The organism is Roseivirga sp. E12 (genome assembly GCF_017592825.1).
In the GTDB taxonomy this organism is placed as follows: Bacteria; Bacteroidota; Bacteroidia; order Cytophagales; family Cyclobacteriaceae; genus Roseivirga.
In genome coordinates this window covers 344,484-402,154 of record NZ_JAGFMD010000002.1, presented here as the reverse complement: position 1 = coordinate 402,154, position 57,671 = coordinate 344,484, and the positions used below count along the sequence as shown (strand labels likewise).

The following is a 57,671-nucleotide window of genomic DNA, read 5'->3' as shown; positions in this document are numbered from 1 at the left end:
ACAAGGAGAAGAGAGCTGTAATTCAAGGTTGGGGAAATGTAGGTGCGGCAGCGGGCTTCTATTTGGCCCAGATGGGAGTAAAGATTGTTGGGATTATCGATAGAGAAGGCGGCCTTTTGAATCAAGATGGCTTTAGTCTGGAAGAGATAAGACGACTCTTTGTAAACAGGAATGGAAATCAGTTGCATGCTGAAAATATGATGCCATTTGATCAGGTGAACGAAGGAATTTGGGATCTGGATTTCGAGATTTTTGTTCCAGCTGCTGCCTCAAGGTTAATCACCAAAGATCAGGTAGACAGGATGATCGAAACAGAACTAGAAGTGATTTCTTGTGGTGCCAATGTACCATTCAATGATCCGGAAATTTTCTTCGGAGAGACGGGTTTGTATGCCGATGAGAATCTATCCGTGATCCCTGACTTCATTGCGAATTGTGGAATGGCGAGGGTTTTTGCGTATCTTATGGAAGGCGGAGTGGCATTAACGGACGAAGCGATTTTTGAGGACACTTCTGAAGTGATTCGCAAAGGACTGCAAACGGTTTATGATTTGTCTTCGGACGTAAAGGGGATCTCAAAAAGAGCTCTAAATCACTCACTCAACCAACTTGTTTAAAATTTAACCTATGCCATTTTATCATCAACTCGGTAAAATTCCTCATAAGAGACATACGACTTTCAAAAAGCCTGACGGAAGCTATTACTATGAACAGCTCTTCGGAACCATCGGCTTTGATGGGATGTCTTCACTCATGTATCATGAACAGAGGCCGACACAAGTCAAGGAAGTCATCAAGTCATATGATGTTTCTCCGAAAATTGCGGTAGAAAAGAATATGCTCTCCCTAGGAATCAAGGGTTTTTCAGTTCCCCCTAAGGCAGACTATTTAGAAAGTAGAACAGCTGTTTTGGTGAATAATGATTGCCATATTGTTTTGGCATCGCCTCAAGAGTCGCTTAGAGACTATTTCTATAAGAACACTGACTGTGATGAATTAATATTCATTCATGAGGGTACCGGAACATTACGAACACAGCTTGGAAATATAGAATTTGGATACGGGGACTACCTTTTGGTGCCTCGTGGAATGATCTATCAGATTGATTTCGACACCAAGGACAACAGGCTTTTTATAGTTGAGTCACACCGACCAATGTATACGCCTAAGCGATATAGAAACTGGTTTGGTCAAATGCTTGAGCACTCACCTTTTTGTGAGAGAGATATCAGAAGGCCACAAAACCTAGAGACATACAATGAGAAGGGCGACTTTATCATAAAGGTTAAGAAAGAGGGGATGATTCATGAATACATTTATGCGAGCCACCCTTTTGATATAATTGGTTGGGATGGATATAACTATCCATATGCTTTTTCGATTCACGATTTTGAGCCAATTACTGGCCGAGTGCATCAGCCACCTCCAGTACATCAAACTTTTGAAACAGATGCCTTTGTGGTTTGCTCGTTTGTACCAAGGCTTTTTGATTATCATCCGGAGGCAGTTCCGGCCCCATATAATCATAGTAATATCGATTCTGATGAAGTGCTCTACTACGTGGATGGAGATTTTATGAGTCGAAATAACATCGAACGAGGACAGTTGACATTGCATCCTGCCGGTATACCTCACGGTCCGCACCCGGGTGCAATGGAAAGAAGCCTAGGCGTAAAAGATACTGCAGAACTGGCTGTGATGGTGGATACTTTCAAACCTTTGAAAGTGACAGAAGTAGCAATGAATATTTTAGTTAAGGACTACCACAAATCGTGGTTGGATAAGTAAGGAATTTATAAAGAATTAAGAAGATGGAGAATACGACATATTCTGGCGAAAAGATATTTGAAGGAGCTCAAGACTTCCTCCCAATGAACGGTACCGACTACGTAGAATTATATGTTGGTAATGCGAAGCAGTCCGCACATTATTATAAATCTGCTTTTGGTTTTCAATCAGTGGCCTATGCTGGACTGGAAACGGGTTTAAAAGATCGTGTGTCCTATGTTTTACAGCAGGATAAGATTCGTTTAGTACTAACATCACCTTTAACAGAGGGTGGACTAATCAACGAGCACATCAGCAAGCATGGTGATGGTGTAAAAGTGATAGCACTTTGGGTAGATGATGCTACCAAGTCTTGGGAAGAAACTACTAAACGTGGCGCTAAATCATTCATGGAGCCTCAGAAAGAGGAGGATGAAAATGGATATGTTATAAAATCAGGAATTCACACTTATGGTGAAACGATTCACATTTTCGTGGAGCGAAGTAATTACAATGGTGTTTTTATGCCAGGCTTCCAAGCTTGGAAATCTGATTTTAATCCTTCAGAAGTAGGCCTCAAGTACATCGACCATATGGTTGGTAATGTAGGTTGGGGAGAAATGAATAAATGGTGTGAGTTTTACGAAAAAGTAATGGGCTTCACCCAATTGGTGTCATTTGATGACAAAGACATTTCGACTGAGTACACGGCCCTAATGAGTAAGGTGATGAGTAATGGTACTGGTCGAATTAAATTCCCTATTAACGAACCAGCCGAAGGTAAGAGAAAGTCTCAAATCGAAGAGTACATTGACTTCTACAATGGTGCAGGTGTGCAGCACGTTGCTCTGGCTACTGACAATATCATTGAAACAATTGGTGCACTCAGAGCTAGAGGCGTAGAATTCTTAAAAGTACCTGAGATCTATTATGATGATGTACTTGACAGGGTCGGAGAGATTGATGAAGATCTTGAGCCATTGAAAAACTTGAATATTCTGATCGATAGAGATGATGAAGGTTACCTCTTACAGATTTTCACCAAGCCGGTACTAGATCGTCCAACAATGTTCTTTGAGATTATTCAGAGAAAAGGTGCTCAGTCTTTTGGTAAAGGAAACTTCAAAGCACTTTTTGAGGCCATTGAAAGAGAACAAGAATTAAGGAATACACTTTAGGCCCCATCCCTGCCTTCCCCAAAGGGAAGGTGGTCCCTCCCTTGGAGGGGGTTAGGGAGGCTTATGACGTCAAGTAATAGAATTATGATCAAAGCAAACGATCCATCGCGAAAATCTTGGGTACATGTACCCGCAGATTCAGACTTTTCAATACAGAATATACCGTTTGGTATATTTAAAACATCTGACTTAAACCCCAGAGCTGCTACAGCCATAGGAGATAAGGTTGTAGACTTGTCGATTCTACATGAGGTGGGTCTTTTGGAAGGCCTGGACCTTCCTTCTGGTATTTTCTCAAAGCCAAATCTGAACGATTTCATGGAACTAGGGAAGGCTACTACAAGAAGAGTTAGGGATAGAATTTCGGACTTATTGGAAGAGAATAATGCCGAGTTAAGAGACAATGACAAGTTAAGGTCAACTGTATTTCATGATATGGAGTCAGTTGAAATGTTGATGCCAGTAAGCGTACCGAATTATACTGACTTTTATTCTTCAGAGCAGCATGCGTTTAACGTGGGCACTATGTTTAGGGGTCCTGAAAATGCCCTAATGCCGAACTGGAAACATATTCCAGTGGGTTACCATGGTCGTGCCTCTTCAATAGTAGTTTCAGGCACTCCTTTTCATCGGCCTAAAGGGCAAACCAAAGCGGATGATGCTGATGTCCCTTCTTTTGGGCCTTGTAGACTTCTTGACTTCGAATTAGAAATGGCCTATATCACTTGTAAAGAAAACCCTTTGGGTGATGCAGTTTCTACCAGCGAGGCAGAAGACTATATTTTTGGTTTTGTCATTTTGAATGACTGGTCGGCAAGAGATATTCAGAAGTGGGAGTACGTACCATTAGGACCCTTCTTGGCTAAGAATTTTGCATCGCACGTTTCTCCGTGGATCGTGACAATGGATGCTCTTGAGCCGTTTATGGTAGAAGGGCCAAATCAATCTCCTGAAGTGCTTCCTTACCTAAGGTATGAAAAGGCAACACATTTTGATGTGAGCCTAGAGGTAGGTATTCAACCTGAGGGAGCCGAGGAGACAGTTGTATCAAACTCTAATTTCAAGCATATGTATTGGAATGTGAGACAGCAACTGGCGCATCACACAGTCAATGGCTGTAACATGCAAGTGGGAGATATGTATGGTTCAGGTACTATCTCAGGACCTGAAGAAAGTGCCTATGGTTCCATGCTCGAATTATCTTGGAGAGGAACCAAACCTCTGCCCATGACTGATGGTTCGGAGAGAAAGTTTATCCTTGATGGCGATACAGTCATAATGAGAGGACATGCGGAAAAGGATGGTATACGTGTTGGCTTTGGTGAGGTCAAGGCAAAAGTGCTACCTGCTAAATAGGTTCTTTCTCCCATTTATCGTAGTCAGAATGAGAAAGTAAAAATGAGAATTGACCCAAAAGAAATATCTACCCCAGATTTGCATGCTCAATTATTGGGCTGCATTGGACCTAGGCCCATTGCGTGGGCAAGTACTGTAGACGAGCAGGGTAAGTCAAACCTAGCACCCTACAGTTTTTTCAATGTATTCAGTACAAACCCACCTACGCTCATTCTCTCACCAGCTAAGCCTCGTGACTTGCAGTTGAAACACACACTTTTGAATGCGATGGCTACCAAGGAGATCGTCATCAACATTGTCAGTTTTGATGTGGTAGAGCAAATGTCCCTGAGCAGTACAGCTTATGCCAAAGGAGTAAATGAATTTGTTAAGGCCGGTGTGACAGCTGTTGATTCAGAAAAGGTCAAACCTCCGAGAGTAGGAGAGTCTATTGCGGCTTTTGAGTGTAAGGTGAAGGAGGTTGTTCATTTAGGCGATGATGCGGGGGCTGGTAATCTTATTATTTGTGAAATTGTCTTGGCGCATATCAAGGATGAAGTACTAGGTGATGACGGCAAGCCTGATCCTTATAAAACAGACCTTGTGGGTCGAATGGGCGGAGATTGGTATTGCCGGGCTAATGGAGAAGCCATTTTTAAGCTTCCGAAACCAAACAGGAATCTTGGAATAGGAGTTGATCAAATTCCTGCTGCCATCCGCAATAGTACTGTGCTAACTGGCAATAATTTAGGGAGATTAGGAAATATTGAAAAAATCCCCGAAAATGATCGCATATTTGCATTTTCAGAAACGTCTGAAATACGTGAGATCAAAACACGTTTTATCAATGATAAGGAGTCGCTCGAATATCATTTGCATGAATTAGCTCAGAGATATTTAGTTGACGATGATCTTGAAAGCGCTTGGTTGACCTTATTGCAGACTATTGATTGAAAGACTAACTACCATTAAAAACAAAACATATGAAAAAACTCATTATCGCTTCAATGCTAATGTTCACCGTATTGGGAGCAAACGCACAAAAAATCAATTTTGGTCCTAGAGTTGCATTAACATCAACAACAATTGACTTTAAAGATCCTGTAACAAACTTTACTGAAGGTGACGCCCAGGTGGGTTATCAGTTTGGTGTATTCTTAAGAGCTAAACTATTAGGTCTTTATATTCAGCCGGAATTACTTTTCTCTAAGACAAGCTCTGTACTTGACGTTCTTGGTGGCGGAGGAGGATCTGTTGATTTTGACTTTAATAAGATTGATGTACCAGTAATGGTAGGCTACAAATTGGGGCCGATCAGACTTCAAGTTGGACCTTCTTTTAGCTTCTTAACAAGTGCCGAAAGTACTGATGCTGGTGGCCTTGTGGAAGATGTTAAAGACAACTATAACTCTGCGACCGTTGGTTACCAAGCAGGTATCGGCCTTGATATTTTAAAGTTTGTGATTGATGTAAAGTATGAAGGAAACTTGACTGCTTTTGCGGACGCTCTTCCTGCAGGAGTCAATTCAGACCAAAGACAAAATCAAGTAGTAGTGGCAGTAGGATTTAAATTATTCTAAGCACACGGCTGCAATCATAAAAAAGAAAGGAAGTCCTAAAGGGCTTCCTTTCTTTTTTTATTAGCCTTTTTAGTGGCTTCCACATTCTTTTCTATTCGATGCCCTGGTCTTGACCATTTGATTTTCTCACCTGGTGCTGACGTCATTTCTTCTTGTGGTAGCGGAGTTGGTTTCGCACCCTTGGCATAAGGCTTCATGGGTTTGATACCCAAGATATTGAACAGCTCCATGTCCTCATTCACATCTGGGTTTGGTGTAGTTAATAGCTTATCTCCAGCGAAGATTGAGCCCGCACCTGCCATGAAACAAAAGGCCTGACCTTCTTTGCTCATTTCTGTCCTTCCTGCGGAAAGACGAACTGTCGTTGATGGCAATACGATTCGGGTTGTGGCCACCATACGGATCATATCCCAGATCGGAACGATTTGTTGTTCTTCAAGAGGTGTACCTTCTACTGAAACCAAAGCATTGATAGGGACAGACTCTGGTTGAGGGCTTAGTGATGCTAAAGCAAGAAGCATTCCGGCTCTATCTTCGATTGATTCGCCCATTCCAATGATACCACCACTACAAACGGTAACGTTCGTCTTGCGAACATTTTTAAGAGTTTCAAGCCTATCTTCCCAACCACGAGTTGATATAATCTCTTTATAGTATTCTTCGGATGAATCTAAATTATGATTGTAGGCGTAAAGACCGGCTTCTGCAAGTCGCTGTGCTTGATTTTCGCTAAGCATTCCCAACGTACAGCAAACCTCCATGTCAAGAGTGTTGATGGCACGCACCATATCCAATACCTGATCGAATTCTGGGCCATCTTCTACGTTTCTCCATGCAGCACCCATACAAACTCTGGATGAACCAGATGATTTAGCTCTTAGGGCTTGTGCTTTAACCTGATCTACAGTCATTAAGTCATTAGTCTCAATATCTGTATGGTACCTTGCTGCCTGTGGACAATAGGCACAATCCTCTGGACAGCCACCAGTTTTGACAGACAAGAGAGTGCTTACCTGAACTTCATTGGGGTTGTGATACTTCCTATGAATAGAGGCCGCCTCATAGACTAATTCTAAAAGCGGTTTATTATATAGGTCAACAATTTCTTCCTTCGTCCAGTCGTGTCTAATCTCACTCATTCTTTAGATTTAAAGTCTCGGCAAAATAGCGACCTGCTCAATCAACTCCAATAACTAATACTATATTTGATCGATATGACAGGCATCTATTTACTATTGGGAACCAATCTTGGTAATAAGGTTAAAAACCTGGAAAAAGCGATTGAATTAATGGTCGCAAACAAGATTGCTATTAGAAGGGAATCATCTATCTACGAAACTGCTGCTTGGGGTATTGAAGATCAACCTTCATTTCTCAATCAGGTCATAGAAATAGAGACCTCAAAGACTCCTGAGAAACTTTTGGAGCTACTGCAGGGGATAGAGCAGAAAATGGGTCGTGTTCGGGAAATCAAGTGGGGGGAAAGACTGATTGATATTGATATTCTCTACTATGGAGATACGATTCTTGATCATAACGATCTCAAAATTCCGCATCCTGAAATTCAGAATAGACGTTTTACGCTGGCTCCGTTGGCTGAAATTGCACCAAGTCTAGTGCATCCCACACTTAAGGAGAATCATACCGATTTACTCCAAGCATGCCCAGACAGTCTGGAGGTTTCAATACTGGAAGAAGTACATTAAAAAAATCCCCTAAGAAGGGGATTTAATTTTTTTAGATACTTGCGACTTCTGCTTCTCTATGGATTTTTTTCACCAGCCCTTGAAGTACTTTTCCAGGACCAGATTCCACAAAGTTGGTAGCTCCATCTGCCACCATGGCTTGAACAGATTGTGTCCATCTCACAGGTGCTGTTAATTGAATCTTTAAATTTTGCTTGATCTCATCCAAATCGGTCGATGCCTTGGCAGTCACGTTCTGGTAGATTGGGCAGACCCCCTGACTAAATGTTGTTGCGTCAATTGCCTTTTCCAACTCTTCTCGCGCTGGCTCCATAAGTGGTGAATGGAAAGCGCCCCCTACAGGAAGTGGAAGTGCTCTACGGGCTCCTGCTTCTTTTGCCTTTTCACAAGCAATTTCAATTCCTTTGTGTGATCCCGAAATCACTAACTGTCCAGGACAATTGTAATTAGCAGCTACTACAACTTCATCAATAGATGCACATAATTCTTCTACTACTTGATCTTCTAAACCAAGGATAGCTGCCATGGTTGAAGGATTGATTTCACAAGCTTTTTGCATGGCTAAAGCTCTTTGTGAAACTAGTCTTAGTCCATCCTCAAAGGAAAGGACACCGCTAGCAACAAGAGCCGAGAATTCTCCTAAAGAATGACCTGCAACCATATCAGGTTTAAAATCATCAGAGATTTTTGCCAATACCACCGAATGCAAGAAAATGGCAGGTTGGGTAACCTTGGTTTCTTTAAGTTGGTCCGCAGTACCTTCAAACATGATGTCGGTGATGCGAAAACCAAGTATGTCATTTGCTGATTCTAAAAGCTGTTTTGCTTCAGCTGATGAGTCGTATAAATCTTTGGCCATTCCGGGAAACTGTGCTCCCTGACCTGGAAATACATATGCAGTCATTCTTTTTGCGTTTGTTTTGGGTGTGGCAAAACTAATCAATAATCACTAAGCATCCACAAATCTCGAGCGAAGCTCCGGGGTAGGAATTCGACAAGAATCCTGTTTGCCCCACCATTTATATCTGTTCTTGCCAATGATGTCATAGACACCATGTCTGATGAATGGAGGGATAATCATGAATATGTAAAGTAGGGGGTATAAGCCACTAAGTTTTCTTGCAATTCTAAGTGCTGCCGAACTCTTTTTGTACACCTGCCCTTTGCTGAGCAATACCAGACTATCAAACTCTTCAGTATTGTAGCCCAGTTCTGCCAGCTTTTGTTGTCCAAAATCGGATTGTAGCGCGGCAAATCGAAAGTAATTTTTGGGATCGTGGTCAATGATGAAGTTGACAGAGCTGTTACATAGATTACATACGCCATCGAAAAGGAGTATGTCTTGGTTTTCTATGTTTTCCGACTTTTTCAACTGATTATCAATTCTTTCGACTACACAAAGTTAACAATGCTACTTAAGAAGTAAGTTCCTCTGGTAGCATAGAAACTGTCGAGTAGAAAAAAGGTTATCTGAAAATCTTAACCCAGTTTCTAAACTCTTGTGTTCTTAACCTAGGGTCTAATACATTGAAGGTGACCGTTGCAGAATAATAGTATGTGCCAGAAGGTAGGGGATTACCATTCACGTCTCTGCCATCCCAGTCGATGTAGATATTAGGTTCTGTATCTTCCGCAGAGTTATAACTGAAAATCTCAGTTCCACCCCAACGGTCAAATACTTGGAATACTACTGATTCTACAAAGCGTGGACAACTTCCGTTTGGCTGATCAAAAGCTCTGAATGTATCATTGATATTATCACCGTTAGGAGTGAATGTGTTCGGCAATTCATAATTAGGACAGTTGTCAAAACAAACCGGATCGCTCAAAGGACTTTCATTGTTTGATCTATCTACTGAAGCAATTCGATAGCAGCCTTTAATTTCGCTCAACCCAGTGTGTTCGAATGTTGTGGTTCGTGTATTGGCAATCAAAACGAAACTGTTTTCTTCTCCAGTACTAGAGAAGTATATATTGTAGCTGGCAATGTCATTGTCAATATCATCCACTGTCCAGTCTAGCGTATTCGTAAAGTCGGCAAACGCGCAAGGTTCAGTTTCTAACCTTTGACAATTATCACTTTCTAACAGAATGAGTGGGAATTCCCCCGGTATGAGCGTAGTGTCACCAGGAAGTTCAATCTCTGGTTCCTGAGGAGGTTGCTCATCGTTTGGCATGACACAAATTATTTGCGAGTCATTTACCAACGGTGCATCTATTTCATCATTGCCATAACTACCTCTGGTGGTTACAAAGTAACAGTACTCTCTATCATCTCTAAGAGGAGTGTTATTGAACGATCCATCGTCAAAATACCTCAGACCGTCCACGGTGACTTTTGCACTATCGATCAGCACAAAGGTGTCGACATCATTGGCATCCGGGTCAGTTCGGTTTCTATAGATGAGATGGTATGGTGAACTTTGCACCTGATTGGACCAAGGAACGCTGGCACTCCACGAAAGATTGACGGATTGTATTTCTCCGACAGCTTCAAGTCTAACAGAGGATGCTGTTGCTGAGCTGTCTATTAAATTGTCGTCCGCGTCATAAAACCTGACCTGATAGTTGAATGGCAGGTCTTGTGTATTAATACCGGTGTCTGTGAACATGGTATCCGTTGTAGAAGCTAATAATGTTCTTCCTGAGGTCCCAGTAAAACCATTATAGCGGAACAATTCATATCTAAATGGAGGAGGAAACAGTGTTTCGTCAATATCAAGTGGAGATACCCACTTTACAAAAACTTCCCCATTAGTGTCATTTGTCTCCTCAATAGAAACGTTAGTTATCGCTGGGATGTCCAGCGGAATCAGAACACAAAATTCTTGTGAAGCATAACTGGTCCCACCTGATGGAGAAGGAAATTCGGCTACGAGTCTGTAGCAATAATTCACCCCAGGTCTAACATTATTATCATCTAAGTAAGATGTCTGATTAATCGGCAATTCATCTATCAATACGTAACCCGAATTGGCAGGAATACCAATGTTACAGTTCTCGGGTGTAAAGTCGAAACTTTCTACACGCCTGTAGACCTGCATTTTAGGGTTAAAATTGGCGCCAACATAGTTGTCCCAATCCAGTTGAATAGAAGTACTTGAGGCTATTGTTCCAGTGAGACCCGTAGGAGCAGGGGCTACTACTGTAACATTCCATCTTTTGAAATCTGTAAAAGCAGGAGCATCCCGATCAAAAGGTCTGTCTGATACTTTAAACTGTACCTCATAAGGTCTACTCCGCACATGCGATATGTCTGTTTGCCAGCTGAAAAGAGACTCTGCAGGCTGATTTCTGAACCTTGGTATCGCTGAACTGTCTGGTAGAGAAAGAAACTCTGCTGGTGAAATATTTAAGTCAAATACACCTCCAAAAGCCTCTACAAGTACGTCATTGCCATCAGGATCTGTTCCTAAGACCACAGCATTAAGCAATGAGCCTGCTTCAACACATGTGTCAGGAGGAATTACTAATTCTGGTCGCTCATTGTTACAGTCTTCTACCACGATTTGCATATCGCGTGTGACAAAACCAATCAATTCATATCTATCATTTAATACAGAAAAACGCCATTCTTCCACGATGAACGCAATATTATACTCACCCGCTAACATAGGAGCATCCCAGACCAGATCACCTGTAACTGGATCAATTTCAAAAACGGCAGGACTGCCTCCATCTTCTCTTATGTTGGAAATTGAACTATCGTCAAGAGGTAAATATGTTTCTATTTTAACACCTCTATCCTGAAGAGGAGTTACAAGTTTATAGGCTAGACTGTCCCCATCAGGGTCGAACGCTCCGGCATTGTGAATGAATCTTCCTCCAATACATGCTCTATCCACAGGTGGGATTGTAAGGATAGGAGTGTCATTTAGTGTGTCTCCTGCACGAATTCTTAAGGCTGTTTCGACATGAAATGCTAAGCTTTCAGAGGCAGGGCCACCTAAGTTGATAATATTGGAATTTCTATTCTGTTCCGTGAAGCTTACTACATAGACTCCAGGTCCATCAAAGGTGTGATCAAATTGAATGGTGATAATTGAAGTCTGATTACCAATCTCTACCTCAGTAATTCTGTTATCAACGGCTTCGGCACGTAAAGCCTCTATGCCGCCTTCGATAGTTCTTCCTTGTCCAAAGTTAAATATACCTCCTTGCCCAAAGGGCACACCTTCCGTGTCTCTGTATATAGTTAATGTAAAGCGATACCTTAAACCAGATTGAGAAATACGAACAGCAGTAATTTCACCGGCACGAATATGAGTAGCCGCGGCATCAATGGCAAAGAGGGAAATTAGTGTTAAGCACAGAACTAATCTTCTGAACATAGTCATGTAGTAATACCTTTAAGGACTAAACGCAATATCTGTAATTAGTTGTACTTTCTTTTAATATTTCTTGACATTCTGTAGTCCATTTGACCCTTTAAGCAAGCCTTGTTTGGCTTACCTAATGATTTGAACCCAGTTTTTGAATTCTTGTTTTCTACGAGAAGGATCGAAAGTGTTGAATATGACTGATGCAGTAAAATAATAGGTGCCCGAAGGAAGAGGTTTGCCCTGCTTATCATTACCTGACCAATCAATAAACACATCCTTTTCATCATTTGTAGACTTTGATTCGTAAATCGTTTTCCCACCCCAACGATCAAATACCATGAAGACAACTGATTGAACAAAACGTGAACATTGCGTATTTGTCAAATCGAAAGCCCTGAACGTGTCATTAATATCATCCCCATTAGGGGTAAAAGTATTTGGTAATTCGTAATAAGGACAATTGTCAAAGCAAATGGCCTCACTCAGTTCACCTTCGATACCACGACTATTGATGGCGCTTACTTTGTAACACCCCTTGAATTCTCGCAGCCCCTGATGTTCAAAGGTTTTAACCGCGGTATTTGCAATAAGCTCATAGTCATTCGGGTCTCCTGTCTTAGAGAAATAGACATTGTAGCTTACAAGCTCGGATTCTGATCCATTGATTATCCAATTGATCGTATTGGAAAGTGATAGTGCTGAACAAGATTGAAAATTTGAGTTTTGACATTCTTCTTTTTCCACTACTACAAGGCTGTTTCCGCTTGGTCCATCAATGAGAGAGGAGTCATTTTCAATCAAAATTTCTGGAGCGTCTGGTATTGGATTTTCAAGGGGGGTAAAACAGTTGATTTGTGACTCGTTTATAAGCGGTAATTCTATGCCGGTATCTTCATATTCTCCGCTAGTGGCGATGTAATAGCAGTATGATCTATCGGTCTTGAGAGGAGTGCTATTGAACGAACCGATATCGATGTATTCGAAGCCATCTTGAAGTACGTCTACACTATCGACCAAAACGTAACTGAGCTCATCATCTGCTTCTGAATCTGTTCTGTTACGATAAATGTAATGATAAGGGAACCTTTGGGATCTATTGGACCAAGGCGTATTTGCCTCCCAGTTGATCTCTACAGATCCAATTTCGCCACTCCCTTGAAGCCAAACCGAGGAGGCAGTTGCACTACTGTCGACTAGGTTGTTGTCAGCATCATAAAATCTTACGTAATAGTTATGTGCCAGATTTCTGGTGTCAAAACCAGTGTCATTGTAGGTTGTGTCGTTAGTTGAAGTTAAAAATGTACGACCGCTGGATCCATTTATATCATTGCTTCTAAAAAGTTCATAGGTGAAAGGACCGGGAAATAGAATTTGATTAATTCCAATGGGCGATGTCCACCTAACAAATGTTTCACCGTTAGTATCATTGGTATTTAGAACACTAACATTAGTCATTATAGGTGTGTCGACATTAATGGATAGGCAGAACTCTGCGGAAGCATAGCTAATTCCTCCCTTTGGTGCAGGAAACTCAGCCACCAATCGATAGCAATAGTTGACACCTGGCCTAATACCACTATCATCAGTATAGCTTGTTTCGTTACTGGACACCTCACCAATTAAGACATATCCTGATCCATCTGGTATTCCTGTATCGCAGTTTGAGGGCTGAAAATCAAAACTTCCAATTCTACGATATATCTTCATTGTAGGGCCGAAACTAGCGCCTATATAGGGGTCCCAATTGAGGTCAATGGCATCTGAACCTGACACAATGCCCGCTAAGCCAGTTGGCGCAGGGGCGATTACCTGAATGCTCATGGTCTTAAAATCGAAGAGCGTGGGGATGCTTGGGTCTAACTGAATGTCACTTACTTTGAACACTACATCATGAGGTTGAGCTTGTACATGCGATAGGTCAGTTTGCCATCTTAAAAGGCTTTGCGCGGGGGAATCCCGGAACAACTGTTTGTCATTAATATCTGGAAAGTTCAAATATTCGGCAGGTGATGAACTGACTCCGAAAACACCTCCGAATGCTTCCATAAGAATTTGGTCCCCATTGGGATCAGTACCAGTAACAATGGACTCTAATACAGTACCTGCCACAATACAAGTGTCTGCTGGCGCTTCCAACAAAGGTCTCTCATCAGAACATTCGGCAACAACAATTTGCATGTCTCGTGTGACATAGCCTAATAGTTCAGATCTTCCAAGTTGTTCGTTAAACCTCCATTCTTCGATAATAAAAGCAATCGAGTATTCTCCTACGAGTTGAGGCGCATCCCATTGCAATGACCCTCGTATCGGATCAATGGTGAATATAGCTGGAGTACTTTGATCCTCTTTTTGAGTTGAAATGTCAGGATGATCAAGGGGTTGGTAGCTGGTAATCGGGTTATTCAATCCAGCTAAGGGTGTTACTATTCTATAAGCAAGGCTGTCACCGTCAGGATCGAAAGCTCCGGATATGTGAACAAAACGTGAGCCTAGACAAGCCTGGTCTAAAGGAGGCACAGTCAGCTGAGGTGTGCTGTTAATGATAGTATTGCTTACCGTTAAAATCGTTTCGACATGAAATGGAAAGCTGCCGGAAAGTGTTCCTCCAAGATTTATTATGTTTTGATTTCGGTTTCCCTCAGTATAACTCACCGTATAATTGCCCTCTCTTACGTAGGTGTAGTCAAACTGTATCACCACTCTGGAAGTGAAATTACCAAGGTTGGTCTCCTGAATTCCTCTAATAGAGAGAGCCTCTAAATTGGCTCTGCCTGCAGCAATAAACCTACCATCTCCGGTATTAAAAACACCGTTAATGTCAATTGATGATTCTGTATCTCTATAAAGAACTACAGTAAACCGGTACCTTAAACTAGTTTGCGAAATCCTTTCCGCAGTAATTTCTCCGGATCTTAGGTGAGTAGCATAAATACTTGTCATTGAAACGACAAGCATTGAAAATCCTAGAATCAGTCTTTTGACCATACTTAGATAAGCAGTAACTAATGGATAAACGGAGTATTGCTAATTAGTAATGTTTATAGACAAAAAAAATAAACATTCGGTTGTAACAACTTATTAATGAGGAGTACATATCAAAGTCGAATTGACTTTGATTGCAAACGTTTGGGATATAACTTTGAGTCATAAATTTAACTGCTAACATATAATGAGTTGGGTTAAACAAACCTTCAGCAGTTCCATTGGGCGGAAGTTCGCGATGGCACTGTCAGCACTATTCTTACTACTTTTCTTACTGCAACATTTCGCTATCAATCTACTATCGGTTTTTAGCGCAGATTTATTCAATGAGGTCTCTCATTTCATGGGAACCAATCCATTGGTACAATTTGCCTTACAACCCGTATTGATTTTCGGAGTAGTATTTCACTTTGTCATGGGATTTGTCCTTGAAATCAAGAATAGAAATGCTCGAGAAGTCAAATATGCAATGAACAATGGTGCAGCCAATTCCACATGGTTCTCAAGGAATATGATTTGGTCTGGCCTGGTCATTTTGGGCTTCATAGGTCTCCATTTCTATGACTTTTGGATCCCAGAGATCAACGTCAAATACATCCAAGGCGACATGTCAGGCATGATAAACGGAGAGTACAGATATTATGAGGAATTAGTGCATAAATTCCATGACCCGATTAGAGTAGGTCTATATGTATTGTCATTTGTTTTCTTGGCAATGCACCTAAAACATGGCTTCCAGTCTGCTTTTCAGTCAGCTGGAGCCAGACATGAGAAGTATACTCCGGGAATAAAGAAACTTGGAGGTCTTTATGCCATAGCAATCCCTGCCGGATTCATTTTCATTGCACTGTATCATCATCTAACAGCGATTTAAGAAAGGAATTATGACGACATTAAATTCGAGGATTCCAGAAGGTCCAATAGCTGATAAATGGACAAATTATAAGAATAACATTAACCTGGTTAACCCAGCCAACAAGAGATCTATCGATGTGATTGTCGTTGGGACAGGTCTGGCCGGAGGCTCGGCAGCTGCTACTTTGGCGGAACTTGGTTATAATGTAAAGGCATTTTGTTATCAAGATTCTCCCCGAAGAGCACATTCTATAGCAGCTCAGGGTGGTATCAACGCAGCAAAGAATTATCAAGGTGATGGGGATTCTACCTATCGCTTGTTCTATGATACTGTAAAAGGTGGCGATTATAGATCTAGGGAGGCGAATGTGCATCGCTTGGCAGAAGTTTCCGCAAACATTATTGATCAATGTGTTGCTCAAGGTGTCCCTTTCGCAAGAGACTATGGTGGGCTACTAGACAATCGCTCCTTTGGTGGTGTTCAGGTATCAAGAACCTTCTACGCCAAAGGTCAGACAGGACAACAGTTACTGTTGGGTTGCTACTCAGCAATGTCTAGACAAATCGGTAAAGGAAAGATAAAAATGTACAACCGTCATGAAATGATGGATGTCGTTAAAATAGATGGAAAGGCGCGGGGTATTATAGCTAGAAATCTAGTCACTGGAGAAATTGAAAGACACTCTGCACATGCAGTGGTAATTGCGTCTGGTGGCTATGGAAATGTATTTTTCCTATCTACAAATGCAATGGGTTCGAATGTTTCAGCGGGATGGAAAGTTCACAAGAAGGGTGCACACTTTGCAAACCCTTGTTATACGCAAATCCACCCAACATGTATTCCTCAACATGGCGATCAGCAATCTAAGCTGACTTTGATGTCGGAGTCGTTGAGAAATGATGGTCGAATTTGGGTTCCAGCTAAAAAAGAAGATTCAGAGGCAATTCGAGCTGGCAAATTAAAGCCAACTGATATCGCTGAAGCTGATAGAGATTATTATCTGGAAAGAAGGTACCCCTCATTTGGTAACCTTGTGCCAAGAGACGTGGCATCAAGAGCGGCAAAAGAGCGTTGCGATGCTGGTTTTGGTGTTGGAACGAATGAAACTGGTGAAGCAGTTTACTTGGACTTTTCTGCCGCTATCATGAGATACGGACAAGAGCAAGCTAATATTCATGGCCACCATGATGCATCACAAGAGAAGATTCAAGCATTAGGAACAGATGTTATAGAGAAGAAGTATGGCAATCTTTTCCAGATGTATGAAAAGATTACAGCTGACGATCCATATACTACTCCGATGAAGATTTATCCAGCGGTTCACTATACCATGGGCGGGGTTTGGGTTGATTATAACCTGATGACAACTATTGAAGGTTGCTACTGTATTGGAGAGGCGAACTTCTCTGATCATGGTGCTAATAGACTGGGAGCTTCAGCCCTAATGCAAGGTTTGGCAGATGGATACTTTGTACTTCCTTATACTATTGGAGATTACTTATCAAATGACATTCGTACAGGAACTATTCCTACTGATGGCCCAGAGTTTGACGCTGCCGAGAAAGAAGTAAAAGACAAAATCGACTTCTTTATTTCTAACAAGGGAAGCAAATCTGTTGACCACTTTCATAAACGCCTTGGTAAGGTGATGTGGAATAAAGTTGGTATGGCCCGAAATGAAAAAGGGTTGAAGGAAGCCATTGCCGAGATTAAAGAAATCAGAGATGAATTCTGGAAAGAAGTTAAGGTGCCAGGCACCAACGACAGCATGAACCCTGAATTGGAGAAGGCTGGAAGGGTTGCCGATTTTCTTGAGTTAGGAGAGCTGTTCGCGAGAGATGCATTATTGAGAGAAGAATCGTGCGGTGGTCACTTCAGAGAAGAACACAGTACAGAGGAGGGTGAGGCAATGCGTCATGACGATGATTTTGCACATGTTTCGGCATGGGAGTACAAAGGTGAACCTGCAGATGCAGTCTTGCATAAAGAGGAGCTTAAGTACGAAAACATCGAACTGAAAACACGTTCATACAAGTAATTAATTGAGAATTTAAGAATTAAACATATGTCAACCACAAACGGATTGAACCTTACACTTAAGGTTTGGAGACAAAAGAACGACAAGGATAAAGGGCAGATGGAAACCTATCAGGTTTCTGATATCTCAACAGACAGCTCGTTCTTGGAGATGATGGATATTCTCAATGAACAACTGATTAATGAAGGCAAAGACCCAGTTGCATTTGATCATGATTGCCGAGAAGGTATTTGCGGTTCTTGTTCGATGTATATCAATGGTGAAGCCCATGGCCCAGGTAGAGAGATTACTACTTGCCAGCTTCATATGAGAGAGTTTAAGAATGGTGAAACTATTTATATCGAGCCATGGAGAGCTAAGGCATTTCCTGTGATTAAAGACCTTGTAGTAGATAGAAGCTCTTTTGATAGAATCATGGCTTCTGGAGGTTTCGTAAGTGTAAATACTTCAGGTAATACTCAAGATGCTAACGCCATTCCAATTCCAAAGGCGGATGCAGACAAAGCGTTTGATGCAGCTACCTGTATTGGATGTGGGGCTTGTGTTGCTTCTTGTAAGAACTCTTCGGCCATGTTATTTGTCTCTGCTAAGGTTTCCCAGTTTGCCCTGTTACCTCAGGGTAAAGTAGAAGCTGCAGAGCGTGTTCAAAACATGGTTAGCCAAATGGATGATGAAGGTTTTGGTAACTGTTCTAACACGGGTGCATGTGAGGTAGAATGTCCTAAGGGAATCTCCTTGGATAACATTGCCAGAATGAATAGAGAATATCTTTCTGCTAGTGTTTCTGCGGACAAATAATTATAAAGAGAAGACATAAAAAAAGGCCTCAAATGAGGCCTTTTTTTATGTCTTCTAACAAAAACTATTGCTTCTGTAAATTCAGGACGTAAAGTCCACTTGTTCCAGCAGCAGCACCTCCATCTGCAGTAAAGTTTACACTTAGTCTCACCGTATTAGGTGTAGCAGTGGTATTTAGGTTGCTCACAGTAAAAACATTGTTCGTGTTATTGTCTACAATGATCTGGTCAAGATTGGTGCCGTTAAAATCCCAAGTACCTGAGGCACCAAATAACGGATCTCCATCTGCAGATGTATAAGTCTTACTTGTAAGTGTTCCTCTTAATGTCAAGCTGAAATTTTCAAACCCAGTTGCCGGAGCGCCATCAAAAGTAATCGAGGTAGCAACCCATGTGGTTCCATTGGCACCAGCGATGGCTGCAATTCTTTGCTCTTCTGGAGTTAAAGTTGGGGTGTCGTCACCGTCACCTCCTCCTCCGCCACAGGAAATTACTGAGAAAGAAATAAGGACAAGTAGGCTTAAAATATAGGTTTTTGTACGCATTGTTACTTTAATCTTCAGTTACCAATAATAGACATAAATTCTAAAAATACACACTGCATGACGCATTCTTATTTGTAATCTGCAATGTGCAATACATTATCACAGAAATCATATTCCTGCTTTTGGTTCGAACTAATAATCAATAGCTTCTTTCCTAAAAGAGGCCTTATATTATCCAAATACCAATCAATACCCTGTTCATCGAGGTTTGTAGTTGGTTCATCCAAAAAACAAACCTCACTCTTGGAGAAAAACGCTAATCCAAGTTTAAGGCGCTGTTTCATTCCCGATGAGTAATTCTTTATTTGCTTATGACGATCACTTTGCAAATACACTTTATCGATAAAGTCATTCAGTGAGTATCCATCTTGTAACGCTTTAAACTTGAAATGAAACGCTAAAAACTCATCCAATGTGAACTCTTCGATTAACTCCAGATAGGGGGTGATAATGTCTAGTGTTTTAAATATCTCATCTTCTGGAATCAGAACATTGTTATCAAAGAACTGTATAGAGCCCTCATTTGTAGGGATAAAGCCTGAAACGGATTGAATAAAGGTGGATTTACCGCTACCATTTGGCCCTGTAATGGCATAAGTATGTGTGCTTTCAAAAGTGAAGTCAAGGTGTCTAAAAATCCATTCTTTGACGAACTTTTTACCTAAATCCTTAACCTCTATTTTCATACTATCGAGCAGTATAACCTTTCATTATACCACGATCTGATCCTCTAAAGAAATTGATTATTTCATCACGTTCTCTGGTTGGGGGCATTTCAAGTTCCACCAAGTCAAGTGCTTTAGAGTTGTTGAGCCCTTTTAGGAAAATGTATCTGTATATCTCTTGTATTTCGGTGATCTTCTCGTTAGAGAAGCCACGCCTTCTTAAGCCTATAGAATTGATTCCTGCATAGCTCAATGGTTCACGACCTGCTTTGGTGTAAGGAGGGACATCTTTTCTTACTAAAGATCCACCTGATACCATGGTGTGTGCACCGACATTCACAAATTGGTGAATTGCAGCAGCACCACCAATGATGGCCCATTCTGCTATGGTCACATGTCCAGCCAACTGAACAGCGTTTACAATGATGCAGTTATCTCCGATGACACAATCATGTGCCACGTGAGTATATGCCATAATCAGGCAGTCTTTACCAATTACAGTCTTGTTGGTAGCATCAGTTCCTCTATTGAGTGTGACACACTCGCGAATGACGGTATTGTCACCGATTTCAAGGGTAGTGTCTTCTCCACCGAACTTTAAGTCCTGTGGGATTGCAGAAACTACAGCCCCTGGAAAGATTTTTACATTTTTGCCGATGCGCGCACCTTCCATGATGGTTACATTGGATCCGATCCAAGTGCCTTCGTCAATCACTACATTTTTGCTTATTGAAGCAAAAGGTTCAATGACCACATTTCTTGCAATCTTGGCTTCAGGATGAATATAGGCTAGTGGCTGATTCATGGGTTCTTAACAATTCTGGCTGTCATGGATGCTTCGCAAACTAAAGTATTTCCAACGTATGCATAGCCAGTCATTTGGGCGATACCACGCTTGATCGGAGATGTCAATTCACACTTGAATTTAATAGTATCTCCCGGAATGACCATTCTCCTAAATTTACAACGGTCAATTCCTAAGAAATATGGTGTGTAATTTTCAGGGTCTGGTACGGTATTTAGTACTAAAATACCGCCAATTTGAGCCATTGCCTCTACCTGAAGTACTCCAGGCATTACCGGGTTATTTGGAAAATGACCTTGGAAGAAGGGCTCATTCATAGTGACGTTTTTTATGCCAGCCACCATGTTGTCATCCAAATGGATGATTTTGTCAATTAATAAAAATGGATATCGATGCGGCAGAATCTGGGTAATCTGATTGATGTCCATAACAGGTTCCATGCTAGGGTCATAATGCGGTACATTTGACTTTGAGTCTAGCATGGCCTTCTTTAATTTCTTTGCAAATGCCACATTAGCAGCATGCCCAGGTCGGGCTGCAAGTATTTGGGCTTTGATAGGTCTTCCTACTAAAGCTAAGTCACCTACAACATCGAGCAGCTTATGACGAGCTGGCTCATTTCGATGCCTGAGGTCTACATTGTTAAGAATGCCTTCTTTTTTTACTTCTACCTTAGGCTTGTTGAAGAGCCCGGCTAAATAATCCAGTTCCTCATCCTTTACCACGCGATCCACTACCACAATGGCGTTATTCAAATCACCGCCTTGTATCAGGTTGTTTTTGAAGAGCATCTCAAGTTCATGTAAGAAGCAAAATGTCCTACTGGAAGCAATTTCTTTCTTGAAGTCGGCAATACTATTGAGTGAGGCATGCTGACTTCCAAGTACTGGAGAATTATAGTCCACCATCACAGTGACTCTGAAGTCATCAAGGGGTAGTGCTGCAATTTCTACATCCCTGTCGGCATCTTTATAGATCACACTCTCATTGATCTCCAGAAAGTTTCTAAGGGCGTTTTGTTCTTGCACGCCAACTTTTTCCAGAGCTTCAATAAACATCATGGAGCTACCATCCAATATTGGAGGTTCTGGCCCATCAATTTTGATCAATACGTTATCGATTTCAAGACCTACAAGAGCGGCTAAGGTATGCTCAACGGTATTTACTCGCGCACCATTATGCTCAATAGTAGTTCCTCGGGACAAATCGACAACATAGTCGACATCAGCATCTACAATCGGCTCGTTTGGTAAATCAATTCTTTGGAACTTAATGCCATGATCTGGCCCCGCAGGCGTGAAAGTCATATTGGCTGTTACACCGGTGTGTAGACCCACTCCAGATACCGTTACAGGCTCTTTAATAGTATGTTGCTTTGTCTTCATCTACTCTTTGAAAATTCCGCGAATTTAAAGCTTTTTTTCCAGTTCCTTAACCCTTTGAATGACATTGGGCAGGTTTCTTAAGGTTACGCTCATTCTTAAGAAATCGCGATGTTCCATGATAGGCGAACCAAACCATACTTTTCCTTCTTCACTAATCGTCTTTGGAACTCCAGCCTGAGGACCAATGATGGTTCTATTAGCAAGAGTCAAGTGTCCTGTAATGCCTGCCTGTCCACCGATTTGGCAATTCTCTCCAATTTTGGCACTACCTGATAACCCGGCCTGAGAAGCTATGGCTGTATTTTTACCCACTTCTACGTTATGTGCGATTTGAACAAGGTTGTCGATTTTGGCGCCTGACTTTATGATAGTCGAGCCCATTGTAGCACAGTCGATTGTAGTATTGGCTCCAATGTCTACATTGTCCTCGATGATTACATTGCCAGTTTGAGGGATTGACTTATAGGTACCGTCTTCTTGTGGTGCGAAACCAAATCCATCACTGCCAATGACCACGCCTGAATGAATTACGCAATTAGCTCCAACCTTACAGTTGGCGTATATCTTAACACCCGCATAAATGATGGTATTGTCGCCAATTTCCACATTGTCACCCAAGTAAGTGTTGGGGTAGATCTTGACATTGTTGCCAAGTTTAGCGCCATCTCCTAAATATGAAAATGCTCCTAAATAGACCTGTTCTCCGACAGTTGAAGTTTCACTCTGAAATGAAGGTTGTTCGACTCCAGTTTTGACAATCGCTGTCATTTGCTGATATGCCTCCAAAAGCTTGGCAAAGCTTGAATATGGGTCTTCAACCCTAATGAGGTTGGTTGAGTATTCTTTCTCTGCCACGAAGTCGTTTTTAACAATCACGGCACTCGCCTGAGTGCTATACAGATATGGCGTGTACTTTGGGTTGGCCAAAAAAGCAATGCTTCCAGCGGTTGCTTCTTCGATTTTCTCTAGGCGATTGACATTGATATTGCCGTCTCCATCAACCTTACCGTCAATCAGTTGGGCAACCTGTTCTATTGATATTTCCATGTTTCGATTGTGGGTTACAAAGATATGTCTTTTGGCCAGCAACGATAGTACTTGCGGACTATTTTGCTCATGGCCTTAATGTTGGGTAGATCAGCCGCTTCTACCACATCACGGACTTCTCCTGACTTAGACAAAATCATGATCTTTTGATCTGTAGAGATATAGGCGTTATTAGATAACTGTCCTGTTGAGTAGAAGTATTCAGCATCGCTGGCAGGTATGCCATAGGTGCGTTGTACTGTTAACGCAATTTGCTCTATTTCTTCTTTGCTTGTTGGTTCTGAAGTGATTTCTATTTTGAATAGCTCCCGCTTCAGAAGCATTTCGCAGAGCTTAGAAAGAACGGTATCATGGTACTGACTCCATACCTTAATGGCCCCCCAGATGTCATAGTCATCTAAGGCTAAAAATGCTTCCATTACCCCATCTTCTTTTTGAAAATCCTCAGTTTTGATTTCTTGTCTTAAGAATAACTTGAGGGCTGGTGTCGCGAAAATTTCTTGTCCTCGCTGCGTTAGGTGTTTAGCTCTTTTGATAATGCTGATAAGCATTTTCTCTGAACTGACACTGGTCTTGTGTAGATATACCTGCCAGTACATGAGTCTCCGAGCGCTTAGGAAATTCTCGATGCTGTATATGCCTTTTTCCTCAACTACTAGCTCGTCATTATGGACGTTGAGCATTTTGATGATTCTTTCTGCGCCAATAGTACCTTCGGAAACACCTGTGAAATAGCTGTCTCTTTTGAGGTAGTCAAGCCGATCAATATCGAGTTGACTGGAAACTAATTGGTTAAGAAACTTTCGGGGGTAGGCTCCTAAAAAAATCTGTAGGCTCATGGAAAGACGTCCGCCCATTTCGTCATTTAACTTTGCGATCGTTAAGTGAGAGATAGATTCATGAGCCACATCTTGCAGCAACGTTGATTCCAATGCATGAGAAAATGGCCCGTGTCCAATGTCATGAAGTAGAATGGCAATGAGTGTTGCCTCCATTTCTTCGGTAGAAATAGCGACTCCTTTTGACTTGAGGTTTTCTAGTGTCTCGGTCATTAAATGCATCGCACCTAGGGCATGATGAAACCTGGTATGGTGGGCTCCGGGATAGACAAGCTCGGTGAGCCCTAATTGCTTGATCCTTCGCAGTCGTTGAAAGTAAGGGTGATCGATGATGTCGAAGATGAGCCCGCTTTGGATAGTAATGAATCCGTAGACCGGATCATTGATTATCTTTTTTTTGTTCAAACTTTGTGCTTTTAATACTTTAAATTCGAGCTTCTTGCCAAATTCTATCTATGCAAAGATATAACATTTTGTGGGCGGACGATGAGATAGATCTCTTGAAGCCACACATCCTATTTCTGAATGATCGCGGTTATGACATCACTCCTGTGACTAGTGGTGCCGATGCTATTGACGCAGTTGAAAAGGAGCACTTCGATGTGGTTTTCTTAGATGAAAACATGCCTGGAATGACAGGTCTCGAAACATTGAGTTATATCAAAAACAAACGCCCTTCTCTACCTGTAGTGATGATCACTAAGAATGAGGAGGAACACATTATGGAAGAGGCGATTGGTTCTAAGATTGCTGACTACCTCATCAAACCTCTGAATCCTAATCAAATCTTGATTTCCGTAAAGCGGATTCTGGACAACAGGCGCTTGGTAAGTGAGCGTACTAATATGCAGTATCAGCAGGACTTCCGGACTATCAGCATGGAAATGAATGATCGAATGGATCATAAGGAATGGGCTGAAATATACAAGAAGCTCATTTTTTGGGAATTGGAAATTGACAAGACCGAAAACAAGAGCATGCAAGAGGTTCTTGAAATGCAGAAGGTTGAAGCTAACTCAAATTTCGCCCGATTTATTGAAGATGAATACGAAGATTGGTTGAACGATCCCAATGGGGATAGGCCCATTTTATCGCATCAATTGATGAAGAAAAAGGTCTTCCCACAGTTAAATGACCAACCCTTTTTCTTTATCGTAATCGATAACCTGCGTTTTGATCAATGGAAAATAATCGAAGAGGATATCGCTCCTTATTTTAATATCGAGGAAGAAGATACCTATTACTCAATTCTGCCGACAACTACTGCCTATGCTCGTAACTCACTGTTTTCAGGCGAGCTTCCCTTAGAGATGTCTCGTAAGCACCCTGACTTATGGGTAGGGGATGATGACAGTGAAGAAGGCAAGAATAACAATGAAGCAGAGTTTATCAAAAGACAGCTCAAGAAGAATAATATCAACGCTCGGATGAGCTACCATAAGATTGTTCATGCCAATCAAGGCAAACAACTGAATGATAACTTTTCTAATCTTCTTCAAAACGAATTGAATGTGATTGTCTACAACTTTGTGGACATGCTTTCTCATGCCAGAACAGACATCCGGATGATTAAGGAACTCGCTGCCGATGAGTCTGCCTATAGATCATTAACAAGATCATGGTTTCAGCATTCCCCACTGTTCGACTTGCTGAGAATGATCAGTGATAAAGGCCTTCGGGTAATGATCACCACGGATCATGGTACTTACCGAGTCAAGCGTCCTTTTAAAATCGCAGGAGACCGAAGTGTTAACACCAACCTTAGATATAAGCAGGGTAGAAACTTAGGTTACAAAGGTAATAATGGGATTTTCGAGGCCTTACAGCCAGAAAAATTACATTTACCAAAGCAGAACGTATCGACCACATATGTCTTTGCAACTGACGACACTTTCTTTGCCTATCCTAATAATTACAATCACTACGTGAAGTATTATCGAGATACATTTCAACATGGTGGCGTGTCAATGGAGGAAGTGATTATTCCGATTATTTCGTTAAATTCGAAAAGGGCCTAAAAGACATTTGAATGTTGATTAAAGCAAATTCCCTGAACGATTTGCCCAAAGTTGCCTCCGATATTATTGCCTTCGCAGGAGAGGAGAAGATTTGGGTTTTGCTGGGAGAGATGGGTGCTGGAAAAACTACTTTGACCAAGGCCCTAGGCGAGCAATTGAAAGTGTTGGATAATGTGCAGAGCCCTACATTTTCTATTGTCAATGAATACTTAACAGCAAGTGATGAGACCATTTATCACTTCGACTTTTATAGAATCGAAAAACCTGAAGAGGCAATGGAGATAGGAGTCGATGAGTATTTTTACTCTGGCAACTTATGTGTTATAGAATGGCCTCAAAGAATAGGAGGGTTGATGCCCGAAAAGTTCTTAAAGGTTGAGATTGAAAATCTTGAAGGAGAACGGAGAAACTACAAACTGACCAAACATGGATGAAACGGGAAAATCGGGGTTCGCAGCTTTAGCCAAAGAAGGGAGCCTCTATCCAGAGGAAAAGCTTTTAAAAGTTAAGTCTGGTAGTAAGTCATTGCAGATATCGGTGCCGAATGAAGTATCTCTTCAAGAAAACCGTGTTAGCCTTACTCCAGCAGCTGTAGGTATTTTGGTTGCTAACGGTCATGAAGTCCAGGTGGAACAAGGGGCTGGTAAAAACGCATTTTTCCAAGATCGTGAATATTCGGAAAGCGGTGCTCAAATTGTTTACTCCAGAAAAGAAGCCTTTGAGGCTGATTTAATAGTGAAAGTTGAACCACCAACCAAAGAAGAATTAGAGCTCATAAAACCCGGTTCGACAGTATTTTCAGCCATTCAACCAGGAAATGCTTCTGCTGAGTACTTCGAGTTGATTAACAAAAAGAAAATAACAGCTTTGGGCTTCGAACTATTGGAAGATAAAGCAGAAGGTCAACCCATTGTTAACGCCATGAGTGAGGTGGCGGGAAGTTTAGTCATTCCGATTGCCGCTGAATTAATGAGTAGTATCGGTGGCGGGAAAGGAATTATACTAGGGGGTATTACAGGCGTGCCTCCGACCAGAGTGGTAATACTTGGCGCAGGAACTGTCGCTGAATACGCTTCAAGAGCGGCTATCGGCTTGGGAGCGGAAGTCAGAATTTTTGACAATGAAATCTATAAGCTCAGACGTGTCAGGCACAAGTTGAACAACCAAGTGTTTACTTCTGTAATTGACAGTGTCACGCTAAGTCAATCGCTACTATCAGCAGACGTGGTTGTAGGTGCTTTGAGAGCTGAGAAGGGACGCGCACGATGTGTGGTTACTGAGGAAATGGTTTCAGCAATGAAATCAGGCGCAGTAATACTTGATGTGTCTATCGATCAGGGTGGTTGTATTGAAACTTCAGAGATTACTTCTCACGATCTGCCAACATTTACGAAATACGATGTGATTCACTACTGTGTTCCTAATATTGCATCACGTGCAGCCAGAACGGCTACTACGGCCATTAGTAATATTCTGACACCAATACTCTTAAAGATGGGAGATAATGGTGGAATCAATGAGATGATCTATCACTACTCATGGTTCAGCAAAGGGATTTACGGTTATAAGGGTTGTACGACCAATTTAGGTATAGCCAAAAGGTTCAACCTTCCATTCAAAGACTTGAGTCTGCTAACAGCAGCGAGATTTTAGCCTGTCATCATATTGTTGCTTACGGCTTTGAATAGCTGTTTCGAAAGGGCCGATTCTTCCTCTGGCTCGAATTCAGTGAATTCGGTAATTCCCACTTTCGCCTTAACATCGGTTGGCTCCATCGATTGATAGGCCATGGTCCAATTAGGATAAACTCTGTAAGCAGTCTCGCGCATATGCAACAGTACTAAACCATCATGTCGAGTATCGGTTTTAATACGCTCATAGAGCTTCATTAACAGATTGAACTCTCCTTCGAGCAGTTGTAAAAACTGGTTGTTGTGGAATAAGAGGCAGCCGGTTATGCCATTGGCTTTGTTAAAAGCCCTTGCTGTATGGAGTATATTCTGAATATCACTTTCAGAGGTATCCGATTTTGCATTGCTTCTATATATGAGCTCATAAAGCATAGTAACCTAATTTATGTAAAAATCATTTCACTATGAAGGCTCTTTGAGGCTTAGTTTTTTGACAAGAAATCCAATGGTAAGCCCCTGAAAAAGAATCGAGAATACTACTATGGCATAAGTTACTAAAATGATCAAGTCTCTAAATTCGGAAGGCGGTAACGATAAGGCTAAGGCAATAGATATACCGCCCCGTAGACCTCCCCAGGTTAGCATAATTACAGTACTACTCTTTTTGGCTCCTTTACTCTTCATTAAAGAGACAGGAATACCTACAGAAATAAAACGAGCCAATAATACTGCTGGTATGAGAATAAGGCCAGCCATTATATAGCTCATGTTGTCAGGAAGGGCAATGATCTCCAGACCAATTAATACGAAAAGAACTGCATTGAGAATTTCATCCAGCATCTCCCAGAACTCAGAGACCTGATTTGAAGATTGACTGGCATCTTTAATAGCGATAAGCTTATTGCCTACAATAAGGCCAGCCACAACCATAGCTATGGGACCAGAAACATGGAGCACTGATGCCAGGCCATAACCGCCAGCAGTAATGGCAATGGTAATGAGCACTTCAATTCTAGGCGCATCCTCAATACTTTTAAGAATTAGAAAACCGAGGTAGCCAAGGATGGCTCCAAATATGATTCCGCCTAATGCTTCTTCTCCCAAGAGCTTAAGTGTTTCTCCGATTTCAAAACTCGCAATACCATGTTCATGCACCATCAGTATACTTAAGAAAACAACCACTCCAATGCCATCATTGAAGAGTGATTCGCCTGATATTTTGGTTTCTAGGCTTTTAGGGGCTTTCGCTGATTTTAGAATGGCAAGTACTGCGATTGGATCGGTGGGCGAAATTAAAGCACCGAAGAGCAGGGTATAGGTAAGTGGTACTTCAAAGCCCATCGCACCTAATATCCACTGGGAGAGAAATCCAACTATAAAAGTTGAAACAAGTACCCCAAGTGTAGCAAATGCCATTACTGATGCTCTTTCCTTTTTGAGCAATTTTGAGTTGACATGAAGGGCTCCTGCGAATAGCAGGAAGCTCAGCATGAAGTCCATAAGTAGCAGCCTGAAGTCGAGAGTGGTCACAACTTCACAGGTTTCCATCATGACTTCCTTATCAAACTTGCCGATAATGATCATGATACCAGCAAAGACGAGAGAGAGGACCATGAGGCCAATTGTCATGGGAAGCTTCAAAAACTTATGATTGACATAACTGAAGATTGCAGCAATACCTATGATAATTGTGAGAGACTGAAAAAGAGAGGATTCCATATGCTAAATGTAATAATGCTTACCTAAAGATGATGATAATCAAAAACTTAGAGTGTCTTATAAAGTATATATGAAGACTGATTTAGGCCTGGCTATTCTGAGACCTCCATTTTTTCGGAGTATAACCTGTCCATCTTTTAAAGGATCGGATGAAACTACTGGCATCGTTATAATTCAAGAGATAGGCTATCTGGCTTATTGATAACTCCGGTCTTTTCAAGTAAGAAAAAGCAAACTCTTCCCTCAAGGATTCAATGATTTCTTTGAAACTATGTCCCTCACTTGAAAGCTTTCTTTGAAAGGTGCGCGAGCTCATGTTGAAGTGACTTGCGACCTGATCCAAACTGGGAAACTCAGGTTTAATAAGTGAAGCTACCGATGCCTTGACTTGTTCGAAAAAACCAGCATTGGAGCTGATTTCTCTTATCCGCTCTTCAGCATGTGCTACCAATATTTTTAATAGTTGATAGTCACTGGTGACAATGGATTCTTCCATATGCCGCTTATCGAAGAATACCGCTATTTCGGCTTTATTAAAATGGACAGGGCATTGAAACAGCCTTTCATATTCTAATGTGGAATGAGGCTTGGCAAAAGGCAAATGAATTCGAAGTGGGAAGTGTTTTTTCCTAGTCAGTTCATGATACTCTCTGATGGTAAATACCAAAGTGCCATCAATAGTATGTTTTACAGCCAATTTGGATTGAGAATGCCAAGTAGGCTCAGGGGTTAATGTGAGCTTATAATACTCGTTTTCCTCTGTCAAGGCCATTGGCAATGAACTACAAGCTAACTGGGCAAAATCACAAGCATATTGCAATGCCTGCTTAATCGTTTCACTTGTTTGCGTGATTTGAGCCACCAGACCAGCGGCTGAGAGGTTTAAAGACTCTCCCAAGTGTAAGCCAAAATGATCGTCTCCAGTTTGACTCACGCACTCGTTGATTACACTATTATAAACTGTAGAATCAAGCTGGCAGTGTTCCTCATTAAGCGTATCTACATTCAGTTTGGTATGAGAAATAAGGCTTTTAATATCAGCCCCATGGAGTGAAGCAAAGTGAATAATGTTGAGTAGAAAACGCCCATTGAAAGCCATAACCCAATTTAGGGAGATTGGCGCGGATTGACAATTTTTTGGCAGATGATGCTCATCTCAGAGCAATGGATTTCACGTCTTTTGAGTAGTTAATCATTAAGCATATGAAAAAGATAGAAACAGAAATTACAATTGAAGCTGACCGAGAGCTGGTTTGGAGCACCTTGATGAATTTTAAAGCATACCCTGATTGGAATCCCTTCATAAAGAGTATCAGAGGAGAAGCCCAAAAGGGTGCCGAATTGGAAGTGACCATTGGTATGAAAAAAGGAAAACAAATGGACTTTCGACCTGAGGTATTGAAGGCCGAAAATCAAACTGAATTTAGATGGATTGGAAAGCTATTTATCAAAGGCCTATTCGATGGTGAGCACTACTTCATTTTAGAAGAACAAGCAAATGGTGGCACACTATTTAAACACGGAGAGAACTTTTCTGGCTTCATGGTAGGGCCTCTGTTGGGGATGATTAAAGAGGACATCCAAAACGGTTTCAACGCAATGAATGAAGCCTTGAAAAGACAATGTGAAAAACTAGATAGAAAGGAGTATGTAAATGTCGGTTAATAGTAAAAGACTTAGAATCACCCTAAGAATTAACGCTGCATTTTCAGCCATAAATGGAGGGGTTTTGGTGTTCTTTGGTCAGTTGGGGGAAATAATGCAAGCAAACCCCGTCACGCTTAAGTTTGTCGGTGTAGGGTTGTTACTTTTTGCAGTTTCAGTAGTAATGGTCACCAAACCTAGAGAGTTGAAGAGCAAACAAGTGATGAGCATTGTTGTTCAAGATGTCTTATGGGTATTAGCAAGTGCAGTGGTCATTTTAACAGAGATTTGGAATTTGAGTGCCTTGGCATATTGGCTTATTGCTTTTACCGCCATAGTTGTAGCCAGCTTTGGTATACTGCAATGGCGATTTTTAAGAAGGATTCATTAGCGATTTGTTTGATGGAACGGCCATCAAATCCGACCTTGCAGTATGTCTGCCCTCAAACAAGAATTACTTAACCATTGCCTTTCTAATATAGAAGAAAGAATTGATCGATTGGAGCAGGAAATGGAGGCTCTAAAGCGTTCTGCTGAGAGTGACACTAAGAGCTCAATGGGAGACAAGTATGAAACAGGTCGCGAGATGATTAATCTGGAGAAAGGTAAAATTGCCGAACAACTCAATGAGACGATTCGTATGCGTCAGGCTTTGTTAAGTATTGATGCAGACAAAAAAAATGAGATAGGAGCCTTAGGCGCACTGATTACAACAGCACAAGCGATGTACTTTATGGCAACCTCAATTGGGAAGGTTTCTTTAGGCGATCAGGATTTCTTTGTTATATCTCCCGTTTCACCAATAGGTCAGCAGTTGCTTAACAAGAAGGTTGGTGATCAGATTAGCTTTGCAGGAAAAGAGATAGCCCTACTTAACATTGAATAGTTTTATTTAAATGGGTCGTCATCAGCTTCCTTTTCAACTACTTCGATTTTGTCATTGGTGTCATCCATGAACTTAGTTTCTTGATTGACAATATTGGCAATACCCACCATATAAGCCATCATCAAAGTTCTGAGGCCTCTAATGAGAAATGTAAAAAATCTTTTTAGTCGTGACTTAGGCATGCCGATGGCTGGGCAATCACCATACCAGACAGGTTATGTCACTATTTCTCTGTCACTTTGCCCTGAAATAGTAGCCATGTGTCAGGATCTAGAACGATTTCGGCAGGCTTTTTCTTTGATTTGACTTTGAATGATTCGTATTCGTCAGTTATGCTCAATGTTTCCTTTTGGGTAGAGCCATCATCAAAAATGATGAGGAATTCGAGGTCAAATTCAAATAGTTCAGATTGATCTTGTGCAGTAAAAATGTTTAACTTTTTGCCTTTGTAGGTCCAACTGAACTCAATCTCTGGTTGTCCCGCGGTGTATATCCACTGCTTAAAGAATTGATCAAGGTCTTTACCCGATGCTTCTTCGAAAACTTCCTTTAAGTCTTCTGTCAACGCATTGGAGTACTTAAACTTGTTGTAGTAAGTCTTGATACCTTTCCAAAAAACTTCATCGCCTACTTCCTTTCGAAGCATGTGCAGTACCCAGCCACCCTTTTGATAAGTGTTTGCATTGAGCAACTTCATGTAGTCAGTTACAGCAGTATTTACTACTGGAACAAGTTGTTGCCTGCTGAAATTGATCACATTCTCCCTTTGCTGTTTGACCATTTCTACCAACTTATCTCGACCATAGGTCTCTTCCATGTAGAGATTGGTAAAATAGGTTGCAAAACCTTCGCTTAACCATGCATGATGCCAGTTGGCCTCGGATGCCGAATTACCGAACCATTGGTGAGCAATTTCATGAGCTATCAGGCCTTCGGCAGATCGCTTTCCATCTATGGATCTTTCTGAGTAGAAGATATTACCTGCGTTTTCCATTCCTCCAAACTGCGTTTTGGATTGAACATTGGCCAGTTTGGCATATGGATAGGGTGCAACATTATCAACAAACCACTTCAAAATCGGAGCGGCTTGGGCATAGTCATAAAAACCATCTTTTTCGTCTTGAGGATAAACCCAACTGGATACCTGTGCACCGTCCACAACTTCTACATTGTCAACGGCAAAGCGAGCAGCGCCCATGACCATCACCTTAACTGGGATTACGACTTCAGTTTTCCACTGCGTCTTGGTGAAGTTATTACCAATAGACTCCTCTCTAACAAGTCGACCATTTCCAACAACTTTATAGTGACTTGGTGCAGTAACTATCCATTCCACCGTTGCCTTATCAGAGGGATGGTCTACAGTTGGCAGCCAATGCCTTCCACGGTTAGGCCAGTTGTCTCCGAAAAAAGTTCTATCGCCATATTTGTTTTTAGAAATGACTAGGCCGGTTTGCGGAACCCCATCATAAGCAATTGTGAAGGACTTAATTTCTCCTGCTTTACCTCCCTCTTTAATGGTTACCTGGTTGTCAAAATGTGTATAAGGAATTCGCTTTTCATTTGACATGATCCGATTGACAGACATGCCTTTTCCATTTTCAGGGTTAATCAGGTCGAGGACAAACTCACTGACCTCTTTTTTAAATTTAACGATAACGGTTGCGGCTCCTTCAATACGATCATTTTCGTCATTCAGCTTTATATCGAAGGAGTAGTGTTGAACGTCTAGCTCATTGAACCTATCAAAATGTTTTTGAGCGAAAAGGGATGTTGAGAGAAATAAGGCAAGAATAGCAAGTCGAAGCTTCATGAGATCAGGTTTGAAAGTTTTGAATGTATGAAATTCAATGGCAGAGGGCAATACTGATTTTTTATATGGTGTTAGATTTCCCTATAAATAGGTCGCGTTAAACAGGTTGGTCCGCCACCTCCCTTTACGCTTATTTCTGAACCTGCATATTCTTTTACTATGCAACCGGCCTCTGCTAATCGTGATTTAGTGATTGGGTTTCCAGCTACCATTAAGCATTCTCTAGGAGAAAGTGCTAATACGTTGCAGCCCATTGATTCAAATTCTTCCTCAGGTACTTCTACAAAGTCAAAGCCACGGTCGATGAGCAAATTTCGAAACTTGATTGGCATTAACGGAGAGTAGATCACGGCCAAATCCTTGTCAACAGGGCTTAAAATAGACATGAGGTGAAACACATCAGAAGGTCCTTTATAATGGGGCAACTCTACTGGTATGACTTCAATACCCTTTGGGCCTAAAAGCGCTTCCAATTGTTTCATGCCCTCTGGGTTGGTCCTATAGGTATGCCCGACTGCTACCGTAGTTTGATCCAGCCAGGCCACATCCCCCCCCTCTAAAGTTCCAGGAGAATTGATAGTACCCAGAATATTCAGTCCTATCGACTGGTAGGCCTTGACTTGAGCTTTGGGTTCATTAATACGGCCACCTTTCCCCATATTACAAATGATCATACCGAAGTCAGTAGCTAAAGCTGCGTCACGACAATAGATAGAGTCCATCATAACGGTGTCATCGGCTTGAAGAAAATTCAACTCAATATCTTGTTTGACAAAATGGGATTGAAAGGCTTCGTATTCAATAAGCGCTTCTTGGAATATTGGCTCGCCCAGATAGTTCAGTTCTTCCCATTGAGTTTGTAAAGTTGCTTGATTAAGAAATGCCTCAGAAGCGGGTTTAATCCATAATGACTTCAGTGTTCCATATTCCGAATGGCATGTTTTCATGTACGCTTTCTTTTATTCCAAAAATAGATGGGTAAACCGAGAGCAACTCCACCAAAGCCCCAGAGGTTAGCCTCAAGCCCTGAGCCTATGAACATCCAAATTGAGAAGGATGTTGCAACAATTCCTAGGGCCAAGTTTCGATATGACGATGTAAAACCCAATTTATTCTTTAATGAGAAGTGCAAGAAGGCAAGAGCACTAGTTGCATACGATATTAGGACGGTTACTGTAGTGAGTAAGAGTACGAAAGCATAAAGACTATTTAGTCCTTTTGATTGATTGGCAAGGAGCAACAACGTGATGATTACGCTAGATATAATAATGCCAAAGCTCGGAGTGTCATTACGATTCTTTTTACCAAAAGCCTTTGGCAAGAGTCCATCACCTGCCATGGCTAATGGAAGTTGCCCCTGAATCAATATCCATCCGTTGAGTGCCCCAAAGGCAGATATACAGGCACCCCCAGCTATTAAATAACGTGCATTTTCCCCCCATAGGTTGGCGGCAGCATCGCCATATGGTGCTACAGAAGTCGATAGCTGATCAGGTGGTAGTATACCAAATAGTGAGATTGAACTTAGGATGTAGATGATGGTAACAATGGCGGTACCTAAAATGGTCGCACGCGGTATGGTTTTCTTTGGGTTCTTAATGTTTCCTGCAGGTATAGTAGCCGCCTCTAAGCCCATAAAAGCAAAGAGACAAAAGGCTGTAGTAATTGTAATGGCTTTTAAGCTTGAGCTCTCACTTAGGTTGAAAGGGGTGAAGTGATCTGCTTGAAAAAAGAAAAAACCTGCGATGGTAATCGTGATTATTGGAATGATCTTTAGAATAGTAGAAACGAGCTGCAATTTGCCCGCACTTTTTATGCTATGGCTGTTAAGAGCTGTAAGTAGCCAAAGTGTTAGAAAACCGGCCAAGGCAGCCAAAACTGTATTTTCTGCCAATGCTGGTATGAATACACTTAAATAGCTTACGAAAGTAATGGTGATGGCAGCATTTGTAGCCCATATAGATATCCAATAGCCCCATGCCACTATGAATGCGGTGAATTCACCAAAGGCCTCTCGGCTATAAGCATATGGCCCGCCACTAGCTGGAATAACTTTAGATAATAGACTTAATACTTTGGCCATAAAAAGAGCCCCAGCGGCAGCTACTGCCCACCCTATTAAACTAATCCCACCGTATGGGGCAAGTGCCGTTGGTATTGAAAAAATACCAGAGCCAATCATTCCACCAACCACCAAGGAGGTCACTGTCCAGAGCCCGAGTTGTTTGGATTTTTCACTCTTAGAAGACATGTAAGAAGATCAAATGAGATTGCTTATTTTGCGATAAGTGATTTAGTAAGATATTAAGAATAGTCGAGCATGCCTAAATACGAGATTCATCCAGAAATTGAATACGCTGAGACATTACCCTCTTCTTTCTATAGAAGCTCTGTGGTGTTTGAAAGCTTGTTAGAAAAGGTGTTTGCCAAGTCGTGGCAATTCGTGGGCGATCAAAGTTTAGCACTTGAGGGTGGCGCTGTTTTTCCTTTCAAATTTGAGGGTACAGACGAACCCATGATTTTATGTCGTCAGGGAGATGAATTGAGAATACTCTCAAATGTGTGTACGCACCGTGGAAATATATTGTGCCATCACTCAACCAAAGCCCGAAATATTACCTGCGCCTATCATGGCCGAAGGTTTGGTCTGGATGGGAAATTCCAGCACATGCCGCAATTCAAAGCCACCAAAAACTTTCCACGCCCTGCCGATGACTTGCATGAGTTTCCGATGTTGAAATGGGGTCCATGGCTTTTTGCCTCCCTAGGACATGCTTATGATTTTAAGGATGTGATTGCCGCTATGGAACGGAAGGTTGGGTATATGTCATTGGACAAATTCAAACTCCATGCTAATAGGGGCAAAGACTATCACATCAATGCCCATTGGGCCCTTTACTGCGATAACTACTTAGAAGGGTTCCATATTCCTTTTGTTCATGCCGATTTGAATGCAACACTTGATTATGGGAATTATGAAACGGTCTTGTTTAAACATGCTAACCTGCAAATTGGCTATGCCGATGGAGACGAACATGTTTTTGAATTCCCGGAGAATCACGAAGATTACGGAAAATCTATAGCCGCCTATTACTTCTGGGTGTTCCCTAATATGATGTTCAATTTTTACCCATGGGGACTATCTATAAATATTGTAAGACCAATATCGAAAGAAGAGACAAAGGTGTCTTTCATTTCTTATGTCTATGATGAGACTAAACTAGATGTGGGTGCTGGTACAGGGCTAGATAAAGTTGAGCAGGAAGACGAAGCAGTGGTAGAAGGTGTGCATCAAGGGATGAAGTCAAGTATTTACAATACGGGCCGTTATTCTCCCGAAATGGAAAAGGGAGTACACCATTTTCATAGACTTTTGACAGAGTTCTTAAATGCTTAAATATCTCTACTACTTCTTCGGGAGGTTCATGTGAAACAAATTCAGCTCGTCAGAATTGGCTTCAATAAGGTCAGGCCTACCATCACCATTTAGGTCTGCGGTAATAATGTCATAGCTGTTGAATTTAGGGCCAACACTCATTTGGGTCCAGCTTTTCCCACTATCATTATTAAGAAATACTGAATTTGTGCCTCTTACATTCGCAACTACAATATCCATATCACCATCAAGGTCTAGGTCACTAGTAGTTACCGAATATGATTGATCCTCCTCAGAGTCATAGATTGCACTTTTCTTAAAGCTCATATCTTTATCTCCAAAATAAATAGCGTTTGGTTGCCCAATATTGGCAGTAACAATGTCTTTGTACCCATCCTGATTGATATCAGCGATTGCCACGGCTCTGGTTTCGTCAGAACCTGTTCCAAAAAGAATTTTAGTAGAGAAATCAAGATTACCTCCGTTTAGGTAAATGGCATTCGACTGACCATCTCTATTTGCCAGAATCAGATCTAAGTCGCCATCCTCATCTATATCTGAAACCTCCACATCGATTGTCGAATCATCCTTGGCACCAAAACCAATTGGCTCAGAGAAACCCCCTTTACCATCATTTAGACAGATTTCATTTTCCTGACCACGGTTGGTGATTAAAATATCAACGTCACCATCCTGGTCAAGATCAGCTAAGGTGAGATTGCGTGTATTCGAGTATCGTTTACCAAAATGCTTTCCTCTTGTGAAATTGCCCATGCCATCATTGAAGTAGAGCATGTTAGGTGCGTTGTCATTGCCTACAGCCACATCTAAGTCACCATCACCATCGAGGTCGGCCAGTTCAGTGGCATAACTCGTTTCACTTGTAATATCAAGTGGTTGAGAAAGGGTAAAGATGCCACGGCCATCATTAAAGAAAACTTGGTTTTGTAGTGGCCAATGCCTTCCGTTTGCTACAACAATATCCAGGTCACCATCGCTGTCTATATCGCCAATGCCTATAGAGGCCGTTCGGTCTTTGTTGGTACCCAAAATATAGCGATTGCTACTTCTGAATTGAAGACTTTGGCTAAAGCAGTGCTGGACAATTAGTAGGCAGCATATAGTCAGAATCTGTTTCATTTGGGTTCGGTTTGGCGTTTGAACTTTTAAGCTAGCAAATTCTGGCCTATTGTAATCCGCAGGACTTTTAATATCTTACTTAGATGGAAATTGGTACTATACTGATCCTAGTAGGCGTAGCATATATAGTGGCTAATTTCGTGATCTATTTTGCCCAAGAGCGTTTCCTCTTTAAGCCAGAAAAACTTCCCGAAGACTTTGAATTCAAATACCCTAACCTTCGGTTCGAAGAGTATAACCTTGAAAAAGAACCAGGGGTCAATATCAATGGTATTCATTTCAGAATTGCCGAACCAAAGGGAGTAGTCATTTATCTCAAGGGAAATTCTAAATCTTTAAAAGGTTGGGGCAAGTTTGCAGTCGATTTTACCAGGCTCGGTTACGATGTTTTGATGGTGGACTACCGTGGTTTTGGCAAAAGTACGGGCAAGAGATCAGAGGAAGGTATCAAGGAAGATTTACAATATGTCTATGATAAAGTGCGAGAGCAAGTTCCGGAAAAATACATTGTCCTTTACGGTCGGTCATTAGGTTCTGGCTTTGCAGCTAAAATTGCTTCTAATAATCATCCGAGAATGTTGGTGCTCGAATCGCCTTACTATAGCTTGGCTAAGGTGACTAAGCGCTACATTCCTTTTATGCCTGTTTCACTATTGATTAAGTTTCCAATTCGGACATACAAATGGCTTAAATACGTGAATTGCCCCATCAAAATCGTTCATGGTACAAACGACAAGCTTATTCCCTTTAAGACAGCTGTGTCGCTGTCAAAAGTGAATGCCGAAAACACGAGACTTTATCCGGTAATTGGAGCCGGGCACAACAACCTCCATACTTTCGAGGAGTATCATCGTATGCTCGAGGAAATTCTCAATGCTAAACTGCCGGGTACCATTGATCCGACAGAAACAAGTTTGAATTTTAAGAGAAAGCGTAAAAAGGAAAGACAAAATCCATAATATTGAAACGCTTGTTGATCATAGGTTCCAGTCTTCTTTTCGTTTACATTCTAGGTGCAGTATTCCTGTACACGTTACAGGAAAAATTCATTTTCCTCGATGGAGAATTGCCCGAAGATCATGTCTACAGTTTTGACACTCCACATGAAGAAGTTGACCTGACTACAGATGATGGTGCCAAACTGAATGCTCTTCATTTCAAAGCAGAAGATACCAAAGGCCTGATCTTATATTTTCATGGTAATCGGGGAAACCTCACCCGTTGGGGAAAGGTGGTTGAACGTTTCGTGAAACTTGACTATGACGTTCTTGTAATGGACTACCGTGGTTATGGCAAGAGCAGGGGAGAACGTTCCATGGAGCTTTTGCTGAGTGATGCTGAGTTATTTTACAGTTATGCGCTTAGCCAGTATCCTGAAAATGAAATCACCCTCTATGGCCGATCGCTTGGAACTGGAATCGCTTCGTGGCTCGCAGGGAAACATGTACCTAAGAGACTCATTCTGGAAACACCTTATTACTCTCTAGCTGCTGTAGCTCAGCGTTACTACCCGATTTACCCCTCTAATTGGGCGCTCCGTTATAACTTCCAAAGTTTCAAATACCTGAAAACTGCCGAGTGCCTTGTCCATATTTTTCATGGAACGGATGATGAGGTTGTGCCTTATAAATCAGGCGAGAAACTGCACGAGTCCCTGCCGGAAGGCCAATCAGAATTCATCACCATTGAAGAAGGAAGGCATAAGAACTTGTCTGACTTCGAAGAATTCAGAAATCAATTAAGTAGAATACTCAAGTAAGAAATCATAATGCTTGGATTAAGAACAACCATCTACAAAGTTTCAGATATGGAAGCCGCCAAGGCTTGGTACACACAAGCCTTTGGTACCAAACCCTATTTCGATGAGCCATTCTATATCGGGTTCAATATTGGAGGCTATGAACTGGGTCTGCAACCAGAAGAAAATTCAGGAGCAGAAAAGGTCGATAGTGTATTGAGCTACTGGGGTGTAGAGAAAATAGAGGAGGAATATAAAAAGCTACTCGCTCAGGGGGCTACGCCTCATGAAGCACCCACTAATGTAGGGGGCGAGCTCATGGTGGCAACTGTCAAAGACCCTTGGGGAAATGTGCTCGGTTTGATTTATAACCCTTATTTTAAGCTCCCTAACTAGAAGCTACATAATAAAAATCAAGAAGATGAGGGGGAAGAGCATACCTATCAATGCCATATACCAGCCTCGTTTCTTAAAGCTATTTTTTCCACTGGAGATAAACATGCCTGAAAGCGCAATGAAGATCATGGCGATTCCAAAGATGTCCGAATACCAGATCCATGCTGGATTGGTCGTTTGATGCAAGTCAGCCATCTCTTTCAAAAGGATTCGCTTACCATACCATTCCTTTTCACCTACGCCAGTTTCTAGATTAATTTCAGCACGGGCTTTATCATAAAATATGCGTAGCTCACCATTTTGAATACGGAAGCTTTTGTACTCGTTGCCGATTCCAATCTCAGGTAATTTTGACTCAACAAACTCTTTTGTAATTAACTCCACATCAGCTGGAAGTGGCATGTTGAAGGCCTCAGACTCATAGACAAATTGTCTTGAATTAAAGGTTCTTCTATGGTTCAAAGCAATTCCCGAAATAGAGAAAGCGAGGATTAACCCTACAAAGATGTAAGCAATATCTCTATGGTAGTTTCGGCAGAAGTTTCTGAATTTTTGACTCATTATTCTTATTTAGACCAATTCTTAATAGTGGCACAAATATAGAATTGAGTTTTAGAATATCAAGCGGATGATAAAATTATTTAGAATAATTCTTGATAAGCCAAATAGCAGTCCTTATTCAATTTTCTTAAGTACAACAAGCTCATTGAATTTATCAACAAACTGATCTATATGCTGTCTTATCTGTTTGTACTCTTTGGGATCATAGACTGATTTTTTAAAGATATACTTTCCTTGAATGAGAAGTGCGTTGTTAACTTCCTGAACTTGATAGTCTATTTTTATGAGACCATTATCAATCAATAGATTCTCTGGTTTTGAGAGTACTTGAAAGCCTTCCGGAATGCTTAAAGTGCTGATATATTCCCTATGCCTTTTGTAAATAAGATCAACAGGATAGCTTCTTGATTTTGCCTTTAGCGGGTTTGACCCCCAGGGCTTGTTAAGAAATGGTCGGATATTAATTAGGTCTCCAAAACGGTCTATACCCGGAGCACTGGCGCTATAATTAATTGTGAATGCTTTATTTCGTTGAGATATTTCGGATTTAATAATTTCACCTTCCAGATTATATGATTCTAAAGCCTCTTTTAAGAAATCAGGGTCTTTTTTCGCAATCAATGCGTCATAACCTGTCATTGATCGTTTGAAATCTCCAACTACCAAATTACTCTCCAAATCTATGCTTAGAGCTAATTCTTCTTGAATTGAAGAGAGGGGTTCGGTTGAAAGATTCACCCATAATTCGCCTTCTTTTGTAATTACCAAACCTTGTTCGTTAATGCACTGAGCTGGTATCCAACCAAAGGGCAACAAGGGCTCCGTTGCATCTAAAAGATAGCTTCTGCCATCTAACTCTAGTAGAACTATGCTGGAGTTGAAAAAGCTTTCGAATGGATCAGTTTTTATGATTTTCCCATGACTTCGAGTACTGATCAGCACAGCCTTAGCGTTGAGGCCAGCTGCTTGAAGCAAACCGGCTAAGAAGAGATTTATCTCTGCAGTACTCCCCTCGTTGAGTGCCATGAATTCCTTTGTGGATAACTCGGTGTATTTTTGGAAGTAGCCATTCCATGAAAAACGATTCTTCACGTAGTCGGTGATTTTTTGAGCTTTTTCGATTGGAGTGAGCGAACTTACTTTAAGTTCATCCTTGAAGATCTTTTTAGCCGACCTACTGCTTTTCTGAATGAACTTTCCATAGCTATCATAGGCCAATAATTCCTTTGAAAGTTGAGGCCAGGTGGTCATAAACTCGTCACTTGTACCATCGGGCTTGTAAATCTTTGTCAGTTGCCAATCCATTTTAACGATGTAATCACTTTTTGATGTGATAAAGGATTCATCATTAAATGCGGACAAATTTTTCATAGCAAACTTGTAGTTGACATCTTTGAATTCAATGTCCGCGAATGTTCTATCGAATTTTGATTCACTATTGGAAGTGTAGTCAAAGCGAGTTTTACCTTGGAGCAGGTAGGTGTATTCATAGAATGGGATTATGCCAACTTCATACTCGCTGTAGACTGTTGGTAAATCGCTTTGGAATTCCCAATCTGGAATATTGTTGCTTCGAGGAATCTCAAGTGTATATTGGTATTCAATTACACTCCCCACTTTGACGTTTGGTATTACAAATTTCTTCGTCCACAGCTCGTTACCCAATTGTTCTTCATAGATATCTTTCTCCGAGAGTTCATTTTTAATTTGACCCTTTGTGTCGTCCCAATTATAGGCAGTGGCCTTAATATCATACACCAATTGTTCTCTATTATAACCACTTCGGAAAAAGTATATGTTAATATCTCCCCTTGCCTGACCGGAAGTTTTAAGGATCTTAATTCGCTTAGTTCTGGTGAAAATAATATTGAATTGACCCTTTTCGCGATCAATCTTGAAGGTGGATTTCCCTTTGTCAAAGAGTATAACTGCCTCTGCCTCTTTATCTGCAGCGTAGGTTTTGAGCTTCAGTTCTTCATCGCTAACAAAACCAAAATTCCGATTTTGAGATAACGCAGTAAATTGAATCAGCAATAAAAGAATTACACCAACACTTCGATGTATTAAGGTCTTGTGAGTCATGTTCATTGTAAAGATATCCTTGAAAATAGATGGTTAATCAGTGCATTCCAACCTTACCCTTCATCGATTGGAAGATTTTTTGAGAGTCGAAACCAATGCCGTTTTTGAAGACTACTTCCATCTTTCGAATGTTGGCAACATCGGCTTCAAGATCACCATCAATTAGGACAAGGTCCGCCTTCTTTCCAACTTCCACAGAGCCTACTTCGACATCTCTCTCGAGGTATTTTGCACCATTGAGTGATGAAATTTTAATTGCCTCTGTCAAGCTAAAGCCTGCTTCAATAAAGAGTTCTACCACCCTTTGGTTGGCATAGCCAGCTACTGTTCTGCCTGCACCAGTGGGATCAGTACCAGCTACTAGTTTTCCTCCTGCTTCATAGAACATTTTTTCCCAAGCCATTTGCTTCTTGAATTGGGCCAATGATGCAGCATCTTTTCCTTGTCTTCTCGTGTGACTGGCTATTAAGCTTTCTTTGATTTCTGGACTCATTGCATCTATACCACCGCCTAAGACGACCTCACGATCAGTATAGGGCTCAAAAACAGGTAAAGTTGAGGTTATGGCCACATCCTTTTCAATCAGAAAGTCCATTAGTGATTTCATTTCAGGGCTGTCTAAGTCAAGGTCTCTAAGGGCCTGACCTCTTTTGAATGCTGGGCAAAAATCGTCCACTTTATCCTTCACAAAATCGGAGCTTTGGAAGAAACCATGCTCAATATTATCAATACCAATTTCTGCTGCTTCTCGATAGGTGACTGAGCAAATATGACCTGTCACTTTTTTGTCTTTTGCATGCGCAGCCTTCACAACTTGAGTAAGGTCTTCTTTGGTAATGTTTTGATAGACCTTGAATGAGTTGATGCCCCTATCGGCCCAGAAATTCACCATTTCCACGCCTTCTTTAGAGCTATTGATAATACCCACTTCAGGAACTGGCGTGCCCGCCCTTTCGATAAACGGACCCGTCAGGTCCATCTTAGGTCCAAGCATTCGCCCTTCTTGTATTGATTTGCGAATATTGAGGTCTGTTTGTGGTTCTATGCTTCCCGCTGTTCTAATGGTGGTAACACCGCCTGCTAGGTAAAGCCTGGGGAAGGTAAATGTCATTTGAGCAACACTGAAAACACCATCAAAGGGTTTAGGGTAGAAGATGTGCTCGTGTAACATTACTAATCCAGGGATTATTGTTTTACCACTGCCATCAATGTGTGTGGCTCCCTCAGGTATGGTCACCTGATTACTGTTTCCAATAGCAATTATATTTTCTCCTGTAAATACAACGGTTTGATTGTTTCTTATTGGCCCACCTGTTCCGTCTATCAGTTTCACATTGGTAATGGCAACTGTAGATTCCTGAATCCTTACATAAGGTTGAACGGCTCTAGAGAATTCTTGGGCAATGGAAAGTGCTATGGTTGTGATTGTAAAAGTGATTACTAAGAATAGGGTCCTGAATTTCATGGCGAAGTTTAAAAGGTGATCTTAAGATAGGTAAATCCCGCAAATATTGAGATTGATCTTACACCGATTGCAATTGTGCTGCATGCAGAATAAATTGGAGGATGGAATCTCTTGTAAGTTTCTTCGATAATGTACCTACTGAGTTCAGAGCAGGTATACTCATTAGTGGTATTCTATTCTTTTGGATACTTGAAGGAACAGTTCCTTTAATTCGCTTTAGTTATAAGAAGTGGAGGCACGCGGGCATCAATCTGTTTCTGACATTGACCACTATGATTATCGGTTTCGGACTCGCTGGAGCGCTGCTGTTCGCCTCAGATTTAGTGGCTCAGAATAGGTTTGGCTTGCTGTATATTATCGACCTGCCGCTTTGGGGACAACTGATTGTCGGAGTTCTGCTTATGGACTTAATTGGCGCTTACTTTATCCATTGGACCGAGCATAAGGTCAAATGGATGTGGAAGTTCCACTTGGTTCACCATTCGGATACTACGGTGGATGTGACGACAGGGCTGAGACATCACCCAGGAGAGACAGTTTTTAGAATTGGCTTTACCATTTTGGCTGTGATGGTTATTGGTGCTCCAATGTGGATTATCATGGTTTACCAAAGCCTGTCTGTACTCTTTGCCCATATCACACATGCCAATATTAATATGCCTAAAGCTGTAGATCGTGCACTTTCTTGGGTTTTCATTACACCACTCATGCACAAGGTGCACCATCACTATATGCAACCTTTAACTGATACCAACTACGGAAATATCTTTTCTTTTTGGGATAGAATATTTGGGACCTTTGCTCAGGTAGAGGATACCACTGAGTTAGTTTATGGTATAGACACGCACATGGATCCAAAAGAAAATGATCAGATGGGGAGCCTTTTGAAAATTCCTTTCGAACCTTACCGCCCTCCCACGGGTTCAAAATTTGGAGATTAATATGCTGGGGAAAAGTATTAGGGAACTGACGAGCCAATTGGCTCAAGACGGAAAAGTAATGAAGGTTACGATCAGACCTTATCGTAAGCAACCTCCTCTTATGATGACTGAGGTGAATGCCATTGCCGAAGTAGGCCTTGAGGGAGATCATTATGCCAGTAAAGGAGGCAAGCGTCAAGTAACCTTGATTTCACAAGAACATATTAATGCTGTTGCTTCCTTTATGGGCAAGGAAGGAATCGATCCACTTCTATTAAGAAGAAATATCGTTACCTCGGGTATTAATCTTCTGGCTCTTAAGAACAGGCGTTTTCAAATTGGCCAAGCCATTCTAGAGTATACCGGAGAATGTCATCCATGTTCAAGAATGGAAGAAAACCTAGGCCGAGGTGGTTATAACGCCATGCGAGGCCATGGTGGCATCACCTGTCGAGTAATTCAGTCAGGCCGAATTACTCGAGGTGATTCAATAAAAGTTTTAGACTAGATTATCTTATATCAAAGGCAATGATGAAACCATACCCGTCAGCTTGGAATTCAAACTGACCTTCGCCAGTTTGGTAGTCTATCTCGCTGGCAATGGTAACCGGGTTTATGGTAAATGATGCCATAAAGTCAGATACATTTGCGTCAGTGAAAGGTTCGTCATTATCAATGTAGACAAAATTCCAGTTGGCATCTGTTAGCATCACCTGACTAGGAGTGTCAATTGTTCCACTCCTTGGTAAATCGTTGCTAGTAAAATCATCACCAAGTTGGAATGGATTAAATATATCCTGTCCAACAGGAAAGAACCCAAAGAGTAATTCAGGACCGCTTCCATCAGGGTCCCATGCCTCATTGTTGTCATTCACAAAGCTGATTGCTGTAACCGCCAATGCTACAGTGAATCTATTTCCCACAAGTACTGTACTGGTAGATGTAGCCACATCGCCAGAGCTGCTTGTTACGGTAAGCGTCACCGTGAATGTACCAACTGAATTGAAAGTGTGTGAGGCATTTTGGGTGGCGACCGCTGTTGTATTATCTCCAAAATTCCATGAAAATGTTTCTCCATCTGTTGATGTATTAGTGAATGTCACGATATCACCAGGTTCAACTACCTGCCTATCTTGAGTGAAATTGGGTGTTGGGATTACGGTAGGCCCTTCATCGTCACTTCCTCCACAGGAATAGATTAATACAATAGAGGCTAAGGCAATGATTTTGAAGAGGTTTTTCATAGTTGAGTATTTAATCGAAGAGTATTTTTAAACTTAACACCTAATTAATACAATTCCCTTAGTTGTTGTTTGAATGGAATTCAGAAAATTTACTGTTTATCGAATCTCAAAGACTAATGAGAACCGAAAGCCATTCGCAGTTATTTCGAATACACCTCCACCCAATTCATAGTCTTTTTCAGATTCAATCGTGATAGGGTTAAAAGTAAAACGATCCATTACTACTGAATTTTGTAACATATTCAGCGGAGGTTCATTGTCGAGAAATATCAGCTCCCAATCTTGATCAGTAAACATTACCTGAAACTCTGGAGGTAATCGCCCACCGGCTGGAAAGTCACTTTCGACATAATCGTTTCCAAAATTTAAAAACGAATTAGTATTGGGGTTAATGGCCTCGTAAAAGCCAATCAACAAATCTGGCCCTGTATCATCATCATCCCATGGATCTCCATTAGAATCCATGAAGTTTATGGTGTCTACTCTTATCGCCAAGGCCCATCGATTGCCTACTAAAACGCTTGAGGTCGTGGCTATGCGTTCTCCTGTACTACTGGTGACAGTAAGTCTAACTACAAATTCCCCGAGTTCTTCGTAAACGTGGTCTGGGTTTTCCTCATTAGAGGTTGTATTGTCTCCAAAATCCCAAAAATAAGTCTGGCCGTTTTCACTCGTATTAGTAAAAGTGACGGTCTCACCAACTTCAATGAAAAATCGATCTTGTTGGAAACTTGTGATAGGTTTTACAACGGTAGGATCATCTCCACTACACGAATTGAAGACAATGATAGTGAGAAGAATTAGTATTGGTTGAAGGTTCTTCATTAACAGAGGTTGAACGGGAGCACGTCAAAATAGAAACACCTTAGGTAGGAAACTCCCTTAGTACATCTGGATTTAACCCGTAGAGTATTAACTGCTTAGTATATCAACGTAAAGTTGAACGCATCGTTATCGTTGGTTTTCCAGAGGGGTATTTAGGGGTAATATCCAATCTGCATTGCCAAACCATGGCTTTGGTACTTGGGTGATGTCAAAGTTAGGCGCAATAAGCTGTTGGTAGCTCCGGCCATTGAGTGAGGCCCAAGCGTCTACATAGACCTTAACGTTTGAGCCCATCAGTCTGAATTCTTTTTGAATATGTTGTGCAAATTCCCAGATCATATAGGGTTTACCATCCATCTTGTTAGCCTGCCAATCCTCGATAAATCCATCCGTTCTGATTTGTATCTTTTCTTCGGAATCTTCATCCTGAATATAGAATCTGGTAATACCTGACTTGCCCCTGAGCTTCATATGCCAGGCATAGCGATGCCCTTCTTCTGTCCAGTGCACATTTCCTGGTATCAACAAATGCCTGAATGGTAAGCTGACTTGTAAGGCGACAAACAAGGCGAGTCCGACAATGATTCCTTTTTGAACTATTGGTCTTGAAAGACTATAGTCCTGGAAATGAGTATTGGGATTTGGTTTAAGCCCAACCGATGAAAGCAGCTTTCTTGGCCAGTCAGGAGCAAAAAAGATGGTGGTGGCAAACATCATAAACCAAGGGAAGATACCGATACTAAAAAGTTGATCATTCATCAAGTGAAACAGGGATATGATGATAAAGCCAATGAGTCTAGTTCGTTTAAAGAGAAGGACAGGAACGATAAGTAGGTCCAAAAGAAGACCGGAGTAAGACATAAACATGACCATCCATCGCTGATCGAAAAACTGACCAATAAGAGGGAAGTCCATATCTGATTGCAACCAATTGCTCAGGGGATAACCTCTGAGCCAATCAGGATTAATCTTAGCAACACCGCCAAAAAAGTACGGAATGGCTATAGTAAACCGGACTAACCACAAACTCCAGCAGGGGATTAAGGATGACCTGATCTTCCTAAACAGTATACTATCCAAGGAGAAGTGCCGGTGGGCGGGAATAAAGATCAGAATGAAACTGATGATCATGACCAGGTAAAAGTGGTTGAGATATCGTGCCTGCTCCAGCAGAAAAGTATAACTGAACAAGACAAAAAACAGGACCGTACTGATGCGGTAGAGAAAGCCTATTAGAATGAAGATGGCGAGAGTTCCTAAAGTGTACCAAAGCAAGTACATGTACTGTTCAGGCAAGGGTTGAAAGTTGAATGGACCGTAACTAAAGTTGAAGTCAGGCTCCACCCAATAGCGATGTATCCAGTCGTACCTGAAATACCGAGTTACCTCCCAGAACATGATCGCACCAAATACTAGTCGAAATATTACTATGGAAGAGTTATCAACAGGCTGAAATAGATTTTTGATCTTTTTCTTACCCCAGACTTCTTTGAGATCTCCTTGCAGAATGTTCATGACTTGATATGAAAGTAAATATATCAATCCGTTGCGAACAATACCTATTACTCATTGAATGTGCCGAGTGAGAAAAACTTTCTTGCAAATTGAACTATCAAAATTCTGAGTCGTCTTAAGGGGCGAGAAATTTAGAATGACAAAAAGGCGAGAATCTGGATCATTGAACTTTAAGCTGAACCTCCTTGTGTTGAGGTGTCAGGCAGGCAATGAACCTGCATTTAGAGATCTATACGAGCGCTTTAGCCAGAGCACACTGGTCTTTTTGGAGAACCTAACCAATCGTGAAGTGGCTCAAGATTTGAATCAGGAGGTATGGCTCAATGTCTATAGACAATTGGCCAATCTCTCGGACACAAGAAGGTTTAAGACTTGGTTGTTTCAAATTGCTAGAAACAGAGCACTGGACTATTTCAAAAGCACAAAAAGATTAAGAGAGTTTCACGAAATGTTGAAACCCGATATGGATGAATTAACAGAATTGATGTTAGAGGAAATAGACTTTAAGAGAGAAGATATCTTACAGAATTCTCTAGATGGTCTGTCTACCAAATTGAGAGAAGTGATTATCCTGAACTTCTTTGAAGGCATGGACTATTCCGAAATAGCATTTATTCTAGGTTGCTCTCTCGGTACCGTCAAGTCAAGAATCTATAATGGAAAACTGAAGATTAAAGAATTGTTAGAAACTAAAATGAAAAAGTCATGAGTGAAAGAGGAAAAAGTAACGATGCAGTCTGGAAAATGATTGAAAGAGAGAAAAGAAAAGATAAATCATTGACCACCATCAGCACTGTAGCGTGGATTGTCACACTATTGGTGGTTTGTGCATTTATGGTGCTAACTTTTATGGACTTTAGCCAGCAGATGAATCTTTATAAAAAGGGAGTTACTTCATACGAAAGTGTGATTTCTACTCTTGTGCCTTTTCTTATAATCCTAGGAATATTTAGCCTAATAGTAGCCATAGTAATGACTATTGGGAGGTTTATGCGACTTAGGACGGCAAACTTATTGGAGATTCAACAGAGATTGACACTTCTTGAGCAAAGCCTTCCTAATGAAGATAATGGACTTTTATGACCGGCACTCGTTGATTGCCGTTTCTAAAATGCCCATCACTTTTTCGGTATTCATACCTACAAGGGATGCTGGAAAACCTACTTCTAAGTTGGTGATCGCTAATGTCTGTGAAGCCTCGTCAAAATGGTAGTCAGTTGAGATGCCATTTTTGCTGAGGTAGCCAGAAGTACCTTCAAAGGCAAGACCCTGCTCTTTGAGCTTTGATCCTAAACAAGTAAATGTACTTGTCGAAACATTATCAAATGTCCTGTTCATCTTCTTCGGTTTCTAGTTCAGCAACTGGAGTTAGGTGATCAGGAATTCTCTCTTCACCGGTTTTGACATGATGAAATACTTCTAGCACAGGTGATTCCTTGATTTCAGGCACCACGAAAGTAACCAGCATATTGTTGAGACTTTCGTGAATTCTTTCCCAAGCCATTTTAATATCATCAGCATGGACGATCATTAAATTGGTCACTTTCTTTTCTTTGCCACTGTCAGCATCTCCAACCATGTAAGAGATTTTTGCTTGGTAGAAGACATCTCCTCCTGAGTATTCAAATACATCTACAATTTTACTTTTAGCAATACTGGTTACCTGAAATTCACCCATTACACGTTGACCAATCTCTTCGTAGATTTTTGCCTCAGCCTCAGTAAAAGATAGCGCATCCGCTAAGTAGGTCTCTGTTACATTCTTTACACGTCCGTGTTCGTCTTCTTTTTGGTATTTAACCTTACAAGTAAACCAGTTTTGCATATCAATAAATTTGGACTGCGAAGTTAAAATTCAATCATGACATTTAAAGCCTTTGAGCGAAAAGCCTTAGATTATTTTCGAATGATTGATGATCTGACGTATTTCGCTGACCAATGAGTAGTGTTTTCCCATATAAAAGTGCCATCGTAGTCACATGCTTTCCAAAGCAGAGCGATTGGCTTGCCAAAGAAATTGAAGCTTTAGACTTCGATGTAGTCAGTAAAAGCATCTCTGAAGTGGAGATTAGCGGTTACATGGATGACTGCATGCGCCTGAATATGTATTTGAGAACTGCCGGCAGGGTGCTTTTTCAGTTACAAAGATTTAGAGCAAATACTGCCGATGATCTTTATAAGAGAATAAAATCTATTCCTTGGGAAAACTACCTGCATAATGATAGCTACTTCTCTGTGACGTCATTCGTTCGCAATGAGCACATCAAAGACGATCGGTTCGCCAATGTAAGAGTCAAGGATGCGATTGCCGATCGCCTGATCGAAGTGACCGGAAAGCGACCCGACTCTGGCCCTAATCGTGATCACGTGGTAATCCATTTATACTGGAAAGAAGATCAGGTTCGTCTGTATTTCGATACATCGGGCAATACTATTTCGAAACACGGTTACAGAAGGATACCATTCAAAGCACCGATGATTGAATCATTGGCAGCTTCAACAATTATAGCGTCTGGTTGGGATAAGCAAAGCCATTTTGTAAACCCTATGTGTGGTAGCGGAACGCTTGCTATTGAAGCGGCTTTGATGGCCATCAATATGGCACCTGGCCTGCTCAGAGAGAATTTCGGTTTTATGCACCTCAAAGGTTATGATGAGGAGTCTTGGCAAGGCTATAGAAGACTGGCAAGACTTCAAGTGAAAAGATCTCCAGAGTTTAAAATCATTGCTTCGGATATGAACAAGAATGCCATTTGGTCTGCCAAAGAAAATGCCAAAACCGCTGGTGTAGATCATCTGATTGATTTTGAGTTGTGTGATTTTAGGGAAACCCCGGTGCCCGAATCTCCAGGAGTTGTAATGATGAATCCTGAATACGGAGAAAGATTGGGAGCTGACAAAGACCTCGAAGAAATCTATTCCGCAATAGGGGACTTCTTTAAGCAGCGTTGTAAAGGATATATTGGCTTTGTATTTACAGGGAATCTCGATTTGGCCAAGAGGATTGGACTTCGAACTTCGGCTAAGATTCCATTTTTTAATGCAAGAATTGAATGTAGATTACTGAAGTACGAACTCTATCAAGGAACTAAGAAAATTCGCGATTGAAAATAATTAACGCATTCGTTAACAGCTTTCCTATCAAGCTACTTTTGGTGCATGTTAAGCACAATCAGTTCCTGCTGTTCTATTGGTTAATTCTGTTCTCGATTGTTGATGGTCGTTTTGGCAAAGCCCTCGGTATCCCCTTTCTATTTCTAGATCCCATTTATATGGGAGAAGTAGGTTTTTGGGGCTTTCTCATTATAGGTGTGGCATTGGCGGGCTTTTCGATGGCTTTCAATATTACCAGTTATATTCTTGATGGCTTCAGGTTTCCGTTTCTGGGAACACTACCAAGACCGTTTTCCCATTATTGCCTCAATAACTCGCTGATTCCTATTGCTTTTTTAACCTTCTATGTTCAAAGGGTTATTGTCTTTCAGGATACGGTTGAACTATATAGTGGCCCTCAGATTGTTATGGGTCTATTGGGCTTGTTCACAGGTATCATTTTCATGCTGAGCTTCCTTTTTGTCTATTTCTCTAGAACCAATCGAGACATTCAAAAAGTGATGCGAAGCAAAACTTTGCGCAGTAGTAAGGGTTCACAAAGGGTTCGTCACAATGCTTTTAAGCAATTGAGAAAAATGAGACGGTCTAAGGTAAAAGTGAAGTATTACTTTTCACTGAAGCTAAAGCACTACTCGACAAGAAGGTATGAGAAGTATTACGATCGAATTGCCATACTCGGAATCTTCAAGCAAAATCAGCGGAATGCTATCGTTATAGAGTTATTGCTCTTGGCAGTCTTGGTGATCTTGGGGGTTTTTCAGTCCTCACCACTTTTCCAGATTCCTGCTGCCGCCTCAGGTATATTTCTTTTTACCATGATAGTGATGGCAACAGGTGCGTTGAGCTATTGGCTCCGTTCTTGGGTGGTAACCGCTGTTATCGGCCTCCTGCTACTCTTTAATGTGCTCTCAAGCGCTTTCAACTGGGGTTACCAATATCCAGCCTACGGTCTGGATTATACTGGAGAAAAGGCTGATTACTCCTTAGAAACTATTGAGGCCATTAGTGGTAGCGAAGAGATTGAAGCATCCAAGGCACATTGGCTTAAAATGCTTGAGAACTGGAGGTTAAAGTCAGGAGAAGAGAAACCTCGAATGACTTTAATTGCTGTCAGTGGTGGTGGGCAACGATCGGCACTATGGACTATCAATGTTTTGCAGCATGTAGATTCAGTAATGGCGGGTAACTTGATGAATGAAACAGTCTTGATTTCAGGAGCATCGGGTGGTTTGGTAGGTGCTGCCTTTTACCGCGATTTATTCTGGACGGATAAGAACCCCCAAGATAAAGTCCACTTGGAGCATATGGGTAAGGAATTATTGAATCCATTGATCTTCTCACTATTAATCAACGATATCTTTTACAAAGCCAGAAAGTTTAAATATGGCGGTCAGCGTTATAAACGAGAGCGTGGTTATGAGTTTGAGAATAACCTCAGTGAGAACTTAGAGGGAATGTTGGACAGGCCAATTTCGGCATATCAAAAAGCGGAATTCTCTGGAGATATTCCGGCATTGTTGGTGAGCCCATTAATTACCAATGATGGCAGGAAGCTCTATATTTCTCCTCAGCCAGTAAGCTTTCTAAACCTTCGACCTAATGAACAGAGCATAGTTCAGGGAGTAGATTTTAGGTCGTTACTGAAAGACCAACAAGCCGATAGCCTAAGGTTTTTAACGGCCTTGCGAATGAGTGCCACCTTCCCTTACATCACACCAACGATCACTTTACCTACCAATCCACCAATAAAAATTGCTGATGCCGGTATTTCTGACAACTATGGTGTGGTAGATGCACTGATCTTTTTGAATGTTTTTAAAGATTGGATTTTGGAGAATACAAGTGAAGTGGTACTTCTTTCTATCAGAGACTCAGAAAAGAATGAGGAGTTAGGGCCTGTCGGAGGAGAGAACTTTCTTGAGAGGTTTTTCTCACCCATACAGTCGGCCTATTCGAGTTGGGATAAGGTACAGACCATTAAGAATGATCAATTTTTTGAACTCACCAAGTCTCGGATGGGAGATCATCTGAAGCGTGTCGAATTCCAGTATGTGAGCGAAGAAGGGCTTGAAGAAAGGGCCTCACTGAGTTGGAGGTTGACAGAATTAGAAAAGAGAAATATCCTTAAGGCCATTCATAAAAAAAAGAATCAAAACATCCTCAGAAGTCTTTCTGGAGCGAAACGCTACTAATAACACTGCCTAACAAGTGTTAGGAAAACCATTCTTTTTGCCTAAATTTGCAGACCGTTTACACCCTTGAACAATATGCAAGACGTAGCTCCTTACAAGCCTAAGAATAAGATCAGAATAGTTACAGCAGCCTCTCTTTTTGATGGGCATGATGCGGCCATTAACATTATGCGAAGGATCATTCAAGCCACTGGCTGTGAGGTTATTCATCTTGGCCATGATAGAAGTGTGGAAGAGGTTGTAAATACTGCCATACAGGAAGACGCACAGGCTATTGCTATGACTTCTTATCAAGGTGGACATAACGAGTACTTCAAGTATATGTATGACCTTTTGAAAGAGAAAGGTGCTGAGCATATCCGAATCTTCGGAGGAGGAGGAGGAGTAATCCTGCCTGAAGAGATCAAGGAATTAATGGACTACGGTGTCACTCGGATTTATGCTCCAGATGACGGCCGTGCCATGGGCTTGCAAGGCATGATCAATGATATGGTCGAAAGGTGTGATTTCCCTACGGGTGAAAACCTCAACGGAGAGGTAAATCATCTTGTTGAGAAGAATACCAAGGCGATTGCTAGAGTTATTTCAGCTGCCGAAAACTTCCCAGAAGAATCTAAAGGCGACCTAGATAAAGTGCATGAAATGGCAAAAGCCGTTGCAACGCCAGTCTTAGGTATCACTGGTACGGGAGGTTCTGGTAAATCTTCTTTAGTGGACGAATTGGTCAGAAGATTCTTGATTGACTTTGAAGACAAGAACATAGCTATCGTTTCAGTAGATCCATCTAAGAGAAAGACGGGTGGTGCACTGCTTGGCGATCGTATTCGTATGAACTCCATCAATAACGAGAGGGTATATATGCGCTCTTTGGCCACGCGTCAATCTAATCTCGCGCTTTCTAAGCATGTAAAAGAGGCAGTTCAGGTGTTAAAGGCGGCTCAATATGATCTCATCATCCTTGAGACTTCTGGAATTGGCCAATCAGATACAGAGATTCTTGACCACTCAGACGTCTCACTTTATGTAATGACACCTGAGTATGGTGCTGCCACTCAGCTTGAAAAAATTGACATGCTCGATTTTGCTGATGTGATTGCATTAAACAAGTTCGATAAGCGTGGTGCATTAGATGCCCTTCGCGATGTAAAGAAGCAATATCAACGCAATCACGGTTTGTGGACCGCCAACGTTGATGAAATGCCAGTGTTTGGCACAATCGCTTCTCAATTCAATGACCCGGGTATGAATTCACTATACAAAGTGATCATGGATACAGTGGTTGAAAGAACGGGCGCTGAACTGAATTCAACTTTTGAGATCACAAATGAAATGTCTGAGAAGATATTTGTGATCCCGCCAAAGAGAACTCGATACCTCTCCGAAATTTCGGAGAGTAATAGAGGCTATGACGTTAGAGCATTATCACAGGCGGATATTGCCGATAAACTTTACGGACTTCATAAATCAATAGAAACCCTTCAAGACTCGGAGATTGAAGATAAAGATCGATTGATCAAAGGCCTTCAAGAATCTTTCGAGAAAGTGAAGCTGGACTTCGATCCGCACAACTGGCAGTTGATTGAGCAGTGGGAGGAGAAGAAAAAGAAATACACAGACCCTGTTTATAGTTTCAAGGTTCGCGACAAAGAAATTAAGATTCAGACCCATTCCGAATCACTATCACATACTCAAATACCGAAAGTTTCTCTGCCTAAGTTCAGAAGCTGGGGAGACGTCCTGAGATGGTCACTTCAAGAAAATGTTCCAGGCGAGTTTCCTTATACGGCAGGGATCTATCCTTTCAAAAGAGAGGGGGAAGATCCGACAAGGATGTTTGCAGGTGAAGGCGGACCGGAGCGTACCAACAGACGTTTTCACTATGTGAGTTTGGGCATGCCTGCCGCCAGGCTATCGACCGCTTTTGATTCAGTGACTCTTTATGGAAACGATCCAGACCATCGTCCGGATATCTATGGCAAAATAGGAAACGCAGGTGTGAGTATTTGCTGCCTAGATGATGCTAAGAAGCTTTATTCAGGATTCGACTTGTCCAATCCGACCACATCTGTTTCGATGACCATTAATGGCCCAGCTCCAATGTTGCTTGGTTTCTTTATGAATGCAGCCATCGATCAGCAATGCGAGGTGTACATCAAAGAGAACGGTCTTGAAAAAGAGATAGAAGCAAAAATCGCGAAGATTTATAAGGACAAAGGAGTCGCAAGACCACAATACCAAGGTGATTTGCCAGAGGGTAATGATGGTCTCGGGTTAATGCTTTTAGGTGTAACCGGAGATCAGGTTTTGCCTGCGGAAGTTTACGAGCCAATTAAGGCAAAAACGCTATCCGTGGTTAGGGGAACTGTTCAGGCGGATATCCTTAAAGAGGATCAAGCACAGAATACTTGTATTTTCTCTACCGAATTTGCCCTTCGTTTGATGGGGGATGTTCAGCAATATTTTATTGAACAGTCGGTTAGAAACTTCTACTCTGTTTCGATCTCAGGCTATCATATTGCAGAAGCCGGTGCAAACCCGATTACGCAATTGGCCTTCACATTGGCGAACGGCTTTACCTATGTAGAATACTATCTGAGCCGTGGAATGGATATCAATGCCTTTGGTCCTAATCTGTCATTCTTCTTCTCAAATGGTATCGATCCAGAATATGCGGTGATCGGTCGTGTGGCGAGGAGAATTTGGGCAAAAGCCCTAAAGCATAAGTATGGTGCTAACCCTAGAGCACAAATGCTCAAGTACCATATTCAGACTTCAGGCCGATCGCTTCATGCCCAGGAAATTGACTTCAACGATATTAGAACAACGCTTCAGGCATTATATGCGATTTACGATAACTGTAATTCGCTGCACACTAATGCATATGACGAGGCTATTACGACTCCTACAGAGGAGTCTGTACGCAGGGCAATGGCTATTCAATTGATCATCAATAAAGAACTTGGCCTAGCCAAGAATGAAAATCCAATGCAAGGATCATTCATCACTGAAGAATTGACTGATTTAGTAGAGGAAGCTGTATTGGTGGAATTTGATCGCATTACTGAAAGAGGAGGAGTCCTTGGTGCAATGGAAACTATGTATCAGAGAAGTAAGATTCAGGAAGAATCGCTTTACTATGAGACCCTTAAGCATACAGGTGAGTTCCCAATTATCGGTGTAAACACTTTCTTAAGCTCTAAAGGGTCGCCTACTGTACAGCCAAAAGAAGTGATTCGCGCGACTGAAGAAGAGAAACAGTATCAGATAGCCATGCTGAATGATCTGAATGAGGGTAATAAGTCAAAGATTGAAGAGATTGTCAAACGACTTCAGACTGCGGCTATTCAAAATGAAAACCTTTTTGAAGAGTTGATGGAAGCCTGTAAATATTGCTCATTAGGGCAGATCACAAGCGCCCTCTTTGAGGTAGGTGGTCAATATAGGCGCAACATGTAGTTGCTTTGGTAATCAGTTGATTAGTCAATCGGTAATTAGTTCATAGAATCTCCTAATTGAGCACTGTCATTTGCTTGTTGGTGACAACA

At 41.5% G+C, this 57,671-nt stretch carries 54 protein-coding genes (1 of these 54 only partly in view); 27 read left to right on the top strand and 27 right to left on the bottom strand.

Features of this window, described 5'->3' with window-relative positions; all coding sequences use genetic code 11:
* The 6 genes from J4E76_RS09450 to J4E76_RS09425 form a co-directional block, all read left to right on the top strand.
* Nucleotides 1-617, top strand: partial view of a Glu/Leu/Phe/Val dehydrogenase dimerization domain-containing protein gene (locus J4E76_RS09450; RefSeq protein WP_208503469.1) — the 3' portion only. Its footprint begins 610 nt before the window's first position; the window shows 617 of its 1,227 coding nt (coding positions 611-1,227); its start codon lies beyond the left edge, outside the window; the stop codon is at nt 615-617.
* 10 nt (nt 618-627) lie between these two features.
* Nucleotides 628-1,788 (top strand): homogentisate 1,2-dioxygenase, encoded by a 1,161-nt coding sequence (locus J4E76_RS09445; protein ID WP_208503467.1) that lies wholly within the window; start codon nt 628-630, stop codon nt 1,786-1,788.
* 23 nt (nt 1,789-1,811) lie between these two features.
* Nucleotides 1,812-2,945, top strand: coding sequence for a 4-hydroxyphenylpyruvate dioxygenase (hppD, locus tag J4E76_RS09440; RefSeq protein WP_208503465.1), 1,134 nt, complete (start codon nt 1,812-1,814; stop codon nt 2,943-2,945).
* A gap of 84 nt (nt 2,946-3,029) precedes the next feature.
* Nucleotides 3,030-4,301 carry a fumarylacetoacetase gene (fahA, locus tag J4E76_RS09435; protein WP_208503463.1) on the top strand — a complete coding sequence of 424 codons (1,272 nt, stop codon included), beginning with the start codon at nt 3,030-3,032 and terminating at the stop codon, nt 4,299-4,301.
* 42 nt (nt 4,302-4,343) lie between these two features.
* Entirely contained in the window at nt 4,344-5,234 is an 891-nt protein-coding gene (locus J4E76_RS09430) for a flavin reductase family protein (protein WP_208503461.1), read from the top strand.
* 29 nt (nt 5,235-5,263) lie between these two features.
* Nucleotides 5,264-5,860, top strand: coding sequence for a porin family protein (locus J4E76_RS09425; protein ID WP_208503459.1), 597 nt, complete (start codon nt 5,264-5,266; stop codon nt 5,858-5,860).
* A 35-nt stretch (nt 5,861-5,895) separates the two neighbouring features.
* Here J4E76_RS09425 and bioB read toward each other — a convergent pair whose 3' ends face one another.
* Entirely contained in the window at nt 5,896-6,999 is a 1,104-nt protein-coding gene (gene bioB, locus J4E76_RS09420; RefSeq protein WP_208503457.1) for a biotin synthase BioB, read from the bottom strand.
* Between the two features lie 75 nt (nt 7,000-7,074).
* Between bioB and folK the strand changes: the two genes are divergently transcribed.
* Entirely contained in the window at nt 7,075-7,566 is a 492-nt protein-coding gene (gene folK / locus J4E76_RS09415; RefSeq protein ID WP_208503455.1) for a 2-amino-4-hydroxy-6-hydroxymethyldihydropteridine diphosphokinase, read from the top strand.
* A gap of 31 nt (nt 7,567-7,597) precedes the next feature.
* Here the strand turns inward: folK and fabD are convergent, their stop codons facing one another.
* The 4 genes from fabD to J4E76_RS09395 form a co-directional block, all read right to left on the bottom strand.
* Entirely contained in the window at nt 7,598-8,470 is an 873-nt protein-coding gene (gene fabD / locus J4E76_RS09410) for an ACP S-malonyltransferase (RefSeq protein ID WP_208503453.1), read from the bottom strand.
* Nucleotides 8,471-8,515: 45 nt separating this feature from the next.
* Nucleotides 8,516-8,938, bottom strand: a complete 423-nt coding sequence (locus J4E76_RS09405; protein WP_208503451.1) for a thiol-disulfide oxidoreductase DCC family protein — start codon at nt 8,936-8,938, stop codon at nt 8,516-8,518.
* A gap of 94 nt (nt 8,939-9,032) precedes the next feature.
* On the bottom strand, nt 9,033-11,897 hold the full coding sequence (locus J4E76_RS09400; RefSeq protein ID WP_208503449.1) for a gliding motility-associated C-terminal domain-containing protein: 2,865 nt from the start codon (nt 11,895-11,897) through the stop codon (nt 9,033-9,035).
* Nucleotides 11,898-12,014: 117 nt separating this feature from the next.
* Nucleotides 12,015-14,873 (bottom strand): gliding motility-associated C-terminal domain-containing protein, encoded by a 2,859-nt coding sequence (locus J4E76_RS09395; RefSeq protein ID WP_208503447.1) that lies wholly within the window; start codon nt 14,871-14,873, stop codon nt 12,015-12,017.
* A 184-nt stretch (nt 14,874-15,057) separates the two neighbouring features.
* Here J4E76_RS09395 and J4E76_RS09390 point away from each other — a divergent pair, with 184 nt between their 5' ends.
* From J4E76_RS09390 to J4E76_RS09380, 3 genes are read left to right on the top strand one after another with little or no spacing between them, the layout of a single operon-like run.
* Nucleotides 15,058-15,744, top strand: a complete 687-nt coding sequence (locus J4E76_RS09390) for a succinate dehydrogenase cytochrome b subunit (protein WP_208503445.1) — start codon at nt 15,058-15,060, stop codon at nt 15,742-15,744.
* Nucleotides 15,745-15,754: 10 nt separating this feature from the next.
* Nucleotides 15,755-17,764, top strand: a complete 2,010-nt coding sequence (locus J4E76_RS09385; protein ID WP_208503444.1) for a fumarate reductase/succinate dehydrogenase flavoprotein subunit — start codon at nt 15,755-15,757, stop codon at nt 17,762-17,764.
* Between the two features lie 45 nt (nt 17,765-17,809).
* Nucleotides 17,810-18,562: a succinate dehydrogenase/fumarate reductase iron-sulfur subunit gene (locus tag J4E76_RS09380; protein WP_208503516.1), complete on the top strand. Its 753-nt coding sequence runs from the start codon at nt 17,810-17,812 to the stop codon at nt 18,560-18,562.
* 64 nt (nt 18,563-18,626) lie between these two features.
* On the opposite strand, the gene J4E76_RS09375 is transcribed toward J4E76_RS09380, so the two are convergent.
* The 6 genes from J4E76_RS09375 to J4E76_RS09350 all read right to left on the bottom strand — a co-directional run bounded on the left by J4E76_RS09375 (nt 18,627) and on the right by J4E76_RS09350 (nt 24,252).
* Nucleotides 18,627-19,106 (bottom strand): lipocalin family protein, encoded by a 480-nt coding sequence (locus J4E76_RS09375; RefSeq protein ID WP_208503442.1) that lies wholly within the window; start codon nt 19,104-19,106, stop codon nt 18,627-18,629.
* A gap of 68 nt (nt 19,107-19,174) precedes the next feature.
* Nucleotides 19,175-19,792 (bottom strand): ATP-binding cassette domain-containing protein, encoded by a 618-nt coding sequence (locus J4E76_RS09370; protein WP_208503440.1) that lies wholly within the window; start codon nt 19,790-19,792, stop codon nt 19,175-19,177.
* Nucleotide 19,793: 1 nt separating this feature from the next.
* A complete protein-coding gene (gene lpxA, locus J4E76_RS09365) occupies nt 19,794-20,576 on the bottom strand; it encodes an acyl-ACP--UDP-N-acetylglucosamine O-acyltransferase (protein WP_208503438.1) in 783 nt (260 codons plus the stop codon).
* Nucleotides 20,573-21,961: a bifunctional UDP-3-O-[3-hydroxymyristoyl] N-acetylglucosamine deacetylase/3-hydroxyacyl-ACP dehydratase gene (locus tag J4E76_RS09360; protein WP_208503436.1), complete on the bottom strand. Its 1,389-nt coding sequence runs from the start codon at nt 21,959-21,961 to the stop codon at nt 20,573-20,575. Before J4E76_RS09360 ends, lpxA begins: the two co-directional genes overlap by 4 nt.
* A 24-nt stretch (nt 21,962-21,985) precedes the next feature.
* On the bottom strand, nt 21,986-23,008 hold the full coding sequence (gene lpxD / locus J4E76_RS09355; RefSeq protein ID WP_208503434.1) for a UDP-3-O-(3-hydroxymyristoyl)glucosamine N-acyltransferase: 1,023 nt from the start codon (nt 23,006-23,008) through the stop codon (nt 21,986-21,988).
* 14 nt (nt 23,009-23,022) lie between these two features.
* Complete coding sequence (locus J4E76_RS09350) at nt 23,023-24,252, bottom strand: HD domain-containing protein (RefSeq protein WP_208503432.1); 1,230 nt, start codon at nt 24,250-24,252, stop codon at nt 23,023-23,025.
* Nucleotides 24,253-24,302: 50 nt separating this feature from the next.
* Between J4E76_RS09350 and J4E76_RS09345 the strand changes: the two genes are divergently transcribed.
* Genes J4E76_RS09345 through J4E76_RS09335 form a run of 3 tightly spaced genes read left to right on the top strand, consistent with a single transcriptional unit; the run spans nt 24,303 to nt 27,518 of the window.
* Nucleotides 24,303-25,865 carry a PglZ domain-containing protein gene (locus J4E76_RS09345; RefSeq protein ID WP_208503430.1) on the top strand — a complete coding sequence of 521 codons (1,563 nt, stop codon included), beginning with the start codon at nt 24,303-24,305 and terminating at the stop codon, nt 25,863-25,865.
* An 11-nt stretch (nt 25,866-25,876) separates the two neighbouring features.
* On the top strand, nt 25,877-26,299 hold the full coding sequence (tsaE, locus tag J4E76_RS09340; protein ID WP_208503429.1) for a tRNA (adenosine(37)-N6)-threonylcarbamoyltransferase complex ATPase subunit type 1 TsaE: 423 nt from the start codon (nt 25,877-25,879) through the stop codon (nt 26,297-26,299).
* Nucleotides 26,292-27,518, top strand: a complete 1,227-nt coding sequence (locus tag J4E76_RS09335) for an alanine dehydrogenase (protein WP_208503420.1) — start codon at nt 26,292-26,294, stop codon at nt 27,516-27,518. Before tsaE ends, J4E76_RS09335 begins: the two co-directional genes overlap by 8 nt.
* On the opposite strand, the gene J4E76_RS09330 is transcribed toward J4E76_RS09335, so the two are convergent.
* The 3 genes from J4E76_RS09330 to J4E76_RS09320 all read right to left on the bottom strand — a co-directional run bounded on the left by J4E76_RS09330 (nt 27,515) and on the right by J4E76_RS09320 (nt 30,314).
* Nucleotides 27,515-27,928, bottom strand: a complete 414-nt coding sequence (locus J4E76_RS09330; RefSeq protein WP_208503419.1) for a BLUF domain-containing protein — start codon at nt 27,926-27,928, stop codon at nt 27,515-27,517. The two genes, J4E76_RS09335 and J4E76_RS09330, sit on opposite strands and share 4 nt — an antisense overlap.
* Before the next feature lie 30 nt (nt 27,929-27,958).
* Nucleotides 27,959-29,215, bottom strand: a complete 1,257-nt coding sequence (locus J4E76_RS09325; RefSeq protein WP_208503417.1) for a sodium:proton antiporter — start codon at nt 29,213-29,215, stop codon at nt 27,959-27,961.
* An 82-nt stretch (nt 29,216-29,297) separates the two neighbouring features.
* On the bottom strand, nt 29,298-30,314 hold the full coding sequence (locus J4E76_RS09320) for an AraC family transcriptional regulator (RefSeq protein ID WP_208503415.1): 1,017 nt from the start codon (nt 30,312-30,314) through the stop codon (nt 29,298-29,300).
* Nucleotides 30,315-30,418: 104 nt separating this feature from the next.
* Between J4E76_RS09320 and J4E76_RS09315 the strand changes: the two genes are divergently transcribed.
* From J4E76_RS09315 to J4E76_RS09305, 3 genes are read left to right on the top strand one after another with little or no spacing between them, the layout of a single operon-like run.
* Nucleotides 30,419-30,880 carry an SRPBCC domain-containing protein gene (locus J4E76_RS09315; RefSeq protein ID WP_208503413.1) on the top strand — a complete coding sequence of 154 codons (462 nt, stop codon included), beginning with the start codon at nt 30,419-30,421 and terminating at the stop codon, nt 30,878-30,880.
* Nucleotides 30,870-31,250: a hypothetical protein gene (locus J4E76_RS09310; protein ID WP_208503411.1), complete on the top strand. Its 381-nt coding sequence runs from the start codon at nt 30,870-30,872 to the stop codon at nt 31,248-31,250. Before J4E76_RS09315 ends, J4E76_RS09310 begins: the two co-directional genes overlap by 11 nt.
* Before the next feature lie 42 nt (nt 31,251-31,292).
* The gene (locus tag J4E76_RS09305) at nt 31,293-31,745 is read left to right on the top strand and encodes a GreA/GreB family elongation factor (protein WP_208503410.1); all 453 of its coding nucleotides are present in this window, start codon (nt 31,293-31,295) and stop codon (nt 31,743-31,745) included.
* Between the two features lie 2 nt (nt 31,746-31,747).
* Here the strand turns inward: J4E76_RS09305 and J4E76_RS09300 are convergent, their stop codons facing one another.
* The 4 genes from J4E76_RS09300 to J4E76_RS09285 all read right to left on the bottom strand — a co-directional run bounded on the left by J4E76_RS09300 (nt 31,748) and on the right by J4E76_RS09285 (nt 35,809).
* Complete coding sequence (locus J4E76_RS09300) at nt 31,748-31,927, bottom strand: hypothetical protein (RefSeq protein ID WP_208503408.1); 180 nt, start codon at nt 31,925-31,927, stop codon at nt 31,748-31,750.
* A gap of 41 nt (nt 31,928-31,968) precedes the next feature.
* Nucleotides 31,969-33,558 (bottom strand): M1 family metallopeptidase, encoded by a 1,590-nt coding sequence (locus tag J4E76_RS09295; protein WP_208503406.1) that lies wholly within the window; start codon nt 33,556-33,558, stop codon nt 31,969-31,971.
* Nucleotides 33,559-33,629: 71 nt separating this feature from the next.
* Nucleotides 33,630-34,505: a dimethylarginine dimethylaminohydrolase family protein gene (locus J4E76_RS09290; RefSeq protein WP_208503404.1), complete on the bottom strand. Its 876-nt coding sequence runs from the start codon at nt 34,503-34,505 to the stop codon at nt 33,630-33,632.
* Nucleotides 34,502-35,809, bottom strand: a complete 1,308-nt coding sequence (locus J4E76_RS09285) for an amino acid permease (RefSeq protein ID WP_208503402.1) — start codon at nt 35,807-35,809, stop codon at nt 34,502-34,504. The genes J4E76_RS09290 and J4E76_RS09285 overlap by 4 nt, the downstream gene beginning before the upstream one ends.
* Before the next feature lie 69 nt (nt 35,810-35,878).
* On the opposite strand from J4E76_RS09285, the gene J4E76_RS09280 reads away from it, so the two are divergent.
* The gene (locus J4E76_RS09280; protein ID WP_208503400.1) at nt 35,879-36,955 is read left to right on the top strand and encodes an aromatic ring-hydroxylating dioxygenase subunit alpha; all 1,077 of its coding nucleotides are present in this window, start codon (nt 35,879-35,881) and stop codon (nt 36,953-36,955) included.
* Nucleotides 36,956-36,964: 9 nt separating this feature from the next.
* Here J4E76_RS09280 and J4E76_RS09275 read toward each other — a convergent pair whose 3' ends face one another.
* The gene (locus J4E76_RS09275) at nt 36,965-38,074 is read right to left on the bottom strand and encodes a VCBS repeat-containing protein (RefSeq protein WP_208503398.1); all 1,110 of its coding nucleotides are present in this window, start codon (nt 38,072-38,074) and stop codon (nt 36,965-36,967) included.
* 83 nt (nt 38,075-38,157) lie between these two features.
* On the opposite strand from J4E76_RS09275, the gene J4E76_RS09270 reads away from it, so the two are divergent.
* The 3 genes from J4E76_RS09270 to J4E76_RS09260 are packed head-to-tail and all read left to right on the top strand — an operon-like array spanning nt 38,158 to nt 40,208.
* Nucleotides 38,158-39,033, top strand: coding sequence for an alpha/beta hydrolase (locus J4E76_RS09270; RefSeq protein WP_208503396.1), 876 nt, complete (start codon nt 38,158-38,160; stop codon nt 39,031-39,033).
* A 2-nt stretch (nt 39,034-39,035) separates the two neighbouring features.
* A complete protein-coding gene (locus J4E76_RS09265) occupies nt 39,036-39,833 on the top strand; it encodes an alpha/beta hydrolase (protein WP_208503394.1) in 798 nt (265 codons plus the stop codon).
* A gap of 9 nt (nt 39,834-39,842) precedes the next feature.
* A complete protein-coding gene (locus J4E76_RS09260) occupies nt 39,843-40,208 on the top strand; it encodes a VOC family protein (RefSeq protein WP_208503392.1) in 366 nt (121 codons plus the stop codon).
* Nucleotides 40,209-40,211: 3 nt separating this feature from the next.
* Here the strand turns inward: J4E76_RS09260 and J4E76_RS09255 are convergent, their stop codons facing one another.
* The 3 genes from J4E76_RS09255 to J4E76_RS09245 all read right to left on the bottom strand — a co-directional run bounded on the left by J4E76_RS09255 (nt 40,212) and on the right by J4E76_RS09245 (nt 44,316).
* Complete coding sequence (locus J4E76_RS09255) at nt 40,212-40,769, bottom strand: PepSY-associated TM helix domain-containing protein (RefSeq protein ID WP_208503390.1); 558 nt, start codon at nt 40,767-40,769, stop codon at nt 40,212-40,214.
* Nucleotides 40,770-40,883: 114 nt separating this feature from the next.
* The gene (locus J4E76_RS09250; protein ID WP_208503388.1) at nt 40,884-42,857 is read right to left on the bottom strand and encodes a DUF3858 domain-containing protein; all 1,974 of its coding nucleotides are present in this window, start codon (nt 42,855-42,857) and stop codon (nt 40,884-40,886) included.
* Between the two features lie 31 nt (nt 42,858-42,888).
* Nucleotides 42,889-44,316 carry an amidohydrolase family protein gene (locus J4E76_RS09245; RefSeq protein ID WP_208503386.1) on the bottom strand — a complete coding sequence of 476 codons (1,428 nt, stop codon included), beginning with the start codon at nt 44,314-44,316 and terminating at the stop codon, nt 42,889-42,891.
* Between the two features lie 101 nt (nt 44,317-44,417).
* On the opposite strand from J4E76_RS09245, the gene J4E76_RS09240 reads away from it, so the two are divergent.
* The gene (locus J4E76_RS09240; protein ID WP_208503384.1) at nt 44,418-45,257 is read left to right on the top strand and encodes a sterol desaturase family protein; all 840 of its coding nucleotides are present in this window, start codon (nt 44,418-44,420) and stop codon (nt 45,255-45,257) included.
* A gap of 58 nt (nt 45,258-45,315) precedes the next feature.
* Entirely contained in the window at nt 45,316-45,744 is a 429-nt protein-coding gene (locus tag J4E76_RS09235) for an MOSC domain-containing protein (RefSeq protein WP_236017356.1), read from the top strand.
* 1 nt (nt 45,745) lies between these two features.
* Here the strand turns inward: J4E76_RS09235 and J4E76_RS09230 are convergent, their stop codons facing one another.
* The 3 genes from J4E76_RS09230 to J4E76_RS09220 form a co-directional block, all read right to left on the bottom strand.
* Nucleotides 45,746-46,480, bottom strand: a complete 735-nt coding sequence (locus tag J4E76_RS09230) for a PKD domain-containing protein (RefSeq protein ID WP_208503380.1) — start codon at nt 46,478-46,480, stop codon at nt 45,746-45,748.
* Between the two features lie 96 nt (nt 46,481-46,576).
* Nucleotides 46,577-47,305: a PKD domain-containing protein gene (locus tag J4E76_RS09225; protein WP_208503379.1), complete on the bottom strand. Its 729-nt coding sequence runs from the start codon at nt 47,303-47,305 to the stop codon at nt 46,577-46,579.
* 126 nt (nt 47,306-47,431) lie between these two features.
* On the bottom strand, nt 47,432-48,820 hold the full coding sequence (locus tag J4E76_RS09220; protein WP_208503377.1) for an HTTM domain-containing protein: 1,389 nt from the start codon (nt 48,818-48,820) through the stop codon (nt 47,432-47,434).
* Between the two features lie 136 nt (nt 48,821-48,956).
* On the opposite strand from J4E76_RS09220, the gene J4E76_RS09215 reads away from it, so the two are divergent.
* Nucleotides 48,957-49,529, top strand: coding sequence for an RNA polymerase sigma factor (locus J4E76_RS09215; protein WP_208503375.1), 573 nt, complete (start codon nt 48,957-48,959; stop codon nt 49,527-49,529).
* Complete coding sequence (locus J4E76_RS09210; RefSeq protein ID WP_208503373.1) at nt 49,526-49,903, top strand: hypothetical protein; 378 nt, start codon at nt 49,526-49,528, stop codon at nt 49,901-49,903. The genes J4E76_RS09215 and J4E76_RS09210 overlap by 4 nt, the downstream gene beginning before the upstream one ends.
* Here J4E76_RS09210 and J4E76_RS09205 read toward each other — a convergent pair.
* Nucleotides 49,898-50,158, bottom strand: coding sequence for a hypothetical protein (locus J4E76_RS09205; RefSeq protein WP_208503371.1), 261 nt, complete (start codon nt 50,156-50,158; stop codon nt 49,898-49,900). The genes J4E76_RS09210 and J4E76_RS09205 overlap by 6 nt on opposite strands.
* Nucleotides 50,142-50,645 carry a DUF4494 domain-containing protein gene (locus J4E76_RS09200; RefSeq protein ID WP_208503369.1) on the bottom strand — a complete coding sequence of 168 codons (504 nt, stop codon included), beginning with the start codon at nt 50,643-50,645 and terminating at the stop codon, nt 50,142-50,144. The genes J4E76_RS09205 and J4E76_RS09200 overlap by 17 nt, the downstream gene beginning before the upstream one ends.
* Nucleotides 50,646-50,758: 113 nt before the next feature.
* Here J4E76_RS09200 and J4E76_RS09195 point away from each other — a divergent pair, with 113 nt between their 5' ends.
* The 3 genes from J4E76_RS09195 to J4E76_RS09185 all read left to right on the top strand — a co-directional run bounded on the left by J4E76_RS09195 (nt 50,759) and on the right by J4E76_RS09185 (nt 57,582).
* Complete coding sequence (locus tag J4E76_RS09195; RefSeq protein WP_208503368.1) at nt 50,759-51,928, top strand: class I SAM-dependent RNA methyltransferase; 1,170 nt, start codon at nt 50,759-50,761, stop codon at nt 51,926-51,928.
* On the top strand, nt 51,925-54,126 hold the full coding sequence (locus J4E76_RS09190) for a patatin-like phospholipase family protein (protein WP_208503366.1): 2,202 nt from the start codon (nt 51,925-51,927) through the stop codon (nt 54,124-54,126). The genes J4E76_RS09195 and J4E76_RS09190 overlap by 4 nt, the downstream gene beginning before the upstream one ends.
* 75 nt (nt 54,127-54,201) lie before the next feature.
* On the top strand, nt 54,202-57,582 hold the full coding sequence (locus tag J4E76_RS09185; protein ID WP_208503364.1) for a methylmalonyl-CoA mutase family protein: 3,381 nt from the start codon (nt 54,202-54,204) through the stop codon (nt 57,580-57,582).
* Nucleotides 57,583-57,671 lie beyond the last annotated feature (89 nt).

Coding starts and splice junctions, on each gene's coding strand:
- J4E76_RS09445 (WP_208503467.1), top strand. CDS start 628: ATGCCATTTTATCATCAACTCGGTAAAATTCCTCATAAGAGACATACG.
- hppD (WP_208503465.1), top strand. CDS start 1,812: ATGGAGAATACGACATATTCTGGCGAAAAGATATTTGAAGGAGCTCAA.
- fahA (WP_208503463.1), top strand. CDS start 3,030: ATGATCAAAGCAAACGATCCATCGCGAAAATCTTGGGTACATGTACCC.
- J4E76_RS09430 (WP_208503461.1), top strand. CDS start 4,344: ATGAGAATTGACCCAAAAGAAATATCTACCCCAGATTTGCATGCTCAA.
- J4E76_RS09425 (WP_208503459.1), top strand. CDS start 5,264: ATGAAAAAACTCATTATCGCTTCAATGCTAATGTTCACCGTATTGGGA.
- bioB (WP_208503457.1), bottom strand. CDS start 6,999: ATGAGTGAGATTAGACACGACTGGACGAAGGAAGAAATTGTTGACCTA.
- folK (WP_208503455.1), top strand. CDS start 7,075: ATGACAGGCATCTATTTACTATTGGGAACCAATCTTGGTAATAAGGTT.
- fabD (WP_208503453.1), bottom strand. CDS start 8,470: ATGACTGCATATGTATTTCCAGGTCAGGGAGCACAGTTTCCCGGAATG.
- J4E76_RS09400 (WP_208503449.1), bottom strand. CDS start 11,897: ATGTTCAGAAGATTAGTTCTGTGCTTAACACTAATTTCCCTCTTTGCC.
- J4E76_RS09395 (WP_208503447.1), bottom strand. CDS start 14,873: ATGGTCAAAAGACTGATTCTAGGATTTTCAATGCTTGTCGTTTCAATG.
- J4E76_RS09390 (WP_208503445.1), top strand. CDS start 15,058: ATGAGTTGGGTTAAACAAACCTTCAGCAGTTCCATTGGGCGGAAGTTC.
- J4E76_RS09385 (WP_208503444.1), top strand. CDS start 15,755: ATGACGACATTAAATTCGAGGATTCCAGAAGGTCCAATAGCTGATAAA.
- J4E76_RS09375 (WP_208503442.1), bottom strand. CDS start 19,106: ATGCGTACAAAAACCTATATTTTAAGCCTACTTGTCCTTATTTCTTTC.
- J4E76_RS09370 (WP_208503440.1), bottom strand. CDS start 19,792: ATGAAAATAGAGGTTAAGGATTTAGGTAAAAAGTTCGTCAAAGAATGG.
- lpxA (WP_208503438.1), bottom strand. CDS start 20,576: ATGAATCAGCCACTAGCCTATATTCATCCTGAAGCCAAGATTGCAAGA.
- J4E76_RS09360 (WP_208503436.1), bottom strand. CDS start 21,961: ATGAAGACAAAGCAACATACTATTAAAGAGCCTGTAACGGTATCTGGA.
- lpxD (WP_208503434.1), bottom strand. CDS start 23,008: ATGGAAATATCAATAGAACAGGTTGCCCAACTGATTGACGGTAAGGTT.
- J4E76_RS09345 (WP_208503430.1), top strand. CDS start 24,303: ATGCAAAGATATAACATTTTGTGGGCGGACGATGAGATAGATCTCTTG.
- tsaE (WP_208503429.1), top strand. CDS start 25,877: ATGTTGATTAAAGCAAATTCCCTGAACGATTTGCCCAAAGTTGCCTCC.
- J4E76_RS09335 (WP_208503420.1), top strand. CDS start 26,292: ATGGATGAAACGGGAAAATCGGGGTTCGCAGCTTTAGCCAAAGAAGGG.
- J4E76_RS09330 (WP_208503419.1), bottom strand. CDS start 27,928: ATGCTTTATGAGCTCATATATAGAAGCAATGCAAAATCGGATACCTCT.
- J4E76_RS09325 (WP_208503417.1), bottom strand. CDS start 29,215: ATGGAATCCTCTCTTTTTCAGTCTCTCACAATTATCATAGGTATTGCT.
- J4E76_RS09320 (WP_208503415.1), bottom strand. CDS start 30,314: ATGGCTTTCAATGGGCGTTTTCTACTCAACATTATTCACTTTGCTTCA.
- J4E76_RS09315 (WP_208503413.1), top strand. CDS start 30,419: ATGAAAAAGATAGAAACAGAAATTACAATTGAAGCTGACCGAGAGCTG.
- J4E76_RS09310 (WP_208503411.1), top strand. CDS start 30,870: ATGTCGGTTAATAGTAAAAGACTTAGAATCACCCTAAGAATTAACGCT.
- J4E76_RS09305 (WP_208503410.1), top strand. CDS start 31,293: ATGTCTGCCCTCAAACAAGAATTACTTAACCATTGCCTTTCTAATATA.
- J4E76_RS09300 (WP_208503408.1), bottom strand. CDS start 31,927: ATGCCTAAGTCACGACTAAAAAGATTTTTTACATTTCTCATTAGAGGC.
- J4E76_RS09295 (WP_208503406.1), bottom strand. CDS start 33,558: ATGAAGCTTCGACTTGCTATTCTTGCCTTATTTCTCTCAACATCCCTT.
- J4E76_RS09290 (WP_208503404.1), bottom strand. CDS start 34,505: ATGAAAACATGCCATTCGGAATATGGAACACTGAAGTCATTATGGATT.
- J4E76_RS09285 (WP_208503402.1), bottom strand. CDS start 35,809: ATGTCTTCTAAGAGTGAAAAATCCAAACAACTCGGGCTCTGGACAGTG.
- J4E76_RS09280 (WP_208503400.1), top strand. CDS start 35,879: ATGCCTAAATACGAGATTCATCCAGAAATTGAATACGCTGAGACATTA.
- J4E76_RS09275 (WP_208503398.1), bottom strand. CDS start 38,074: ATGAAACAGATTCTGACTATATGCTGCCTACTAATTGTCCAGCACTGC.
- J4E76_RS09270 (WP_208503396.1), top strand. CDS start 38,158: ATGGAAATTGGTACTATACTGATCCTAGTAGGCGTAGCATATATAGTG.
- J4E76_RS09260 (WP_208503392.1), top strand. CDS start 39,843: ATGCTTGGATTAAGAACAACCATCTACAAAGTTTCAGATATGGAAGCC.
- J4E76_RS09255 (WP_208503390.1), bottom strand. CDS start 40,769: ATGAGTCAAAAATTCAGAAACTTCTGCCGAAACTACCATAGAGATATT.
- J4E76_RS09250 (WP_208503388.1), bottom strand. CDS start 42,857: ATGAACATGACTCACAAGACCTTAATACATCGAAGTGTTGGTGTAATT.
- J4E76_RS09245 (WP_208503386.1), bottom strand. CDS start 44,316: ATGAAATTCAGGACCCTATTCTTAGTAATCACTTTTACAATCACAACC.
- J4E76_RS09240 (WP_208503384.1), top strand. CDS start 44,418: ATGGAATCTCTTGTAAGTTTCTTCGATAATGTACCTACTGAGTTCAGA.
- J4E76_RS09235 (WP_236017356.1), top strand. CDS start 45,316: ATGAAGGTTACGATCAGACCTTATCGTAAGCAACCTCCTCTTATGATG.
- J4E76_RS09230 (WP_208503380.1), bottom strand. CDS start 46,480: ATGAAAAACCTCTTCAAAATCATTGCCTTAGCCTCTATTGTATTAATC.
- J4E76_RS09225 (WP_208503379.1), bottom strand. CDS start 47,305: ATGAAGAACCTTCAACCAATACTAATTCTTCTCACTATCATTGTCTTC.
- J4E76_RS09220 (WP_208503377.1), bottom strand. CDS start 48,820: ATGAACATTCTGCAAGGAGATCTCAAAGAAGTCTGGGGTAAGAAAAAG.
- J4E76_RS09215 (WP_208503375.1), top strand. CDS start 48,957: ATGACAAAAAGGCGAGAATCTGGATCATTGAACTTTAAGCTGAACCTC.
- J4E76_RS09210 (WP_208503373.1), top strand. CDS start 49,526: ATGAGTGAAAGAGGAAAAAGTAACGATGCAGTCTGGAAAATGATTGAA.
- J4E76_RS09205 (WP_208503371.1), bottom strand. CDS start 50,158: ATGAACAGGACATTTGATAATGTTTCGACAAGTACATTTACTTGTTTA.
- J4E76_RS09200 (WP_208503369.1), bottom strand. CDS start 50,645: ATGCAAAACTGGTTTACTTGTAAGGTTAAATACCAAAAAGAAGACGAA.
- J4E76_RS09195 (WP_208503368.1), top strand. CDS start 50,759: ATGAGTAGTGTTTTCCCATATAAAAGTGCCATCGTAGTCACATGCTTT.
- J4E76_RS09185 (WP_208503364.1), top strand. CDS start 54,202: ATGCAAGACGTAGCTCCTTACAAGCCTAAGAATAAGATCAGAATAGTT.